The sequence below is a fragment of the Xanthomonas euvesicatoria pv. euvesicatoria genome (assembly GCF_020880415.1).
Lineage (GTDB): Bacteria > Pseudomonadota > Gammaproteobacteria > Xanthomonadales > Xanthomonadaceae > Xanthomonas > Xanthomonas euvesicatoria.
Genome location: NZ_JAJIUJ010000040.1, coordinates 1 through 56,341, shown reverse-complemented (window position 1 = coordinate 56,341; position 56,341 = coordinate 1). Strand labels below are relative to the sequence as shown.

Sequence of the window (56,341 nt, the reverse complement as noted above, 5' to 3'; positions counted from 1 at the left end):
CTTCGCTGACGCCTTCCTGCCCAAGTGCACGCTGGGGCAGATGATCAGCCGCTACATGGTGTTGGTGGCCAGCGAGCAGAAGCTGTTGATGATGCGGCCGTACCAGATCTACGCGGTGAAGAACATTGTCGAGTGCATCGACAAGAACCTCGGCAACGGCTATATCTGGCACACCACCGGCAGTGGCAAGACGCTCACCAGCTTCAAGGCATCGACGCTGCTCAAGGCCAACCCGGCCATCGAGAAATGTCTGTTCGTGGTGGATCGCAAGGACCTGGATCGCCAGACCCGCGAGGAGTTTAACCGCTTCCAGGAAGGCTGCGTCGAGGAAAATACCAATACCGAATCAATGGTGCGCCGCCTGGTCTCCGACGAGGCGGCAGACAAGGTCATCGTCACCACCATCCAGAAGCTGGGCCGTGCATTGGATCCTGCCCGTGCCGACTACCGGCAGCGGCTGGAACCTTTGCGCGACCAACGTATTGTGTTCATCTTCGATGAATGCCACCGATCCCAGTTCGGCGAGAACCACCAGGCCATCAAGGAATTCTTTCCCAAGGCCCAGCTATTCGGCTTCACCGGTACGCCGATCTTCGAGGACAACGCCAGCTACAAGCGTATCGAAGGCGACGAACAGACGCTGAAGACCACCGAGGACCTGTTTCAGCAATCACTGCACGAATACACCATCACCCACGCCATTGAGGACAAGAACGTCCTGCGTTTCCATGTGGACTACTACAAGCCCGATGGAAAAAGTACGCCAAAGCCCGGCGAAACGCTGGCCAAGCGCGCGGTGGTCGATGCCATCCTCAGTAAGCACGACGCCGCCACCGGCGGGCGGCGCTTCAACGCCATCCTCGCCACCGCGTCCATCAACGACGCCATCGGGTACTTCGGGCTGTTCAAGACCGCGCAGGCCGAAAAGCAACGAGTCGAGCCCGGCTACGTGCCTCTCAACATCGCCGCGGTGTTCTCGCCGCCCAGCGACGTCAGCGCCGATGTGCGCCAGTTGCAGGAAGACCTCCCGCAAGAGCAGGAAGACAACAAGAAGGATTCGGACGCCAAGAAAGCCGCACTCAAGGCCATCATCGGCGACTACAACACGCGCTTCGGCACCAACCATCGCATCGAGGAATTCGACGCCTACTACCAGGACGTGCAGCAGCGCATCAAGGATCAGCAGTTCCCCAATGCCGACCTGCCGGACAAGGGTCGCGAGAAGCTGGACATCGTGATCGTGGTGGACATGCTGCTCACCGGCTTTGACAGCAAGTACCTTAATACCCTGTACGTGGACAAGAACCTCAAGTACCACGGCCTGATCCAGGCGTTCAGTCGCACCAATCGCGTGCTTAACGACACGAAACCGTATGGCAACATCCTCGACTTTCGCGGCCAGCAGAAAGAAGTGGATGCCGCCATTGCGCTGTTTTCCGGTGCGAAGGCGGACAAGGCCCGAGAAATCTGGCTGGTGGATACCGCGCCGGTGGTCATCGACAAGCTGAAGGAAGCGCGCGGCAGCCTCGACAGTTTTCTCGCCTCGCAAGGGCTGGGCGGCAAACCCGAAGACATCGCCAACCTCAAGGGCACGGCAGCCAAGGTCGCCTTCATCAAGCACTTCAAGGACGTGCAGAAGCTGCAGACCCAGCTGGACCAGTACACCGATCTGACCGCCGAGCAACAGGCGCAGGTCGAGGCCATCCTGCCCAAGGACGAACTGCGCAGCTTTCGCGGGCAGTACCTGCAGAAAGCCGAGGAACTGCGCGCCGACCAGAAGAAAGCCGGCGGGCTGGATGATGTAACACGTAACGATGTCGAGCAGCTCGATTTCGAGTTCGTGCTGTTCGCTTCCAGCACTATCGATTACGACTACATCATGAAGTTGATCGCCGATTACTCGGGCAAGGCGCCAGGCAAGGCCAGCATGAGCCGCGAGCAGTTGATCGGCCTGATCGCCAGCGACGCCAAGTTCATCGACGAGCGTGAGGACATCAGCGCGTACGTGCGCGGGCTCAAAGCTGGCGAGGGCCTGGGCGAGGAGACCATTCGCGCCGGCTATGAAGCGTTCAAGGCAGAAAAAGCCGCGCAGGAAATGACCGCGCTCTCCGGCAAGCACGGCTTGCCGGTTGCCGCCCTGCAGACGTTCGTCGATGCGATCCTGGCCCGCCGCATCTTCGACGGCGAACGCCTCACCGAACTGCTGGCCCCGCTGGACCTGGGCTGGAAGGCGCGCACCCAGGCAGAACTGGCATTGATGCGCGATCTGCTGCCGCTGCTGCACAAACGTGCCGGTGGGCGAGAGATCGCCGGTCTGAAGGCGTACGAGGAGTGAGCATGGGAAAGCAAGGAGTGAAGACGGTGGTGCCGAGATTGCGCTTCCCGGAGTTTCGGAAGATGGCTTCGTGGCCGATAGTGCCGCTTGAGCGAATAGCTGCACGTATTTCCACGAAGAATTGCAATGGTCAGGTGACACGCGTTCTTACGAATTCGGCAGAGTTCGGTGTCCTAGATCAGAGAGACTATTTCGACAAAGACATCGCGACGGCCGGAAAGGTCGATGGCTATTACGTCGTCAGTAAGGGCGACTACGTTTACAATCCGCGAACGTCAGCCATTGCTCCTGTTGGTCCGATCTCGCGGAACAATCTTGGAGAAGGCGTGATGTCGCCTCTCTATACTGTTTTTTGCTTTTCTGAAGAAAAAACGGATTTCTACGAGCATTACTTTAAATCGCCTGGCTGGCATTCATATCTGCGGAGTGCGGCAAGTACTGGTGCCAGACACGATCGCATGAGTATTACGGCCGGCGCTTTTATGCGTATGCCTGTTCCATCGCCGTCGCGCGAGGAGCAACAAAAAATCGCCGACTGCCTGACGTCGCTGGAGGAAGTGATCGCCGCGCAGGGGCGGAAGGTGGAGGCGTTGAAAGTCCATAAACGCGGCCTGATGCAGCAACTCTTCCCCCTCGAAGGCGAAGCTCTTCCCCGCCTCCGTTTTCCCGAATTTCGCGATGCGCCGGAGTGGGCGGAAAGGCCTCTTTGCCAAGTGATTGAAGTTGCCTCCGGGCAGGTTGATCCGACAGAAGCGCCATATTGCGACTTTCCACACGTCGGCGGTGAAAATATTGAATCGGAGACCGGTAGCCTGGTTGGCCTAAAATCCGCCCGTGAAGATGGTGTAACGAGTGGCAAATATCTTTTTGATGAGAAGGATGTCCTCTACTCGAAGATTCGTCCCATTTTAAATAAAGTCGCAGTGCCGGATTTCAACGGCATCTGTAGTGCGGACATCTATCCGATACGGCCATCAAGCAGTGATATCACACGTCAATTTCTAGTCTACTTACTCCGTTCCGCCTCGTTCGTAGAGTACGCAACGAAGCATTCCGAGCGTGGAAAGATCCCCAAGATCAACAGGGAGGCATTAGCTGCTTACGGTGCACGTCTCCCGCAGCAGGTTGAGCAACAACGCATAGCTGATTGTCTGTTCTCTGTGGACACCGCGATAACCGCAGAATCCGCCCAACTCACCGTCCTCAAGACCCACAAGCAGGGCCTGATGCAGCAACTTTTCCCTGCGCAGAGGGCGGGCTGAAATGGCCGATGTGGCGCTTCCCGATCTTCCGGCCCTGGCCCAGCATCTACGCGACGAGTTGGAACGCAAGAAATTCGTATTGCTCTACGCTTACAACGGTGTCGGAAAGACACGCCTGTCTGGTGCCTTCCGCGATCTGGGGCGTGTGGTGGACGCTGACGGGCAAACCACGCAGCGCGATACGCTCTATTTCAACGCCTACACCGAAGATCTGTTCACCTGGGACAACGATATAGCGTTCGAGAGAAAGCGCGTTCTGGAACTCAATGCGGATTCTAAGTTCTTCGCCGGCTTGAGCGAACTGGAGATGGAAGTGAAGATCGGGCGGCTGCTGGCACGCTATACCGATCTCAACTTCTATATCGATTACGAACGTCGCCAATCGACGGAGTCTTCCAGCGAACCCGGCATGCTGCTTCCTCCTGCCGTAACCTTCTTTCGCGAGCGCGAGGAGGATGGCGATCCTCGGCCGATCAAGGCATCCCGTGGCGAGGAAAACATCTTTATCTGGTGCTTCTTTCTGGCCATAGTCGAGCTGGCGATGGACCCCGAGATTGAGGTTTACCGTTGGGTGAAGTACGTCTACATCGACGATCCGATCTCATCGCTCGACGAACAGAACGCCATCTCCGTTGCCAACCATCTCGCACAGCTTTTGACGAGCGTGGAGAATGGCCCGCGTGTCGTTGTCTCGACGCATCATGTTTTGTTCTTCAATGTGCTGTGCAACGAACTCAAGAGCAAGGCGTTCCGGCACTTCCTAAAGAATGGGGTGGAGCCCGGCCGCTATGCCTTGCTGGATACCACGTCCAAGCCATTTCTTCATCATCTTTCGACATTGGTTGAGTTGCATGAGGTGCAGGCATCCGGAGAGCTATACACCCATCATTTCAACATGCTGCGTAGGGTGATGGAGCAGACCGCCAATTTCTTGGGATTGGAGGACTGGAAAACCTGCATCAAGGTGACCGACGTTGACCCGGATCGAACCTTGTTTACCCGGATGATCGATCTTATGAGCCACGGCGATTACTCGATCTATGAGCCGCGGGAAATGATGGAAGAGAACAAGGCGCACTTCCGTACCGTTTTTCGCCGGTTCGTCACTGGCCATCCGTTCAATCCTGCGCTGTTCCCACGCATGGAACAGGGGGTAGGTGATCCATGAGCGAGCTGATCCTTTACACCAGCGAAGACGGCAAGAGCCGCATTCAGCTGCGCGCCGAAGGCCAGACCGTCTGGCTGACGCAGGCGCAGATGGCGGAGCTGTTCGACGTCAGCACCGACACCATCAGCCTTCACCTGAAAAATATCTTTTCAGACAACGAGTTGGAGCCTGAACGAACTACCGAGGAATCCTCGGTGGTTCAGCGGGAGGGCGAGCGCGAAGTGCGCCGGCCGGTTACGCTCTACAACCTCGATGCCATCCTGGCGGTCGGTTACCGCGTGCGATCAAAGCGCGGGGTACAGTTCCGCCGTTGGGCCAGCACCGCGCTCAAGGACTATCTGCTCAAAGGCTTCGTCATGGACGATGAGCGCCTGAAGAACCCGGATGGCCGTCCGGATCACTTCGACGAGATGCTGGCCCGCATCCGCGACATCCGCGCCTCGGAAAAGCGCTTCTATCAAAAAGTACGCGAACTGTTTGCCCTGAGCGTGGACTACGACAAGACCGACCGCGCCACGCAGGTCTTCTTCGCCACTGTGCAGAACCAATTGCTTTACGCGGTGACAGGGCAGACCGCTGCCGAACTCATCACGGCCCGCGCCAATCCCGACGACCCGCATTTCGGGCTGCGTGCCTGGAGTGGTGGGCGCGTGCGCAAGCAGGACATTCTGATCGCCAAGAACTACCTGAGCGAGGACGAGATCGACACCCTCAACCGTCTGGTGACGATCTTCCTGGAAACTGCAGAGCTGCGCGCCAAGAACCGCAAGGAGATTCACATGCGCTTCTGGCGGGAAAACGTCGGCCAGATTATTAGTTCCAATGACTTCCCCTTGCTGGCCAATGCCGGTTCCGTCAGTCACGCACGGATGGAGACGGAAACCAACGCGCGCTATTTCGCCTTCGACGAACAGCGCAAGCAGCAGGAAGCGCAAGCCGCCGATACTGCCGACGCGGTCGAACTCGCCGCCATCGAAAACAAGATCAAACGACGCTTGAAACCATGACCAAAGACGACCAAAAAGAGCTTGGTAAAACTCTGTGGGCGATTGCCGACCAGTTGCGCGGAAGCATGAATGCCGACGACTTCCGCGACTACATGTTGTCCTTTCTGTTTTTGCGCTACCTGTCGGATAACTACGAGGCGGCGGCAAAGAAGGAGCTTGGCTCGGACTATCCCGACGCGAAAGCCATCGGCAATAGTGACAAGACGCCGCTGTCGGTCTGGTACGCGGCCAATCCAGATGACGTAGCCGCATTCGAGCAACAGATGCGGCGCAAGGCGCATTACGTCATCAAGCCTAAGTACCTGTGGGGCAACATCGTCAATCTGGCGAAGACACAAAGCCACGATCTGCTCGACACCTTGCAGCAAGGCTTCAAACACATAGAGGAAGATTCGTTCGAGAGCGAATTTCAGGGCTTGTTCTCGGAGATCAACCTGGCGTCGGACAAGCTTGGCAGAAAGTACGACGACCGCAATGCCAAGCTGTGTTCGATCATCAGCGAAATCGCGCGCGGCATGGCGCTGTCTACCAAGACCGATTCGCTTGGCGATGCTTACGAGTACCTGATCGGTCAGTTCGCCGCCGGCTCCGGCAAGAAGGCTGGCGAGTTCTATACGCCGCAAGAGATCTCCAACATCCTGTCCGCCATCGTCACCCTCGACAGCCAGGAGCCGAAAACCGGCCCGCGCGGCAAGTTGGATAGCGTGTTCGATTTCGCCTGCGGCTCAGGCTCGCTACTGCTCAATATCCGTAATCGTATGACGAGCAGTGGCGGCAGCATCGGTAAGATCTACGGGCAGGAATATAACGTCACCACCTACAACCTTGCGCGCATGAACATGCTGTTGCACGGCGTAAAGGACACCGAGTTCGAGATCTATCACGGCGACACGCTGAAGAACGACTGGGACTGGCTGCGCGAAACCAATCCGGCAAAAAAGCCCCGATTTGACGCGGTGGTCGCCAATCCACCTTTCAGCTACCGCTGGGAGCCGGGCGAAGCCATGGCGCAAGACGCGCGCTTCAAGAACCACGGCGTGGCGCCCAAGAGCGCAGCCGATTTCGCCTTCCTTCTGCACGGTCTGCAGTACCTGAAAGACGATGGCGTGATGGCGATCATCCTACCGCACGGTGTGCTGTTTCGTGGTGGCAAGGAGGCCGACATCCGCCGCAAGCTACTGGACGACGGCCACATCGATACGGTGATCGGCCTACCGCCCAACCTGTTCTACTCCACCGGCATTCCAGTGTGCATTCTGGTGCTTAAGAAGTGCAAGAAGCCAGACGACGTGCTGTTCATCAACGCGTGCGAGCAATTCACGAGAGGCAAGCGGCAAAATCAGCTTACTGATGAGCACATCAAGCGGATTGTTGACACATACAAGAATCGCGATGAGCAGGAGCGCTATTCAAAGCGTATTTCGATGACGAGGATCGCCGAAGAAGGCTACAACCTCAACATATCTCGTTACGTTAGTACTGCCAAAGCAGACAAGGAGATCAATCTGGAGGCTGTGCATGTCGATTTGAAGGCGATCGAATCGGAGCTCGAAAAAGCGAAGAAGCGCCACAATGCTTTCCTGGTCGAGTTGGGACTCAAACCCTTGCCGTGAAATTGTAGCCGGGCTATCGAAGCATCCTGGCTCATCGGATAAGGTTGGCTCACGCTCGTTTGACGGTTGCCGAGGCGTGAAGTCAAGTCTGGATCGGCGTGTTGAATCTCGAAATGTCTCTTGAAATCAATTGGGTGAAGAAAACGTGCTCTTGATGTTAGACAACTACGACAGCTTCACCTACAACCTCGTGCAGTACCTGCAGGCGCTGGGCGCCGAGGTCATGGTGGTGCGCAACGATGCCATGAGCGTCGACCAGATCGCCGCGCTCAAGCCCGAGCGCATCGTCATCTCGCCCGGTCCGTGCACGCCCAACGAAGCCGGGATCTCGCTGCAATTGATCGAGCAGCTGGGCCAGACCACGCCGATCCTGGGCGTTTGCCTGGGCCATCAAAGCATTGGCCAGGTCTACGGTGGCGATGTGATCCGCGCCGGCAACATCATGCACGGCAAGACCTCGCCGATTCGTCATCAGGGCAAGGGCGTGTTCGCCGGCCTGCCGGACAGCTACGAGGCCACGCGCTATCACTCGCTGGTGGTGGACAAGACCACCTTGCCGGACGCACTGGAGGTCACCGCCTGGACCGAAAATCCGGATGGCTCGATGGAAGAGATCATGGGCCTGCGCCATCGCCAGTTTCCGGTCGAAGGCGTGCAGTTCCATCCCGAATCGATCCTGACCCAGCACGGACATGCCTTGCTGAAAAACTTTCTGCAGCGTTGATTGCGATGTGCCTGTGTCATCGTGACGTATCGCATTGCGGCATCGGTGCAGCGACGATGCGAAATCGCGACATCGCCCGACGCGCGCCGTACTGCGCTACGTGTTCAAACACCGCGCCGACTTCCACCGCATTCGGATCACGATGAGCACACCCGACGACAGCATCCATTTCTACGAGCCGACGCAGGGTCACGGGCTGCCGCACGATCCGTTCAACGCCATCGTCGGCCCGCGTCCCATCGGTTGGATCGGCTCGCGCAGCGCCGAGGGCATCGCCAATCTGGCGCCGTACAGCTTTTTCAATGCATTCAACTACATCCCGCCGATCGTCGGCTTTGCCAGCATCGGTCGCAAGGACAGCCTGCGCAACATCGAAGCCACCGGCGAATTCACCTGGAATCTGGCCACCCGGCCGTTGGCAGAAGCAATGAACGCCAGCGCGGCGATGGTGCCTGCGGAGGTCGATGAATTCGGTCTGGCCGGCCTGCAGGTGGCGCCATCGCGGCTGATCGCTGCGCCACGGGTCGCTGCCAGTCCGGTCAGTTTCGAATGCCGGCTCAGCCAGCTGCTGCCGCTGCAAACCGCTGCCGGTCACGCCATCCAGACCTGGTTGGTGCTGGGCGAAGTGGTCGGCGTGCACCTGGCCAAGTCGGCGCTGCACGAGGGCATCTATGATCCGGGCGCAGTGCAGACGATTCTGCGCGCGGGCGGGCCGGCCGATTATTACGAAGTGCAGCCGCAGGCGCGTTTTCGCATGACGCGTCCAGGCCAATGATCGTCGCAGCTGCGACGGCAGTCGCCTCGCCTGGCGCTTGCGCTTTCCTGCATTGATCGCGCGCGTCGCAAGCCGCCTGCGTCTCCATCCATCACGTTCTGCCACGGTTGTTTCCATGCCCATCACGCCGCAAGAAGCCCTGCAACGCACCATCGAACACCGCGAGATCTTCCACGACGAAATGGTCGAGTTGATGCGGCAGGTCATGCGCGGCGAGGTCTCCGACATGATGGTCGCGGCCATCCTCACCGGGCTACGGGTCAAGAAAGAGACCATCGGCGAAATCGCCGGTGCGGCCACGGTGATGCGCGAGTTCTCGCGCCGCGTGGACGTGGCCGATCGCCAGCACATGGTGGACATCGTCGGGACCGGCGGGGACGGTTCGGATACCTTCAACATCTCCACCTGCGCCATGTTCGTCGCCGCAGCCGGCGGTGCCAAGGTGGCCAAGCACGGCAATCGCAGCGTCTCGTCCAAATCCGGCAGTGCCGATGCACTGGAAGCATTGGGCGCGGTGATCGAGCTGCAGCCCGAACAGGTTGCCAGCGCGTTGGCGCACACCGGCATCGGCTTCATGTATGCACCAGTGCATCACCCGGCCATGAAGGTGGTGGCACCGGTGCGGCGCGAAATGGGGGTGCGCACCATCTTCAATATCCTTGGTCCGCTGACCAATCCGGCCGGCTCGCCGAACATCCTGATGGGCGTGTTCCACCCCGACCTTGTCGGTATCCAGGCGCGTGTCTTGCACGAACTCGGCGCCGAACGCGCGTTGGTGGTGTGGGGGCGCGACGGCATGGACGAACTTTCGCTTGGCGCTGGCACGCTGGTTGGCGAATTGCGCGATGGCCAAGTGCGCGAATACGAAGTGCACCCGGAAGATTTCGGCATCGCCATGTCGGCCAGCCGTAACCTCAAGGTGGCCGATGCTGCGCAATCGCGCGCGATGTTGCTGCAGGTATTGGACAACGTGCCCGGCCCCGCGCTGGATATCGTGGCGCTCAACGCCGGTGCTGCGTTGTACGTGGCCGGCGTGGCCCACAGCATTGCCGATGGCGTGCTGCGCGCACGCGCGGTCATCGCCGACGGCTCGGCGCGCGCGCGGGTGGACGCCTATGTCGCCTATACCCGCCAGCTTGCCGTGCAGGCCTGAGCCATGCCGGCAACCGCCACGCAGCGGCCATCACCCGCCGGCGTCCCCACCGTGGCGCTGGCATGCTGCGTGATGGCGCGCAGCCGCGCTGCAGTACGCCCGTCTTGACCGATAATGCCCGCCCGCCAGGACCCGATACGATGAGCGACATCCTCAACACCATTCTTGCCCGCAAGGCCGACGAAGTCGCCGAGCGCAGTGCGCGCGTGCCGCTGGCCGAGTTGATCGCGCGCAGCGCCGACCTACCGCTCACGCGCGGATTTGCAGCTGCCATGCAGGCCAGCATCGCCGCAGGCGACCCGGCCGTGATCGCCGAAGTGAAGAAGGCCAGCCCGTCCAAGGGTGTCATCCGGCCGGACTTCCAGCCGGCCGATATCGCGGTCAGCTATGAATTCGGTGGCGCGACGTGCCTGTCGGTGCTCACCGATGTGGATTTCTTCCAGGGATCGGATGCCTATCTGCGCCAGGCGCGCGACGCCTGCACGCTGCCGGTGCTGCGCAAGGATTTCACCGTCGACCCGTATCAGGTCTACGAAGCCCGCGTGCTCGGCGCCGACTGCATCCTGCTGATCGTCTCCGCGCTGGAAGACGCCCAACTGGCCGATCTATCGGGCCTGGCCATGCAGCTGGGCCTGGACGTGCTGGTGGAAGTACACGACATCGACGAGCTCGAGCGTGCGGTGCAGGTGCCGGTGCCGTTGATCGGCATCAACAATCGCAACCTGCGCACCTTCGAAGTGACGCTGCAGACCACGTTGGACATGCGCGCGGCGGTGCCGCGCGATCGCGTGCTGGTCACCGAGAGCGGCATCGTCACCCAGGCCGATGTGCAACTGATGCGCAGTCACGATGTGAACGCGTTTCTGGTCGGCGAGACCTTCATGCGCGCGGCCGAACCCGGCGAGTCGCTGCGTCAGCTATTCTTCGCGCATGACTGAGTCGTATCCCGTTCCGCGCGAAGACGCACCGCTGGTGGTCTTCGACTTCGACCACACGTTGTACGACGGCGATTCCGGCAGTCATCTGTTTGCCTGGCTGATCAAGCGCAACCCGTTGCGCTTGCTGGTTGCGCTGTTGGCCTCGCCAATTCTCGGCCCGATGGTGGCGATGCTGCCAACCCGGCGGCGCGGCGTGTCCGGCTATGTGTGGATCGCCACGTTCGGCCTGCACCGCGCGCGCGAGTTCAACCGTTTCATCGACGCATACGTGCTCAAGCATGAAGCGCAGATCCGCCAGCGCCTGCTCCCGCATGCCTTGAAGGTCTTCACCCAACACCGCGCCGCCGGCGACCGTGTGGTGGTCGCCACCGGCGCACCGCCGGAGTTGGCGCGCGCCATTCTCGGTTTCGTGGCCCACCAGGACGTGCCGGTCATCGGCAGCCTGGTCGGCCCGCGCCTGGGCGCAGTCACTGCGCGACGTCACTGCCATAACGAAGAAAAGATGCGCATGCTGCGCGAGCGCGGCTACGCCGATATCGCCATCGCCTACTCGGACAGCACCGCAGATCTGCCGCTCTTGAAGGCCGCGCGCGCGCCGGTGGTGGTCAATCCCAAGGCCAACCGCGAAGCGCTGTTCCGCCAGGTACTGCCGACAGGCACGCCCATCCTCAACTGGGGTTGCCGCGACCGCGGCGGCAAGGCGCTGTAGGCGAGCGCAACATTCAGGCAGCTAGGTCGTTTCGCGCGGAGCGCAACGATTGCGCAGTCCAGCTTGCAATGGCGCATTTCCATGGCGGGTCGCGCGGGCAAACGGATGCGACCTGTAGCGCAACGAATCTTCAGGATCGTGACGCAGTCGCGATGCAGAGCGTGCGGTTCGACGGCGCGAAGACTCTCTTATAAGAGGTATCGCGCAAAAGTGCCGCTGCAGGGACATGACAATGCCGATGTCGACACCGTCGCAATCAATCCATCGGAGCTGAAACCGGCATGCAGCCAGTGCACAAGGCACTGGCTGCACAGCGCCGTCAGCGGGTGCCGTACAGCACGACGGTCTTGCCGCGTGCATGCAGCAGGCCGTCGGCCTGCAGCTTCTTGAGCACGCGGCCGGCCATTTCGCGCGAGCACCCGACCAGGCGTGCCAGCTCCTGGCGCGAGACACGCAGCTGGGTGCCCTGCGGGTGGCTCATCGCTTCCGGCTCCTTGGCCAGGTCGTGCAGCGTGCGCACGATGCGGTCGGTCACGTCGAGGAAGGCCAAGCGGCTGGCTTTCCTTGTGGTATCGAGCAGCCGTTTTGAAAGCTGAACACCGATCGCATACAGGATCTTCGGCGCATCCGGCGACAGGCTGGTCTGGAACAGCTGCTGCAGCCGCTCGTAGCTGATCTCGGCAAGCTCGCACTGGGTGCGGGTGCGCAGGATCACCTCACGGGTATCGGATTCGATGAACAACCCCATCTCGCCGACGAATTCGCCGCTGCCGAAGTAGCCCAGCACCAACTCACGGTCGTCATCTTCCTCGGCGATGATGCTCACCGAGCCGCTGATCACGTAGTAGAGGGTGCCGGCCGGGTCTCCTGGCCGGAACACATCGGTCCGGGTCGGATAGCGCCTTCGATGGCTGTGCGCCAGGAAACGCTCGATGGTGCCCGCGTCCAGCGCCAGGGAAGGGGTAGCGTTACGTACCGTCGTAGTGACAACCGTCGTATTTCCTGGGCTCATGGTAGTTCCGCGTGTGATTCCTGAAGCTTAACGGCATGAGTCATGCAAGGTAAACCACTCTTAACATCGGCATTTCGTTGCTGGGATCTTTGGCTCATAATTGACTCCTTTCCCGCTTTCCATAAGGACAGACCGACGTGGTCAAGCCGTTGCCTCGTCTGAGGCTACAGGGGTTCAACAACCTCACCAAGGCGTTGAGCTTCAACATCTACGACGTCTGTTATGCGCGTACCGAAGAGGAGCGTCAGCGCTACATCGAGTATATCGATGAGCAATACGACGCCGATCGTCTGACGCAGATCCTGACCGATGTGGCCGAGATCATTGGCGCCAACATCCTCAATATCGCACGTCAGGACTACGATCCGCAGGGCGCATCGGTGACGATCCTGATCTCCGAAGAACCGGTGATCGACAAGAAGCAGGCCGGCAAGGAGTTGATCTCCGATGCCGTGGTTGCTCATATGGATAAGAGTCATATCACTGTCCATACATATCCGGAAACGCACCCGCAGGAAGGCATCGCCACATTCCGCGCCGACATCGACGTCGCGACCTGCGGCGTGATTTCGCCGTTGAAGGCGCTCAACTACCTGATCGAGAGTCTGGAATCGGACATCGTGATCATGGATTACCGCGTGCGTGGCTTCACGCGCGATGTGAAGGGCAGGAAGCATTACATCGATCACAAGATCAACTCGATCCAGCAATTTCTCGCCAAGAACGTGAAGTCGCGCTACGAGATGTTCGACGTCAACGTCTACCAGGAAAATATCTTCCACACGAAGATGCACCTGAAGGACTTCGACCTGGATCAGTACCTGTTCGAAGAGCGCGCCAAGAACCTGTCGTTCAAGGAGCGCATGAAGATCGAAACGCTGCTCAAGCGCGAAATCGAAGAACTGTTTCACGGACGCAACCTGAGCGAATAAGCGCAGGCGCATCCTGTCGCGCGTGCTTGCTCGCAAGCGCGCAAACGCCACAAGGCGGGACGGCCCGCCACGCGACGACCTCGCGTTCCACAGCCGACGGCGGCCCAGTGTGCAGACACTGGGTCGCTTTTTTTTTGTCCGTTTTTTCTGTGAGGAGTACTGCAATGCCCTGGATCTATCTGTTGCTGGCCGGCCTGTTCGAGATCGGCTTTGCCATGGGACTGAAATACAGCGACGGGTTCACTCGCCTGTGGCCGACCGTGCTGACAATCGGCCTTGCCGGCATCAGCCTGTGGTTTCTGACGCAGGCGCTGAAGACCATTCCGGTCGGCACCGGCTATGCGATCTGGACCGGCATCGGCGCTCTGGGCGTGACCATTGCCGGTATCGCGCTATTTGGCGATAGCGCCTCGTGGTCGCGATTGGCATGCATCGGTCTGATCGTGGCCGGCGTGATCGGGCTGAAGCTGGTCGGGTAGTCAGTCCTCCAGCGTTTGCTGCGCAAACGCTGGGCTCCGACTGGAGGCTGCCTATCCCCGCGCATTCGGCCGTAGCTGCACGCGCAATGCGGGCACAGCCCCAGGTTTGCGGCGCAAACCTTGGGACCCCGACTCAGAGGCTGCCTATCCCCACGCCTTAGGCGCGCCCCCCCTCAACAAGGGGGGGCTGTGCTTCAGTGGTGTGCCGGCCAGCGGTTGATCGCCGTGTCGGGTGTACTCGGGTACGGGCTAGATTCTGGTCGTCAGTCCCCAGTCCCCGATTCCCAATTTCCAATTCCCAACTAGAGGCGGTAAGCAACCGTCTTCATCAGCTTGGAGGCCAGGGCCATCGCGCTTGGGATCGGAGCCGGGAGCGGGCGGGCGCCAGCCTGCTCGGCCTGGTCGGCATGGCGGGCCTCGTCGATCTTCATCACGCGCAGGATGGCGCGGCTGCGTTGGTCGTTCTGGGGCAGGGTTTCCAGATGCTCGTCCAGGTGCGCTTCGACCTGGCGTTCGGTCTCGACCACGAATCCCAGGCTCCAGTCGTCGCCGCGCAGCCCGGCCAGCGCGCCGAGCGCGTAGCTGCCGGCGTACCACACGGGGTTGAACAGGCTGGGGCGGCTGTCCAGCTCGTGCAGGCGGTCGGCGCACCAGGCCAGGTGATCCGTTTCTTCCTGGGCAGCTTCCAGCAGGTGGTGCTGGGTGTGTGCGTCGCGGGCGACGGCGGCCTGGCCGAAATACAGGCCTTGCGCGCACACCTCGCCAACATGGTTGATGCGCATCAGGCCGGCCGCATGACGACGCTGCTCCGGGTCCAGGACGACGTCGGGCGTGTCGGCGGCGGGATTGGGACGCTCGGCCGGCGGATTGCCGAAGACGGTGTCCAGCGCGCGCTGGGCTTCGACCAGCAGCCGGTCGAGCGGGCTATGCAGGCGGGTGGGGGAGATCTGGGTCATACGGCGATTCTGGCCCCGCTCCGCCGTGCTGCCAACCGCCATGGCGCAGTTGTTGCTGCAACTTGCGCAGCCGCCGAACGTCCCGTACAATCCCGGCTCTTCTGTTTCGCCTTCACAACGCGTGGCAAAGTTCCAGTGGTCATCGGCCGCTGCAATCCGCCCGACCACTCAAGAGTTTTCTCATGACTACGTTCACCGCCAAGTCCGAGACCGTCCAGCGCGACTGGTATCTCGTTGACGCCGCCGGCAAGACGCTCGGCCGTCTGTCCACCGAACTGGCCCGCCGCCTGCGCGGCAAGCACAAGCCGGTTTATACCCCTCACGTCGATACTGGCGATTACCTGGTGGTGATCAACGCCGAGAAGATCGTCGTCACGGGCAACAAGCTGAAAGACAAGAAGTATCACCGCTTCACCGGCTACATCGGTAACTTGAAGACCGAGAGCCTGGAGCAGGCGCTGCAGCGCCACCCGGAGCGCGTGATCGAAATCGCCGTCAAGGGCATGCTGCCGAAGGGCCCACTGGGTCGCACCATGTACCGCAAGCTCAAGGTCTATTCGGGTGCCGAGCATCCGCACGCCGCCCAGCAGCCGCAAGTTCTGGATATCTAATCATGGCTATCACGCAAAACTACGGCACTGGCCGCCGCAAGTCCTCCACCGCTCGCGTGTTCCTGCGCAAGGGCACCGGCAACATCACCGTCAACGATCGTCCGCTGGACGAATTCTTTGGTCGTGAGACTGCGCGCATGATCGTGCGCCAGCCGCTGGAACTGACCAAGAACACCGAAAGCTTCGACATCATGGTCACTGCCTCCGGCGGCGGCACCACCGGCCAGGCCGGTGCGATCCGTCTGGGCATCGCCCGTGCGCTGGTCGAGTACGACGAAACCCTGAAGTCCGAGCTGCGCAAGGCTGGCTTCATGACCCGTGACGCTCGCGAAGTCGAGCGTAAAAAGGTCGGTCTGCACAAGGCCCGTCGCGCCACCCAGTTCTCCAAGCGCTGATCCATTGTGTTTGGTGCATCCCGGTTCGCCGGGATGCCTGCTTCAAGAGCCCGGCCACGCCGGGCTTTTGTCGTTTTGGGTCCTGGTATGTGCCCTGTACGAGCGCGTGGCCAGGATCGTCCTGGAGGCCGAATGCGATATGCATGAACGCAGATGCGCCATGCGTTGCCGCCGGACGCCGGGCAACACAAAAGGCCCGATCTTTCGATCGGACCTTTTGTGTTTGGCTGCCCCGGATGGATTCGAACCACCGAATGCCTGAGTCAGAGTCAGGTGCCTTACCGCTTGGCGACGGGGCAATAAAACGTGTTGGCCCAAGATTATTGCATGCCGGTGACGGCGTGAACACCTTGGTGGCTATGGGTGGACTCGAACCACCGACCCCAGCATTATGAGTGCTGTGCTCTAACCGGCTGAGCTACATAGCCTAGGGAGGCGGCAATTCTCACGATGCGTCGTGCTGTTGTCAAGCATTTCGTTTTCAGCTTGTGAGCCGGGCGTCGCCGTGGCAGAGTCGGTGGCAGTAGATTTTCAGGAGTCCGCATCGTGATCGATCCGGACGGTTTCCGGCCAAACGTCGGCATTGTGCTGATGCGGCAGGACGGTCAGGTGTTCTGGGCACGACGCGTGCGCAGGGACGGCTGGCAGTTCCCGCAGGGTGGCATGAACACCGATGAGACACCCGTTGAAGCCATGTACCGCGAGTTGCGCGAAGAAACCGGGTTGTTGCCCGAGCATGTGGAATTGCTCGGCGCCACGCCTGGCTGGCTACGCTATCGGCTGCCCAGCAGGGCCGTGCGCCGCAATGAGCGGCAGGTGTGTATCGGGCAGAAGCAGGTCTGGTTCCTGCTGCAGTTCACCGGCGACGAATCCCATCTCAAGCTCGACCATACCGACACCCCGGAGTTCGACCACTGGCGCTGGGTGGATTTCTGGTATCCGGTCGAGCACGTGGTGATGTTCAAGCGTGGCGTCTATGCGCGCGCGCTGCGTCATCTGGCGCCGCTTGCGCAAAGCCTAGCCGGCCCGGCGGCAGTCGGTGCGATGCCCCAACGTGCGCTGGAGGCGTGGCTGCCGGGCAGCAGCGCGGCGGGGCACGACAGCCCACGCAAGCGGCCACGCAAGCGCAGCGGGGCTCGCGCGATGCGGATTAATAATGATTAACGGATGGAATTGACACCTATTCTCGTTTGCGGTGCAATCAGCGCCGGTCCTTTCCGGATCGCCAACACCCGACCGATACTGTGTACGTCTGCATCTGTAATGGGGTCACCGACCACCAGATCCGCGAAGCGGCCGAGAATGGCTGCGCCAGCCTTGCCGAACTGACCATGCGTACGGGCTGTGGCTCCAATTGCGGCTCATGCCTGGAGATGGCGGGCGATCTGTTGAACCAGGCACATGCCACCCGCGCATTGCCGTTGCCGCTCCTGGGGCTGGCTAGCGCTGCCTGAGGCAGGCGCTCGGAGCCGATGTCCCGGCAATGGCTGTTCCGGGATTCCCGCGCGGTACCTGATGCCAGATGCATCTGCCGGCCCGCGCCGCGAATGCCAGTTCCATTCCTGCCTCGCTGGCGCTACCTGCGGTGAAGTGGTCGCCCGTTGATAGCCGGCACAAGACTGCGGCCGGTTCCACGCCTGATCCGCGATTGCAGCTGGTAGCTGCCCGCGACGCGCGACGCGTCCCGCAACTGATCACGATTCGCGTTCCTTCATGTGCCGCGCCAACGCGCTAGAGTGCGGCCGGCTCACTGTCTCGGAGACATCGCATGAAGGGCGATACCAAGGTCATCGAGTACCTCAACAAGGTGCTCTACAACGAACTCACTGCGATCAACCAGTACTTCCTGCACGCCAAGATGCTGAAGAACTGGGGCCTGAAAGAACTGGCCGAGCATGAGTACAAGGAATCCATCGACGAAATGAAGCATGCGGACAAGCTGTCCGACCGCATTCTGTTTCTCGAAGGACTGCCCAATTTCCAGGCCTTGGGCAAGCTGCGCATCGGCGAGAACCCGACCGAGATGTTCCGCTGCGATCTGACCCTGGAGCGCGAGGCGGTTGTCGTGCTGCGCGAGGCGGTGGCGTATGCGGAGACCGTCAAGGACTACGTGAGCCGCCAGTTGCTGGTGGACATCCTGGAGTCCGAAGAAGAGCACATCGACTGGCTGGAAACCCAGCTGGACCTGGTGGCGCGCATCGGCGAGCCCAATTACCTGCTGACCAAGCTGGACGACTGAACGCGCATTTGGTCGAGGTTGTCTTGTTTTGGTCTTGAATTTACGAGTGCGCTGTAGTTCTGCCGGTCGGTGTTTCAGCGATGGGTCGCTGATGATTTTCCTTCACAAATCGGTTGCCGGATGAGCGTGCGTAGCTTCGCCCCCGTCCCCTCGCCCCAACCCCTCTCCCGCAGGAGAGGGGCTCTGGTGTCCTTCCGGGACCAGGATCCTGGGCCGCTCACCGCGCTGTCAGGGCAATGGCCGAATAACGTTCGTGGTCAGGGCGGCTGTGCCCGAGCGTGTTCGCGGCCGAGATGGCATCCCTCAGCAGTTCGATGCAGGTCGCGGCGCCAGGCGTCTGCTGCTGCTTCGGCAGCGCTGATGCGACTACTGATTTGTGGTGCTGGCGGCGGCTTGCAGGCGGGCGACCTGGCCTAGCAGCGCCAGGCGGGCGCGGGCGTATTCGGCGATGACCAGGGCGACCATGACCGAGGGGCGTTCGATGGTGCCGGTGCGGGCGGCCAGTTCGATGCGCCGGGCCGCGTTGGAAACCGCCTGCGCACCGACGTTGGCGCTGGAGGACTTGAGGGTGTGGGCGAGGTCGCGCAGCTGCATGCTGTCGCGGTTGGCGGCGGCCGCTTCCAGTTGCTCGATGATCAGCGGTGCGTCTTCCAGGAACAGCTGCAGGATGGTGATGGTGTCCGCGCCGGCCACTTCGTACAGCTCGTCGATGACGTTGTTGTCCAGGATCGGCAGTGCGCGTGCCTGGGCAGCGGCGCTGGCGCTTTCGGGGTCGTGGGTCGCCTGGCCGGCGCTGCTTGGGCCGGGCAGCAGCGCCTGACGCGGCAGCCAGCGCTGCAGACAGGCGTCGAGCTGTTCGCGTGCGACCGGCTTGGACAGATAGTCGTCCATGCCGGCGGCCAGGCAGCGTTCGCGATCGCCGGCCATGGCGTTGGCGGTCATGGCCACGATCGGAATCGGGCGGCCGCCGCTCTCGGTTTCCATCGCGCGCCAGCGGCGGGTGGCGGCATAGCCATCCAGCACCGGCATCTGGCAATCCATGAAGACCATGTCGTAGCGGGTGGATTCCATGCTGGCCAGTGCGGCTTCACCGTCGGTGGCGGTGTCGGCCTCGAAGCCAAGCACGGCCAGCAGCTTCTGCGCGACCAGCAGGTTCACCGGGTTGTCTTCGACCAGCAGGATGCGCACCTCGCGCGCATTGGCCATCGGCGGCGGCAATGGCTCGGGGATCATCGCCGAGGCCAGCGTGGTGACGTGGGCGGGCTTGGGTTCGGGCGGCAGCACCAGGGCGCGCAGGGTTTCGTCCGGGCTCTGGCGCGGCACCAGGGTGGCGTGATCCTGCAGTTCGGCCGGCACCGGTTCTTCGCCGTACAGCCAGATCAGCCGCGCGCTGTTGGCGTTTTCCGGGCGGGCGAGCGCGCGGTGCACCGCGCGCGCGCTGTAGCGCAACGTGTCGTGGTCGGCGATGACGCAGCGGAAGCCCTCGCTGTCGTTGTGCCGGCGCACGCGTTCGAGCGCTTCCTGGGTGGTTTCCATGAGCACGTGCGACACCCCCCAGCTGTCGAGCAGGCGCTTGAGGCGTTGCGACAGGCGCGCATCGGAGCTGATCACCATCACCCGTGCGGCATCGGCGCCGGTGGCCTGCTGGAGGTCGCCGATGACCTTGAGCAGCGGGATTTCGAACCAGAAGGTGGAGCCGCGCCCGGGTTCGGATTCCACCCCGATGCGGCCGCCCATCAGGTCGATGATGCGCTTGCAGATCGCCAGCCCCAGGCCGGTGCCGCCGTACAGCCGCGTGGTGGAGGCATCGGCTTGTGCGAAGGAGCGGAACAGGCGTGCCTGCTGGTCCGGGGCGATGCCGATGCCGGTGTCGCGCACCTGGAAGCGCAGCAGGTGCTGGGCGCGCGTTTCGCCCAGGCGGCGCAGCTGGATGTCGACGCTGCCGCGTTCGGTGAACTTGATGGCGTTGCCGATCAGGTTGCCCAGCACCTGGCGCAGGCGGATCGGGTCGCCGCGCACCAGCAGCCGTACCGACGGTTCGATATCCAGGCTCAGGCGCAGCTGGCGGCCTTCGGCGGTGCGCTGCAGCAACTGGATGACGCCGTCGAGCAGCTCGCGTAGGTTGAAGGTGGTGATTTCCAGTTCGAGCTTGTTGGCCTCGAGCTTGGAGTAATCGAGGATGTCGTCGACGATGCGCAGCAGCTGCAGCGAGCTGCCGGTGGCGGTCTGCAGCATGTCGCGCTGGTCAACGCTGAGCTGGCCACTGGAGATCAGCTCCAGCATCGGAATGATGCCGTTGAGCGGGGTGCGGATCTCGTGACTCATGGTGGCCAGGAATTCGCCCTTGGCCAGGGTGGCGGCCTCGGCGGCCTGCTTGGCGCGCAACAGTTCCTGTTCGAGTTCGCCGTGGCGCCGCAGTTCCTGCTGCAAGCGTTCGCGGGCCAGGTCGGCCTCTTCCAGGCGCTGTGCCAACGCATGCTGCGCCTGGGCAGCCCGGTGGGCCGCAAGTGCGGCGCACAGCCCGCAGACCACCGCCAGTACTGCCGACACCGCGCTGACGGCGCGCCAGGGGCCTTGCAGCGACGACCATTGCAGGCCTGCGCCGAGTGCGGCCGCCAGCGCGGCCAGCACTGCCAAGATGCTCCAGGCGCGAAGACCTGCTGCCCGCTCTCTCACTCAGAGCACCGCGCTCGTGAAGTCGAAGTCCAGTTCCTTGCCGACCGTCTGCACCAGGTTGCCCTGGATGAAATCCACGCCGCTCATCCACATCGCAGCCGCAGCCTGCGGATCTTCGATGCGTTGGCCGATGATCAGCAGGCCGCGCTGGTGGGCGATGTCGATGACGCCGCGCAGTTCGTCGCGCACCGCCGCGTTGCCGTGCGCATCGGCGAAGCGGTTGGCCATGCGCACGAAGCTCAGCGGCAGCTGGGCCAGCAGTGCGTTGGCCTCGTCGCCGGGTTCGAACTGGCTGAGGCAGAACTGCACGCCGGCCGGCATCAACTTGGCGCAGAACTGCTGCACGGTGACGGCATGGATCAATGCATCGTCCAGGCGCAGATCCACGATCAGCGACTGGCCGGCCACGCCACGTTCGACCAGCGCCTTGAGCAGCCAGTCGGCGAAGGCGTCGCGGGCCAGCGTGCGCGGCGATTGCGAGACGAACAGGCGCAGCGGCGGGCTGGCGTGCTGGTACAGGTGCAGCAGGCCCAGCGCGTGGTCCATGACCTGCTGGTCCAGATCGGCGATGCGCCCGGCGGCTTCTGCGGCAGGAATGACCTGGCCTGCCGAGAGCAAGGTGCCGTCAGCCTGGCGCAGCCGCAGCAGTACCTGGTACTGCGCGGTGTCGCCGCCGGCCACGGCCACGATCGGCTGATAGGCCAGTTCGAGCTGGCCTTCGACCAGCCGCAGTTGTTCCTGCTGTTCGGCCTGGCTGGGCGCCAGGTAGGTCTGCACGCCGTCGCTGCGCAGGCGTGCCTGCAGCGCGGTGCGTTCGACCGCTTCCAGCGCGCTACCGGTGTCGTCGAAGCCCACGCCCAGCGGTGCCACGCCGATGGCGCAGCGCACGTGCACGGATTCTTCTTCGCGCACCGGGAAGGCGTTGGCAGACAGCCGCTGGCGGATCTCCAATGCCTGCTGTTCCAGGCTGGCTTCGGGCATGTCGATGGCCAGCAGCAGGAAGCTGTTGTCGTTCAGGCGCGCCAGCGGGTAGGGCTGGGCGGCGCTGGCCAGGCGGTGCCCGGCCTGGGTCATCAGGCGCTCGTAGGCGGCATAGCCGTAGCGCTCGCGCAGGCCGAGCGCGCTGGCGATCTCGATGAAGAACAGGCCGCCGGACTGCTTGCGCTTCAGCGCATCGGCGAGCAGGTCCATCACGTGGCCGCGGGTGGGCAGGCCGGTTTCCGGATTGCTGCGCGCGCTGACCTGTTCGCCGGCTTGCTGCAGCGCCTGTTGGCGTGCGCGCCGGATGCGGTTGGACACCGCAGCGATCAGGTGGCGCGGGCGGATCGGCTTGGTGAGGAAGTCGTCGGCGCCGCTGTCGAGCACTTCGAACTGGCGCTCCGGGTCCGGGTCGCCGGTCAGGAACACGATCGGCAGCAACTGCTGACCGGGCTGCTGGCGGATCAGCGTGGTCAGGCGGATGCCGTCCAGCTCGGGCATGTGCAGATCCATCAGGATCAGATCCGGGTGATAGTCCTGGATCGCTTGCGGCACGCTGGCGGCGGTCATTTCGACCTGCGCATGCATGCCGGCGCCGTGCAGCACGCTCTGCGCAAACAAGGCCTGCGAGCGGTCGTCCTCGACGATGAGGACGCGGTACGGCGCATCGGCGGCGACATTGTCCTCGCCGTCGTGCGGCGCGGTGGCCGCTGCCGATGTGGGTAACGCCGTGGGCGCCGATGCTGCGGCAGCACGCGCGCTGCCGCTGGCCGCCGACGCGCGCGGCGCCGACACGGCCGCGGCCGGGCTGGGCACCGCTGCAGCGGCAGGCGCAGGAATGATCGCCGCGCTCACCGGCACAGCGGTGTCGACCGGCGACGCAACCTCATCGGCCCAGCGACGCCAGTGGTCGGCCGGCGGCGTCTCGGCGCGAAGTGGACGATTACGCGTGGCGGTGTCGTCACGTGTGGTGGAAGAAACCGGATCTCGGGCGGCCATCGATACTCCCTACAGTCGCTGTGATTATGCGATGAACTTCACGGTAGCGGGGAGCTGCGTGCAGTTGGCGTAGCGGCGGGGCGCATCGGCGCAACCAGCCGACGCATTCCCCGCCACAGCAATCGCCAGACCCACCACACCACCAGCCCCGCCAGCAGGCTGGAGCCCACCGCCAAACCCAGTGCCAGCCAGGGGTGCGCCAGTGCCAGTGCCAAGGCCGTGGTGGCGATGGTGTCCTCGGCCAGCGAGGCGATCCAGTTGCTGGCCGGTTCGGGCGAGGTGTTGAGCAATGCGCGCGTGCCGGCCTTGAGCGTGTGGCTGGTCAGCGCCACGCCGGCACCGGCCGCCAGGGCGCCCGCGCCCAGGTCGCCGTCGGGCGAGAGCGTTGCCGCGGCCAGGAAGGCGCCGGCGGGCACGCGGGCCAGCGTCTGTAGCAGGTCCCAGCCCGAATCCACCCCCGGGATCTTGTCGGCGAAGAACTCGGCCACTGCCAGCGCGCCGGAGGTGCCCAGGACCCACCACGACTGCGCCGGATGCAGCGCCGGCGGCAAGTCGATCCAGCCCAGCAGGCCGGCCAGGCCGACGCCGAACACGGTGAGATAGACCCGGATGCCGGCCAGCCAGGCCAGCAGGATGCCGATCACGAACAGATGCGCTTCGCTCATGGCGTGGTTCCCTGCAAACAATTGCAGAACTATCGCAGAACTTTGGGATAACCGCCGGTCCAACGCCAGCGCGACCATTGTCTGGGCTCTGGCACACTACGCCGCCCATGATTGCGCCGGCCCGTCCGGACCCGATGCCTATGAGACCAGCCGCACGCGTGCAGATCGTCCAACGTGCCTCCGGCGGCGGCCGGCCCGGTCGCCGCTGGTTGTGGCTGCTGCTGGCCATCGTGTGGCTGGCTTCGCTGGGCGGGGTGTGGTGGATGGCCACGCGCACGGCTGCACCGCGGCTGGTGAAGGCCGAGGCAGCGCTGCAGCAGGCGCAACGCAGCCAGGCCCAGCAACGTCGGCAGATCGAGCAGTTGCAGCAGCGCCAGGTCAATCTGGCGATGTCCGACAAGATCAGCCGCGCAGCCAATACCGAAGTGCAGGCCTCGCTGGCCGAGCGCGACGAGCAGATCGCCGCGCTGCGCGCCGACGTGGCGTTCTACGAGCGGCTGGTGGGCTCCACCGCGCAGCGCAAGGGGCTCAACGCGCACTCGGTGCAATTCACTGCCGAAGCCGGCGGCACCTGGAATTACAGCGTGGTGCTGACCCAGAACCTCAACCGCGGCGCGATCAGCCAGGGCCAGCTGCACTTTGCGGTGGAAGGCGTGCGCGCCGGCAAGCTGGTGACGGTGAGCTGGAACGAATTGCACCAGAAGCCCGATGCCGCCGGGCAGCCGTACTCGTTCCGCTATTTCCAGCAGCTGGACGGTAGCGTGATCCTGCCGAAGGATTTCACCCCGCAACGTGTCAAAATCTCCCTGAGCGGCGATGGGGCGCCGGTCAGTCAGACATTCGATTGGAAAGTCGCCGGCAATGGCGCGGGGGAGTAGCTCATGTTCGGAAACAAGTCCAACCGTGGTGCGCAGACCGTGGTCGATACCTTGATCGGGCCGCAGGTGGTCATCCGCGGCGACCTGATGTTCAGCGGCGGGCTGTATGTGGAAGGCCGCATCCTGGGCAAGGTGATCGCCGAAGACGGCGCCAGCGCGACCCTCACGGTGGCCGAGCAGGGCAGCATCGAAGGCGAGGTGCGTGCGCCGGTGGTGATCATCAACGGCCAGCTGACCGGCGATGTGCATGCGGCCGAGCGGGTCGAACTGGCCGCCAATGCGCGCGTGCAGGGCAATGTGCACTACCAGGTGGTGGAAATGAGCGCCGGCGCGCAGCTCACCGGGCGGCTGATCCATGCCGCGACGGCCGGTGCAACCGCGGCGCTGCCGGCGCCGGAAGCCGGCCGTGCCGAGCCGGCCACGGCGTTGCAGGCCGAAACCGCCGACGCCTGAGTGCGGCATGCGCGGTGAATGCCGCGGCAGCCGATGCGGCGGCCTGGCTTGAAGTAGGACCGTCTGGCCCCCATGCTGGCGCCATGAGTACGCTCGTTTCGCTTCCTACTGTCGCCCCGGCGCCGGACTACCAGTCCATCGACCGGCCACTGAACTTCTCCGTGGCCGCTGCCGCCAAGGTGCGCGAGCTGATCCAGGAAGAAGGCAACGCCGACCTGGCATTGCGCGTGTACATCCAGGGCGGAGGGTGTTCCGGTTTCCAGTACGGTTTCGAGTTCGACGAGAACCGCGCCGAGGACGATCTGGCCGTGGCCACCGATGGCGTGACGCTGCTGGTGGATCCCCTGAGCCTGCAATACCTGATGGGCGCCGAGGTGGATTACACCGAAAGCCTGACCGGCGCCCAGTTCGTCATCCGCAATCCCAATGCGAAGACCACCTGCGGGTGCGGAAGCAGCTTCAGCGTCTGATTGCCTCTGGATAGATGCGGATCGTTCGACGTATCTGGGCAAATGCGAATTGCTGGCGCGTAGCGCCTATTCCTGCAGGCACCTGCGTTGATGCCAAGGCGATTGCCGAACGTGTGATCGATCGCGGCAGGGCTGCGCGCTGTTTGCGTGAGATGTTGACCGGCTCGCGATGAGGTGGGCGTTGCAGGTGGCGGGACTGGCCGGTATGCCTCGCTCGCCTTGCAGTGCGCGCTGTGATGAGGGTGGTGCATCGCTTGTTGTGCGGCTGCAGTTCGTCGGGCGACCGCCGGCCGCCATCACGATGAGGCGGCCAACCCGAGCTGCGCAGTGCGTACATGGCCGCCACTGGTCAGGCATGCGTGTGAGTGCTTCCACGTTGCCCAATGACTGCGGCAATGCTTCAAGACGATGACAGCGCTGTGCGCCACGTGGAGACGAGCGAACCGCGCGCGTCGTTGCGAGCCACGTGCGTAGTTGAAAATGCCTGCGTCCTGCGCGGCGCTGCAGGGTGCTTCAGCACGACGGCAGGAATGCAGCGAGTCGCTGGCGGTCGATCGCCGGGCACGCACCCGATTGCTTGGGCTGCGCCCGCAAGGCGGGCGATCTGCACGCGTGCGTAACGCGCCACGCCACTTTCTGCGCTGCAGGTTTCGCGGCGCGCGCGCCAGCTTCGTGCGTGCGCGATGGTGCGCAGATCCGGATGACCATACTGCGTGCGTGCTTACCGCTGGCGCCACGATATGCGCGTTTTCTCCAGGCATTGCCGCTTGTCCACGCTGATCCACCGCAGTCGTGTGCAACACCGTGCTGATGCGCAGGCCATGCCTTGTGTCGATTCCACGCCGTGGTGCAGTGACCGTTCCCGCTCGTTCCGCACCTGGATCGGGCACCGGCACCGATCCGGGTGTCGGCTGATTGCTGCGCGTCTGTTCCGTCCTTCCCCAAGAGAGCATCACTTCATGTTGCAGATCAACTCCCGATCGGCATTTGGCCTGGCGGCCATGTTGGGCATCGCCAGCGCAGTGCTTGCACCCGCCGCGCAGGCCGCGCCCGCGCGCGGTACCTTGCTTACCAGCAATTTCCTGACCAGCTACAGCCGTGATGCGATCGGCGCGATGCTGGCCTCCGAGCCGCAGGCCGAACAGCCCAAATGCAACGTCCGTGTCGCCGAATTCACCTATGCAACCGTCGGTGTCGAAGGCGAACCTGCAACCGCATCTGGCGTGCTGCTGGTTCCGGATGGCGAGCGGTGCGTAGGGCCGTATCCGTTGCTCGGCTGGGGACGTCCGACCAGAACGGTTCGCACTGAGGAGCAGGCCAAGGACATCCGCGATGCCAAGGGCAACGACCCACTGGTCACGCGCCTGGCCAGCCAGGGGTATGTCGTGGTCAGCAGTGATTATCTGGGGCTCGGGAAGTCCAACTACGGTTATCACCCGTATTTGCACAGCGCGACCGAGGCGAGTGCGACCATCGATGCGATGCGTGCGGCGCGCAGTGTGTTGCAGCGCTTGAACACGCCGCTGTCGGGCAAGGTGATGCTGTCGGGTTATTCGCAGGGCGGCCACACGGCGATGGCCACCCAGCGTGAGATAGAGACGCATCTGTCCAAGGAATTCCATCTGGTGGCCAGTGCGCCGATCTCCGGGCCTTACGCGCTGCAGCAGACATTTTTGGACAGCTGGAGCGGCAGCAATGCGGTAGGCGAAAGCAGCTTCGGCATCATTCTGGGCAGCTATGCCATCGTCGCGATGCAGCACACCTACAAGAACATCTATCTGGAGCCCGGACAGGTGTTTCAGGAGCCGTGGACTGCCAAGGTGGAGCCGTTGTTCCCGGGCAAGCAAAGCCTGACCGATCTGTTTCTCGGCGACACCTTGCCAGGCATCGATCAAATCAAGGCGTATTTCCAGCCTGGCTTCTACCGCGACTTTGCCAGCAACCCCGCCAACCCGTTCCGCCAGGATCTGGCGCGCAACGATCTGCTGGCGTGGACGCCGCAAACTCCGACCTTGCTGTGCGGTTCGTCCAACGATGCCACCATTCCGCTCAAGAACGCGCAGACCGCCATCGCCAGCTTCAAGCGGCGTGGCAGCAACCAGGTGGCGTTGGTGGATATCGGCACCGGCAACTCCAGCGACAACTCGGCCTTCGCCCATCTGTTGACGAACGAGCCGTGCATCGTGGCGGTGCGGCATCAGCTGTTGGACAAGCAGCGCTGATACAGCGCTCGTTGCTTGACCCTGCCGAAGGGTTTGCAGGTGCGGGCGTATCCCAAGCCCGCACCTGCACCGTTCTTCACTGCAGCCGGTGCAGTGCACTGCCGTGACCACTGGCGAACGTGCGTGCGCTTGCATGGCCGCGCCTGCGCGCGGTCCCGTGATGGGGGCCGCGCGACCAGGCGTGAACCGCGTCCCAAGCCGGTGGCCAGCGCGGGCGGCGCCCGCGTCTGAACACGCACCGCAGGCACGCTCGGTCGAGTGCGTACGATGGTTGCAGGCGCTGCCGATTATCGGCAGGCTTGCGCCGATGTCAGAGTCTCTTTTTTCATCTTCCGGTTTTGCCTTCACCCACGCGCCGCTCGATCGCGGCGATATGTTGCGTGACGATCCCGACGCCCTGGCGCGTCTGTGGCCGCAGGGCCGTGTGCTGTTGATCGACGCCAAAGGCGCGGCGCTGGCCGATGCCGATGGCCAGCCATTGTTGCTGGATGGCGCCGAACTGGGCGACGGGCCGGAGGCTGCGATCTTCCTGGGTCTGCGCGATGCGGTGGGCTGGTTTTGTGTGCCGGCCGACATTGTCGCGGTGCAGGCGCCGCAGCGGATCGATCTGCGCCAGGCCGCCGCCGACTGGCCTGCCGAGATCGCTACCGCCTTCGCCTATGCACGCGCCATGTTGCACTGGCAATCGCGCACGCGCTTTTGCGGTGTCTGCGGCGGTGCGATCGCGTTCCGGCGCGCCGGCTTCATCGCGCACTGCACGCAATGCCAGACCGAGCATTACCCGCGCGTGGACCCGGCCATCATCGTGGCGGTCAGCGATGGAGCGCGCTTGCTGCTTGGTCGCCAGGCTAGCTGGGCCCCAGGACGTTATTCGGTGATTGCCGGGTTCGTCGAACCGGGCGAGTCGCTAGAGCAGACCGTGGCGCGCGAGGTGTTCGAGGAAACCCGCGTGCATGTACAGGACTGCCGCTACCTGGGCGCGCAGCCGTGGCCCTTCCCGGGCGCGCTGATGCTGGGCTTCACCGCGCGTGCCGCAGCGACCGAGGTGCCGCAGGTCACCGGTGAGCTGGAAGACGCGCGCTGGGTCAGCCATGCGCAGGTCAGCGCTGCGCTGGCCGGCGAGGGCGACATCGGGTTGCCGCCGCGCATTTCCATTGCGCGTGCGTTGATCGAGCATTGGCATCGTGCGCATGGCTGAGCCAGGCCGGCTTTTGCAGTGTTGCAGCGGCGCTCGCGTCCGCTCGGCTAGACTCGGCTGAGGAGGCCTGCCCATGTTCACCACCTTGGTTGCCGTCGTCGTCGCGCTCACGCTGGGCCATCTGGTACCGGCGCAGGTAGCCAGGCTGCGCAATTTCGCCTGGTTCGGCCAATGGCTGCGCCGGCTGGACGGTTACGCGGCCGGGCGCGGTGCGTGGCAAGGGCGCTATGGCGTGCTGCTGGCGGTGCTGCCGGCGCTGGTGGTGCTGCTGGTGCAGTGGCTGCTGGACGATGTCTGGCACGGTTTTCTGGACTTGCTGTTCGGCGTGGCGGTGCTGGCCTGGACCTGGGGCCCGCGCGATCTGGATCGCGATGTGGAAGCGGTCATCGACGCCGACGAGCCGCACACGCGACGCGAAGCCATTTCGCACCTGCAGGCCGCCGGCGGCAGCGTGCATGAAGATGCGCCATCGCTGGTGGAAGCGGTGGTGGTCAACGGCCTGCGGCGCTGGTTCGCGGTGCTGTGGTGGTTTCTGCTGCTGGGGCCGTTCGGCGCGGTGCTGTATCGGCTCACTGCGCTGGCGGTGGAAAGCCCGCTGGCCGTGTTGCTGCCGCCCCGCAATCTGGCTGGCGCGCGCTGGTTGCTGGCGGTGCTGGAATGGCCGGTGGCGCAGTTGATGACGATGTCGATGGCGCTGGTGGGTAACTTCGATACGGTGTTCCGCGCCTGGCGCGAGGCGCACGGCAATCGCTGGTCGCTGGAGCCGCATTTTCTCGGCGCGGTGGCGCGCGCCAGCGTCAGCGCCGAGCTGCGCGAGGAAGCGCACGACTACACCGATTCGGGCCTGGTACCGGTGTGGCGCCGCCTGCCGGAAGTCCGCGATGCGATGAGCCTGGTGTGGCGCGTGCTGCTGCTGTGGTTGGTGGTGCTGGCGTTGTTGGTGATTGCGGGATGGGTGCGGTAGCGCCGCGCATGATGTCGTGCGAAAGGATGTGTAGCGCGCGTCCGCGTGGGAACCTCGGCGCATCGCGCTTGTTTGCGGTCTAACCCGGCGCCAGCAGCGTAAACGGGTACCACGGCAAATTCCTTGCGATCCAATACATCGGCAAGGCCCATAACCAGAACTTCGGTTCGGACATCACGGCCACCACCGGGGCAAACCAGCGTGCGCGCCAGCCGGCTTTCCAGGCGATCAGGCCGGGCAGGGTGAACAGGCCGAGCACGGCGGCCGGATTCATTGCGAAGGCGCCGGGCAGGTCGAAGTGGACCAGCGCATACAGTGCGCGGGTCATGCCGCAGCCGGGGCAATAGCAGCCGGTGACGGCGCGGAACACGCAGGGCGGGAACGGGCTGTTGCCCGCATTCGGATCGAAGCGATACAGCAACGACACGCCAAGGGCGGCCACGCTGGTGGCCGCCCCCAGTCCAAGCCAGTGGCGTGGACGCAGTTCCATTACTGCATGTGCTGCAACTGCTGCATGTAGTCCATGTAGCCCTGCATGCCGCCGGTGGCCACCATGCCGATGTTGATCAGCAGGCCGATCGCGGCCAGCACGCTGGTCACGATGCACCAGGTCTTGGCGGTGTTGGAGGCGCGACGTGCGCCGTCGATGTCGCCCTGGTTGAGCAGGCCGTTGACCTTGCTGGAAAACACGATCGCCACGATGCCGGAGATCAGCGCCGGGCAGCACAGGCAAAAGCCCAGCACGGTGGAAACGATCGCCCAGATCAGGTGATTCGGTACCGGGCCGGGCGCGGCGCTGGACGAGGGATGGATCGGCGGTGGCATGGCACTCATGGTGAAGCTCCTTGGGTGGTAAACAACAGCGAACTGATGGGTGAGTGGGGTGGATTATCGGGCGCCATGCGCGGCGGCGATGCGCCCGGTGTGCGCTGACGACGGCCGAGTGACTCTCATGCGCGCTTTGGCGCGCGTGGGAGCCGGGGCCCGCGTTCGGTCGCGGCAGCGGCGAGTAGCGTTGCGCGGTGCCGGAGGGCTGCTCGCGCTAGCGAACGGGCGCTCCACGCCTGCGCAGCGAACGAACGCGGTGGCATGCCCATCGCTGCCGGCACAGCCAGCCGCTGGAATGCGTCACGCCCGCCGGTTACGGCAGACGCCTCAGGCGCGATGATGTTGAGCACAACGACGTCCCCCCGGTACGACCGGCCGCGTCCGCTTGGCGGCTGCGACGGCAAAGCGTGCAATGGCGCACAGGCTACTCGCGGCGCGCCATGGACGCAAAGCCTGCACCGGCCGGGCTCAGGGCTGATCCTGCCGCAGCGCGCGCACCTGTTGTTCGAGCAGCGCGGCACTGGCCTGATCGCCGGCCACTGCTGCCCCTGCCACCACGTCGATCTGCGCGCGCATCCGCCGCGGCACCCGCATGCGGCCCAGGCGCGTGTCGCGCCGGCTCCACATGCTCGACCACATGCCGCGCAGCGCCATCGGAATGACCGGCACGTTGCGGCGCTGCAGAACCTTTTCCACGCCGGATTTGAAGGGGGCGATTTCGCCATCCTTGGTCAACGCGCCCTCGGGGAAGATGCACACCAGCTCGCCATCGGCCAATGCGGCATCGATGCGGTCGAAGGCCTGCTGCATCAATGCGGGGTCTTCGCGCGCGCCGGCGATCGGGATGGCCTTGGCGGTGCGGAAGATCCAGCGCATGACCGGGATGCGGAAGATCTTGTAGTACATGACAAAGCGCACCGGACGCGGGATCACCGCCGACAGGATCAGCGCGTCCATGTAGCTGACGTGGTTGCACACCAGCAGGGCGGCACCCTCGTCGGGCACGTGCGCGTCGATGTTGCGCGCGCGCAGGCGGTACAACACGCTCACCAGCACCCAGCTGAGGAAGCGCATCAGGAATTCGGGCACCAGGGTGAAGATCCACAGTGCCACCAGCGTGTTGGCGATCGCCAGCGCCAGGAACACTTGCGGAATGCTCAGGCCCGGCAGCGGAATCCGCACCCCGAACAGCACCACCTGCGGCAACTGCAGCGCGATACCGATGACCGCCGCAGCCACGATGAACAACGAGTTCTGGATATTGAGCCCGGCGATCACGCGCGAGAGCTCGGCCTTGGGCGTGCGGCTCTGGATCAGCGCAAACAACGGCACCACGAACAGGCCGGTGAACAGGCCGATGCCGACCAGGTCGATGATCAGCCGCACGCTGCCGGGCTGCTGCACGAACTGGCCGATCGACAGGCCGGTGGCCGGCGCCGCGCCAGGCCGGGCGAAGTACAGGTCCAGCAGGAAGGCGCTGATGCCGAACGCGCCCAGCGGCACCAGGCCGATTTCCACGGTGCGGCCAGACAGGCGTTCGCACAGCAGCGAGCCGGCGCCGGTGCCGATCGAAAACAGCGCCAGCGCGAACACGTACAGGTCCTGCTGGCCGCCCAGGTTGAGCTGCGCATAGGTGGGCAGCTGCGCGGTCAGCACGGTGCCGACGAACCAGAACCACGACACGCCCAGCACCGCGTTGCGCACCGCCAGCGTGCGGCGGGTCAGGCGCATGATGGCGCGCGATTCGGGAATGGGATTCCAGTTGATCTTCAGCTCGGGCGCGCCGGCGTCCACGCGCGGTACCAGCCGCGCCACCAGGTTGCCGGTAACGGCAATTGCGATCACCGCTGTGGCGGCAGCCTCCGGCCCATGACTGCCGGCGATCTGGAAGATCAGCCCGCCGAAGATCATGCCGCACAGGATCGAGATCGAGGTGCCCATCTCGACCAGGCCGTTGCCGCCGGTGAGTTCTTCCGGCTTCAGCACCGACGGCAGGATCGAATATTTCACTGGCCCGAACAGCGTGGACTGCAGGCCGGTGCAGAACAGCGCAATCAGCAGGATCACCATGTTCTCGGTGATGAAGCCGACGGCAGCCAGCGACATGATCGCAATCTCCATCGTGGTGGTGATCACGATGAGCTTCTGCTTTTCCAGCTTCTCGGCGATCTGCCCGGCCAGCGCGGAGAACAGGAAGTACGGCAGGATGAACAATGCCGGCGCCAGGTTCGTATACAGCGTGCGCTGGGCGGCATCGATGCCGAGATAGAACAGCAGGCCGATGATGGCCTGCCGATAGACGTTGTCGTTGAACGCGCCCAGCGCCTGGACAGCGAAGAACGGCAAGAAGCGGCGCTGCCTGAGCAGGGCGAACTGACTGTGACCGGACATGCAGTTTCCTTTGCGAACGCGCGCAGCCTAGCAGGCTTCCACGGCGTGCTGGTGGATGGCGGCTGCGTTCAGCGGCTTCTACGTGCCGGCGGCCTGCGTTGCGCGAGCTGGGCGCGCAGCAAGGCCACGAAGGCGCGTGCGGCCGGGCTGGGATCGGGCCGCCACACCGCGTAGGTCAGAAAGCGGTAACGCTCCTTCAAGGCCACCGTGACCACGCCGTGCATGGCCCCGGCCATGGTCTGCGGGACGATGCCCACGCCCAGGTTGGCGGCGACCAGTTCGCGCACCAGATCGGCGTGGGTGACTTCGTACTGCTGGCGTTGCCGCAGGCCCCCGTGCGCAAACGCAGCATCGATGATGCCGCGCACGCCGGCACCGGGAACCAGCCCGGCCATCGGTTCGTCGTCCAGCTCGGCCAGTGCCACCCGTTTGCGTGCGGCAAAGCGGTGGCCCGGTGCCACGATCAAGGCCAAGGCCTCTTCATGCAGCAGCAGGCGCTGCGCCGGCACCGCAAGCTGCGGGCCGACCCCCACCAGGGCGACATCCAGCCGGCCTTCGCCCAGATCGTGCAGCAAGGCCTCGCTCATGGCGGTGCGCAGATGCACGTCCACCCGCGCATGCGCGCTGCGGAACTGCTGTAGCAACGCCGGCAGTTGCACGGTGGTGAGCGAGGAAATCTGCCCCAACGCCAGCCGCCCGCGCACGGTACCCAGGGCCTGCGCCATTTCCTCGTGCAGGCGCTCGGCAGCGCGCAGGGTCTGGCGGGCGTTGTGCAGGAACACCTCGCCGGCGGCGGTGGGCCGCACCTGGCGGATGCCGCGTTCGAACAGGCGTGCGCCGAAGGTCTCTTCGATCTTGGCGACCTGGTGGCTGAGCGCCGATTGCACGGTGTTGCAGCGGCGCGCAGCAGCGGTGAAGCCGCCTTCTTCGGCCACGGCAATGGCAAATTCCAGTTGGCGCAAGGTCAGCATGCAATCTCGAAAAAAGATGGCGACGGTGAAAACAATACATTGGAAAGATGCGTGTCGGCTGCCCACACTGTGCACATTCCTTGACCAGGCAGCAGCCATGCAGACCGAGCCCACCTCCCACCCGCCCTTGCCCCGTCGCCTGGTGCTGCTGATGGCTGCCGCCACCGGGTTGGCGGTGGCGAGCAATTACTACGCCCAGCCTCTGCTGGAAACGCTGGCGCAGGCGTTCGGCATCCAGGTGCGCAGTGCCGGTGCGGTGGTCACCGCGGCGCAGCTGGCTTACGCGGCAGGGTTGCTGTTGCTGGTGCCGCTTGGCGACCGGCTGGAGCGCCGCGGCCTGATCGTGGGCCTGTTCGTGCTGAGCGCGCTCGGGCTGCTGGTGAGCGCCAGTTCGCACAGTTTTGCGATGTTGCTGGTCGGCACCATCGTGACCGGCGCCAGCTCGGTGGCGGCGCAGATCCTGGTGCCGTTCGCCGCCACGCTGGCGGCGCCCCACGAGCGTGGCCGGGTGATCGGCACGGTGATGAGCGGGTTGCTGCTGGGGATCTTGCTGGCGCGCACCGCGGCCGGCGTGCTGGCCGGTGTCGGCGGCTGGCATACGGTGTACTGGATCGCCTCGGTCGCGTTGTTGCTCACCGCCGGGCTGTTGTGGCGCGGGCTGCCGCGCCATCCCGGCAACGCGCAACTGGCGTATCCGCAGTTGGTGGGCTCGGTGCTGGCGCTGCTGCGCGACGATGCGGTGCTGCGTTCGCGCGCGGTGCTGGGCGGGCTGATCTTTGCAGGATTCAGCATGTTCTGGACCACGCTGGCGTTTTTGTTGTCCGGGCCGAGTTATGGCTATGGCACTGCGGTGATCGGCTTGTTCGGCCTGATCGGTGCGGCCGGTGCACTGGCGGCCAATCGTTCCGGGCATTGGTCCGATCACGGCCATGGCGACCGCGTGAGCTGGGGCGGGCTGGCGATGTTGCTGCTGTCGTGGGGCTTGCTCGCGTTTGCGCCGCAGTCGATCGGGCTGCTGATCGTCGGCGTGCTGCTGCTGGATATCGCAGTGCAGGGCGTGCATATCGCCAACCAGAGCGTGATCTATCAGCGCAACCCGGCGGCGCGCAATCGCATCACCTCGGCCTACATCACCTGCTATTTCATCGGTGGTGCCGTGGGGTCGACGTTGGGCACGGCCGCGTATGCGCAGGCCGGGTGGATGGGTGTGGTGATCGGCGGCGCGGTACTGGCTGCAGCGGCACTGGGTTGGGTGGGGCTGAGCGTGGCGCGCAGGCAGTGGAAGTGAGCGTGGCCGGTGGGGCGACGACGCAGCGGTTGCACGCAGTGGCGAATACGCGGCATGGCCGTGTTCGACATCGCTTACCGCATCGAGGCTGCATGTACGGCGCGGCGCCCATGCCTGTCGACCGCTGGCGGCTAGGTCTTGCTGGCCGCCAGACGCGGCGTGTTCTCCGCCGGCGCCGTTGTCACCGCCAGCGCTGCAGCGCGGAGCTTGGGCAGCAGGCGCAGCGTCAATGCCAGTTGGTCGCGCACCAGGCGTTGCTTGGGCGGTAGTTGCACCGGATGGTGTTCCAGCGCTTCGGCGGTGGCCAGTTCTTCGCTTTCGTCGTGCGCCGGCAGCGGTTGGCGTTGGCCAAGGGCGCTGGCGATCTCGCTCAGTGCGCGCTGCAGATATTCGCCGGCTTGCGCGATGGTGGCGTCGTGTTCGCCCTCCAGTGCGGCGCGGTGCGCGCCCAGTGCCGACAGATAGCCGAGCAAGGTGTTGGACAGCGCCAGGAAGCGAAAGCCCGCATCTAGATTGCGCCGATAGCGGCCGGGTTCGCGCAGCATGTTGGATAAGGCCACCGACAAGGCAGCATCGGCGTTGTGCATGTCGCGGCGCGCAATGCGGTAGGGCAGGTCGTCGCGCTTGCCGCTGGCGTACTGCTCCAGCACCTGGGCCAGATAACGCGCGCAGCTGGCGAGCACCGTGGCCATCACCTGGTTCAGCCGGCGGCCCTGCCAGTCGGGCAGGATCAGGAACGAGGCGGCCGCGGCAATCGCGCAACCGATCAGGGTGTCGATCAGGCGCGGCCAGATCAGCACGAAGCCATCGCCCAGCAGGTTGAAGCAGAACAGCGCCATCACCGTGATGCCGGCGGTGGCCAGCATGTAGCGATCGGTGCGGGTGATGAAGAACACCAGCGCGCCGGCCAGCGCCAGCAGCAGCTGCACTTCGGTGGTGGGGAACAGCTGCATCAGCGCCCAGGTGGCGACCAGGCCGATCAAGGTGCCGGCAATGCGCTGCACCAGCCGCAGGCGCGTGGCGCCGTAGTTGGGCCGGCACACGAATGCGGTGGTGAGCAGGATCCAGTACCCGTTGTCGGCGTGGATGGATTGCATGATGGCGTAGCCCACCAGCAGCGCGATGGCCATGCGCAGGCCATGGCGGAACAGCACCGAGCCGGGCGTGAGTTGCTGCACCAGCCGCGCGCCCATTTCGCGCAAGGTGTGCGGCGAGGAATCGCGTAGCCGGGTGTCGAGGTTGTCGCTGGTGGAATCGGATTGCGCCGCTTCCGACAACCTGCGTTCGATGCTCTGCAGATTGGTCACCAGCAGCTCCAGCGCGCCGAGCAGGCGGGCCAGTGCGGGGTCGGCGCGCGCGTGCAGATAATCCAGCGATTGGCGCAGGTCTTCGGTGGCCAGGCGGCTGCTGTCGCCGTAATCGAATGGTTGGCGCAGGCGAATCGCCTCGCCCAACGCCGCGCACGCCTTGCCTTGCAGGGCGAGCAAGCGCTGGCAGCGATACAGCACGTCGCTGTGGAAGAACGCGTCGGTGAGCGCCTCGTAGGGATAGTGCGAGGAGCTGGCGCGCTCGTGGAAGTCCTGCGCCATGTAATACAGCCGGAAATACAGGCCCGATTGCACGCCCGGCCGCCCCGAGCGGCCGAAGCGGCTCATGATCGCGGTCTTGGCCGCATTGAGCGCGCCGACGACCTTGGCGTTTTGTTCGGCCAAGGCCAGCCGGCGTGCATGCAGGTCGCTCTGGCGCACCGGTTCGAACAGATCGGCCTTGAGCTTGAGGTAGCGGCCCAACTCGAAGAACAGCCGCGACAGCCGCTCGCGCACCGGGCGATTGGCGAACAGGATGGTCCACAGGATCGACAGCACGCCGTACCAGGTGGCGCCGATCAGCAGCAGCGCCGCGCCGTGCCAGGCGACCAGCGGATCGCGGCTGCCATGCTGGTCCATGCCGATCATGGCGTAGATCGACAGGGCCACCGTGGCCTGCGCGATCGAGGCATAGCGCTCGCCCAGTGCGCCGAGCAGGGTCAGCGAGAACGTAGCCAACGCCATGCCCAGCACGAACGGCAGCGGATACGGAAACAGCACCACCACTGCGGCGGCGGCGGCGGCGAAACACAGCAGCGAGAGCAGCACCGATTTGATGCGGCCCAGCCAGTTGTCGTCGGTTTCGGCAATGGCGCTGGCGATCGCGCCCAGAAACAGCGCCGGCACCGCAGTGAGCTGTTGCCAGTGCCAGCACACGCCCATCGCCACCGCCAGCGCGATGAACACACGCAGGCCATAGCTGGCCTTTTCATGGGCCCACAAGCGGCTTAAACGGGTTTCGAAGGAGGGAGTGGCCACAGTCTCTACAAGGCAGGGAGCCCGGGCATTATTGCCGCAGCCACGCGCCGCCGGTGTGGATGGCGGCTAGTTCTTTGTCAGTAGCCGCACGGTGCCAGGCGCCGCAGGTGGCCCGCGCCGGTATCGGCAGGATGCCTGGTGGTGCGCAGGAACCTGCAACCACCGCGTGGCGACAGCGCGCAACGCGGTGGTTGCAGGCGCGAGGCGCTTAGCCCTGCGCCGCCTGCTCGCGGGCGATGGCCCGCCAGCCGATGTCGCTGCGCTGGAAGGCGTTGGGCCAGTGGATCGGCTTGAGGCCAGCATAGGCGTTGCGCTGGGCGTCCTGCACGCTGTCGCCGAGCGCCGCAACGCACAGCACGCGGCCACCGGCGCTGATCACCTCGCCGGCGGCATTCAGCGCAGTGCCGGCGTGGAAAACCTTGGCGCTGGCCGGCACCGCGTCAAGCCCGGTGATGACCTCACCGGTGACCGGTGTGTCCGGGTAAGGCTTGGCGGCGATGACCACGCCCAGCGACGGGCGCGGGTCCCACTGCGCGTGCGCGCCATCGAGCTTGCCGTCGATGGCCGCGTCGAGCAGATCGACCAGATCCGACTGCAGGCGCAGCATTACCGGCTGGGTTTCCGGGTCGCCGAAACGCACGTTGAATTCGATCACCTTCGGCGCGCCGTGCGCGTCGATCATCAGCCCGGCATACAGAAAACCGGTGAACGGCACGCCATCGGCGATCATGCCCTGCACGGTCGGCTCGACCACCTCGCGCATGACCCGCGCATGCACCTCGGGCGTGACCACCGGCGCCGGCGAGTAGGCGCCCATGCCGCCGGTATTGGGGCCGGTGTCGCCGTCGCCGACGCGCTTGTGGTCCTGGCTGGTGGCCATCGGCAAGGCGTGTTTGCCATCGACCATGGAGATGAAGCTGGCCTCTTCGCCGTCGAGGAATTCTTCGATGACCACGCGTGCGCCGGCATCGCCGAACGCATTGCCCGAGAGCATGTCGCGCACCGCGTCTTCGGCCTCGGCCAGGGTCATCGCCACGATCACGCCCTTGCCGGCAGCCAGGCCATCGGCCTTGACCACGATCGGCGCGCCTTTCTCGCGCACATACGCCAGCGCGGCGTCGACTTCGGTGTGCACGGCGTAATACGCGGTGGGAATGCCGTGGCGGGCGAGGAAATCCTTGGCGAAGGCCTTGCTGCCTTCCAGCTGCGCGGCCTTGGCGGTGGGGCCGAAGATGCGCAGGCCGGCGGCATGGAAGCGGTCGACCACGCCCAGCACCAGCGGCACTTCCGGGCCGACCACGGTCAGCGCGACGGCTTCGCGCTGCGCCAGCGCGAGCAGGCCGTCCAGATCATTGACCTTGATCGCGACATTGCGGCATTTGGCTTCGGTGGCGGTGCCGGCATTGCCCGGTGCCACCAGCACCTCGCGCACGCGCGCGGACTGCGCGATCTTCCAGGCCAGGGCATGTTCACGGCCGCCGGAGCCGATGACGAGGATTTTCAAGGCAGTTGCTCGCTAGTACGGGGGAAGGGGCGTTACCTGCAGCCTTCGCGCTGCAGTGCATTGGGAAACGGGTAGGTCCAGGTCTTGGTGTCGAGCGCGAAGACGTGGGTCTTGTCCAGGGCCACCCCGCAATCGCTGCCGTGCTCGCGGATGCGCAGCGGCCAGGTGCGCGCCTGCGGCGCGCTGTTGTCCACCTCCAGCGCGAAATCCACGTCGAAGGCCTCGGCAAGGCATTGCGCCTGGGTCTGGTCCGGCTCGCGCGCGTCGTCGTCGCAGGCCAGTGCGCCGCTGTTGTCGATGTGCGCCCGCAGCGAGCCGGCATTGACCAGGCCCTTGGGCCCGGGCACGACCAGATCCTGCGATTCGAGGATCAGGCCCTGGCCCATCCAGAAACTGTGCACGGCAAAGCCGTAGAAATCGTTGCCCAGGCGCAGGACGTCCACGCTGCCGGGTTGGCCGGCGCTGCCGTAGCCGTCGGCGAGCCGTTCGGCCACGACCTTGAAACCGTCGCCATCGCCGCGCAGCACGAAGAAATCGATGAGCCCCGGATTGCCGTGGCCGGCATCGCTGAGGCTGTGGCAGACCGCCAGCAGTTGCTGTACCTGGTCGCCCACCACCACCGGCTGTTCGGCGCAGACTGCGCTGTCGGCCTCGAAGCCGTCGGCTTCGCCGCTCCACTGCTCGGCCAGGCCGGCCTTGGCGCCGTAGCGCGTGCGCAAGAACCCATCCAGCCGCTCGGTGCGGCTCAGACGGGGGCCGTCGCTGGATGCGGCAGGTGCCGCGGCGCCCGGCGCCGCAGCGGGCGCAGGCGCCTGCTTGCACGCGCTCAACAGCGCGGCGGTGGCAAGAAACGCGGCAAAACAACGCAGACGCTGCATCGACCTATCCCTGTGCCGGTGACATCAATGCCGGAAGTGGCGCACGCCGGTGAACACCATCGCGATGCCGTGTTCGTCGGCGGCGGCGATCACCTCGCCATCGCGCATCGAACCGCCCGGCTGGATCACCGCCTTGATGCCGGCCGCAGCCGCCGCATCGATGCCGTCGCGGAACGGGAAGAACGCGTCCGATGCCATCACCGAGCCGGCCACGGTGAGCTTGGCTTCTTCGGCCTTGAGCGCGGCAATCTTGGCGCTGACCACGCGGCTCATCTGCCCGGCGCCCACGCCAATGGTGCGGCTGTCCTTGGCATAGACGATCGCGTTGGATTTGACGTACTTGGCCACGCGCCAGGCAAACAGCAAATCGCCCAGTTCTGCCTCGTTGGGCGCACGTTGGGTGACCACGCTCAACTCGCCCAGCGACATGCTGCGGTTGTCGGCCGACTGCATCAACAGGCCCGAGCCGATCCGCTTGGTGTCGTAGTTGTTCAAGCCATTGCCGTGCGGAATCTTGAGCACGCGCACGTTGGCCTTCCTGGTGGCGTATTCCAGTGCGCCGGCCTCGTAGTCGGGCGCGATCAGCACTTCGACGAACTGGCGGTCCAGAATGGCCTTTGCCGTCGCTGCGTCCAGGGTCTTGTTGAACGCCAGGATGCCGCCGAACGCGCTGGTGGGGTCGGTGGCGTAGGCCAGTTCATAGGCATCGCCGCAGCCCGCGCCCACCGCCACGCCGCAGGGGTTGGCGTGCTTGACGATCACGCAGGCCGGCGCGTCGAACTGGCGCACGCATTCCCACGCCGCATCGGCATCGGCCAGGTTGTTGTAGCTCAGTTCCTTGCCCTGCAACTGCTGGAAGGTGGCCAGCGTGCCCGGCACCGGATACAGGTCGCGGTAGAACGCGCCGGACTGGTGCGGGTTCTCACCGTAACGCAGGTCCATCACCTTGACGAAGTTGGAATTGATCTGCGCCGGGAACGGGCTGCGCGTGGGCACCGCCTCGCTGCTGTCGGCCACTGCCGAGAGATAGTTACTGATCGCCGCGTCGTACTGGGCCACGCGATTGAACGCAGCCACCGACAGCGCAAAGCGCTTGGCCGCCGACAGCTGCCCGTCGTTGACTTCCAGCTCGGCCAGCAGGTCGGCGTACTGCGCCGGGTCGGTGGCCACGGCCACGCGCGCGAAATTCTTGGCCGCACTGCGCAACATCGCCGGGCCGCCGATGTCGATGTTTTCCACCGCATCGGCCAGCGTGCAATCGGCTTTCACCGTGACCGACTCGAATGGATACAGGTTCAATACCAGCAGGTCGATCGGCACGATGCCGTGCTCGGCCATCACCGCTTCGTCGACACCGGCGCGCCCGAGCAGGCCGCCGTGCACCAGCGGGTGCAGGGTCTTGACGCGGCCATCCATCATTTCCGGGAAACCGGTCAGCTCGGCAACGTCCTTCACCGGCAGGCCGGCCTCGCGGATCGCCTTGGCGGTGCCGCCGGTGGACAGCAGCTCGACGTTGCGCGCCACCAGCGCGCGGGCCAGGTCGATCAGGCCGGTCTTGTCGGAAACGGAGAGCAGGGCCCGGCGCACGGGCAGGAAATCAGAGGCCATCGGTGGGGGATGTCGTTGCGGAGCAGCCGATATTGTAGGCTGCGCCAGCGCTCGAATGGACTCAACACCCCGTATGGCCTCGATCTATGCACTGAAGGGACGCTTCCAGGCGCTGCTGCGGCCGATGGTGGGCGCGCTGTATCGCGGTGGCATCACCGCCAATCAGGTCACGCTGGGCGCAGCGGCGGTGTCGCTGATGGTGGCGGCGGTGGTGTTGCGCGGCGGCCCCAGCTGGCCGCTGCTGTATCTGCTGCTGCCGGTGTGGATGCTGCTGCGCATGGCGCTCAATGCGGTGGACGGCATGCTGGCGCGCGAATTCGGCCAGCAGTCGCGGCTGGGCGCCTACCTCAACGAGCTGTGCGATGTGGTGGCCGATGCGGCCTTGTACTTGAGCCTGCTTGGCGTGCCCGGTGTGAGTGCGCCCTGGCTGTGGATCTTCGCACTGCTGGCCGCGCTGACCGAGTACGCCGGCGTGCTCGGCCTGATGGTCGGCGCCAGCCGCCGCTACGACGGGCCGATGGGCAAGAGCGACCGCGCCTTCGTCATCGGCGTGCTGGGCGTGGGCCTGGCGTGTGGCTGGCTGGGTGCGCGCGGCGTCACCTGGGTCGCCATTGCCGTGAGCCTGGCCTGCGTGGTCACGGTGTGGCGGCGGGTGCGCGCCGGCCTGGCGCAGGCGCCCGCACGCACCTAGCGATCCATTCCCGCAGCAACGCCGCTGGCCGCTGGCCGCTGCGCTGTGGTGATCTCTGCGATTCAACCTTTCGACTTTTCAGGATGCTTCGATGCGCACAGTGCTAGAGCGCGAGTTCGTCAGTTTCGATGGTGTGCCGCTGTTCTACCGGCACTGGCCGTTGCACGATGCCGCTGCCACCGGCACGCCGAAGGCGGTGGTGGTGCTGCATCGCGGCCATGAGCACTCTGGCCGTGTGATGCATCTGGCCGAAGAACTCGACATGCCCGACGCCCAGTTCTTCGCCTGGGACGCACGCGGCAACGGCCGCTCGCCGGGCGTGCGTGGCGATGCGCCGGGCTTCGAAGCGCTGGTGCGCGATCTGGACAGCTTCATCGCGCATCTTCGCGCCACCCACGGCATTGCGGTGCAGGACATCGTGGTGATTGCGCGGAGTGTGGGCGCGGTGGTGGCCGCCACCTGGGTGCACGATTACGCCCCGCCGCTGCGCGCGCTGGTGCTGGCATCGCCGGCGTTCAAGGTGAAGTTGTATGTGCCGTTTGCACGCCCCGGGTTGGCGTTGCTGCATGCGCTGCGCGGCAACTTTTTCGTCAACAGCTACGTCAAGCCGCAATGGCTGACGCATGATCCGGCGCGCGTGGAAAGCTATCGCACCGATCCGTTGATCACCCGCCCGATTTCGGTGCGCGTATTGCTCGGGCTGTACGCGGCCGCCGATCGGGTGGTGGACGATGCACAGGCCATTACCGTGCCGACCCAGTTGCTGGTCTCCGGTGCGGATTTTGTGGTGCATCGCGGCCCGCAGGACCGCTTCTACGAAAACCTGCGCTCGCCGATCAAGCAGCGCCACTGGCTGCCGGGGTTCTTCCACGACACCTTGGGCGAACGCGATCGCGCGATGGCCATCGCGCACATTCGCCAGTTCGTCCAGGCGCGTTTTGCGCAACCGCCGGTGCGCGCCGCGCTGGGCGATGCACACCGTGCCGGGCCCAGTTTCGAAGAGGCCGAACGGCTGGCCTGGCCGCCGCAGCGCAATAGCCTGCAGGACCTGCGCTGGCGTGGCGTGCGTGCCGGCCTGCGCCTGGGTGGCAGGCTCTCCGAGGGCATCGCGCTTGGTCTGCAGACCGGTTTCGATTCCGGCAGCACATTGGATTACATCTACCGCAATCAGGCGCGTGGTCGCGGGCCGTTGGGGCGCATGATCGACCGCACGTATCTCAACGCGATCGGCTGGCGTGGCATCCGCATCCGCGGCAGCCATCTGGGCGAACTGCTGCGCGATGCGGCGGCGCGCTTGCGTGGCGCCGGCAAGCCGGTGCGCGTGCTGGATGTCGCTGCCGGGCACGGCCGCTATGTGCTCCAAGCGCTGGGCAGCGGCGCACAGCGTGCCGACGCGATCGTGCTGCGTGATTTCAGCCCGCTCAACGTGACCCAGGGCACGGCGCTGATCCAGGCGCTGGGCGCAGGCGATATCGCCTGCTTCGAACAAGGCGATGCGTTCGACCCGGCAGCGCTGGCCGCAGTGCAACCGGCACCGACGCTGGCGGTGGTGTCGGGCCTGTACGAGCTGTTTGCCGACAACGACCAGGTCGCGCTTTCGCTGGCCGGCCTGGCCACGGCGGTGCAGCCGGGCGGTTATCTGCTTTACACCGGCCAGCCCTGGCATCCGCAACTGGAATTCATTGCGCGCGCGCTGACCAGTCACCGCGATGGCGTGGCCTGGGTGATGCGCCGGCGGAGCCAGCAGGAGATGGATGGCCTGGTGGAAGCGGCGGGCTTTCGCAAGGTGGCGCAACGCATCGATGCGTTCGGCATCTTCACCGTCTCGATGGCGCAGCGAATCGACGCATGAGCCACGTTGCGCGCCCATCCGGCCGTGCCGCGCTGTGGCTGGCGTTGCTGGGGCCGTTTTTCTTCCTCAGTTACGGCCTGGCCAACACGCTGGCCGGGCGGGCGACGCAGGTGCCGTCGGTGGTATTCGGCTGGGAACACGGCATGCCGTTCTGGCCGTGGACCATCGTGCCGTACTGGTCGATCGATGTGTTCTACGCGGTCTCGTTCTTTGTCTGCCGCAACCGCCGCGAGCTGGACACGCATGCACTGCGCTTGCTCAGCGCCCAGCTGATCTGCGTGGCGTGTTTCGTGTTGTGGCCGCTGCGCTACAGCTTCGTACGGCCGCAGACCGAGGGCGTGTTCGGCTGGTTGTTCGCGGTGCTGCTGGGCTTCGACAAACCCTTCAATCAGGCGCCGTCGCTGCACGTTGTGCTGCTGGTGGTGCTGTGGGTGCGCTATGGGCAGCATCTTTGCGGGGTGTGGCGCTGGTTGCTGCATGCCTGGTTCGCATTGATCGGTGTGTCGGTGCTGACCACGTATCAGCATCACTTTCTCGATATTCCTACCGGACTCGCGGTGGGCTGGCTCTGCGTGTGGCTATGGCCGGAGCGGGTCGCCGCACCATTTGCGCAGGCACGGTTTGCACGCGACCTGCGCCGTTGGCGCCTGGCCGCGATGTATCTGGCCGGCGCGCTGGTCAGCGCTGCGCTGGCGCTGTGGAGCGGCGGTGCAGCACTGTGGTTGCTGTGGATCACCCTGGCCTTGCTGCTGGTTGCCTTGAATTACGCGCTGCTCGGGCCGGGCGGATTCCAGAAACGCAGCGATGGGCGCCTGAGTCTTGCTGCCCGTTGGTTGTATGCGCCGTATCTATCGGCGGCATGGTGCAACTCCCGGCTCTGGACGTGGCGTGCGCCGTCGCCGCGCGCGGTGTGCGATGGCGTGTGGCTGGGGCGGATTCCGTTGCCCGGCCAGCGCGACAAGCGTGCCGCCGTGGTGGACGTGTCTGCAGAGCTCTCGTTGTACGCCGCGCAGGCGCAGGACCGTGTGGTGCCGATGCTCGATCTGGTCGCGCCGTCGCCGGCGCAGCTGCGCGAGGCCGCGCAGGCGATCGCGCAGGCGCAGGCGATCGGGCCGGTGCTGGTGTGTTGTGCATTGGGCTATTCGCGCAGTGCTGCCAGTGTGGCCACCTGGCTGGTACGCAGCGGTCGCGCCCGGGACGTGGATGCGGCCATCGCACAGCTACGCACCGTGCGGCCGTCGATCGTGCTCGGGCATGCGCATCGCGCGGCGATCGTGGCGGCATGCGACGGTCATGACGGTGGCGACGACATCCCCGAACGGAGAGCGCAATGAATATCGCCCCGCTGACCTTGGCGGCCATGCGCGCAGTGCTGCGGCAAGGTGCAGCATTGGACCGCTTCTCACTCCTGCTGCTGGCAGCGGCCATCGGCTTGCTTGGTGTTGCGCAGGCGCCGCCATTGATGCAGTTGAGCTATGCCATCAGCATGCTTGCGGGCGTGCTGCAGCGCTATTGGGCGTTTCGCGTGGGCCTGGATGCCGACCTGCTGGCAGCCTCCATCGCGCATCTCGAACGCTGCGGTGGCACCGAGCAAGACGCCGCGCACCAGCTCGATGCGGCGATGCATGCGATTGGCCTGATACCGAAGCCTTCGCCCACCCGCGACTGGGCATCGCGCTGGACCGGCATGCGCCGCCTGCTGCGTTGGCAGCTGGCAAGCGTGGTGGTGCAACTGCTGTTGGTGGCTGCCGCGCTCGCTCTCAGGATATTCGGATGAGCAACCAACCCGATTCCGCTCAGCGCGAACCGCGCCATGCCACGCAAGCGCAGCGAGCGCTGTGGCAACGGCTGCAGGCCTATCGTTTTGGCCAGGACGAAGCAGCGTTTGCCGCCTTCGTTCGGCGCGTGGCCAAGCAGGCACAGTGCAGCACCGCGCAAGCGCAGGCGTTGGTGGAGGAGTACCGACGGTTCTGTTTTCTTGCCTGCACCGACACCGTCGACGTCACCCCCAGCCCGTTGGTCGACCAGGTCTGGCACACGCATCTGACCGACACCCGCGAGTACTGGCAGCAGTTCTGCCCGCACGTGCTGCAGACCACGCTGCATCATCGACCCGGACGCGGCGATGCCGGCGAAGAAGCGCGTTTCCAGGCGCAGTACCGCCAGACGCTGGAGCGTTACCGCACGCAGTTCGGCGAGCCGCCGGCGCAATGGTGGCCTGTGGCGCGACCGCCGCAATCGACGCTGGATCCGCTGCACGGCCACACTGCCGAACAGACCTTGCAAGCCTTGCGTGGAGCGCCGCAGTCAGCTGGGCCGCAGCGCGGTGTGCCGTATGCCGTGGTTGTGTGGGCAATCATCGCGGTGACAGTGGGCATGGTCTGTCACTCAGCCAATGGCAGGGCGCTGTCGCCGCTTCACTGGCGCGGTGTCTATTTCCTGCCGCTGTTCATCGCGCTGATCGGTCTGGCCTGGTCGATGGCGGCATGGTTGCGACGGGTGCTGCGACGCGGTCGCACCGCAGCAGCAGTGGATGCCAGCGAGCTTGCATATCTGAGCGGCGGTGCCGATCGCGTGGCCGACCTGTGGTTCACCGAATTGCTGGTGCGCAATGCGGTGTATCTGGAGCGCGACGCAACCGAACCGGCACGTCGCTGGGTACGTTGCCACCGGCAGATTGCAGTCCCGCCTGCGCTGGAGCCGGCACTGGAAGCGGTGCGCACCACCGAAGACCCGGTGTGGGCCTTACGCGCCTTGCGTGCGCTGGCCGCACCGCTGGAGCAGCGCTTGATCGACAAGGGCCTGTGGCTGAGCCAGGCGCAGGCACACGCGGTGCGCCTGGCATGTACCGTGCCGGTTGCGCTGGTATGGGGGCTTGGCCTGTGCAAGCTGGTCATCGGCGTGCAGGGCAACCATCCGGTGGGCTATCTGCTGTGTCTGATGGTGCTGACCACCTTGCTGGTGCTGGGCTTTGCGCTAGTGCCCGTGCGGCGCACGCTCGGCGGCGAGGCCCGCCTTGCGACACTGCGTCAGGCGCGGCGACGCGATGCGGCGCGCACCGGCGGTGATCCAGGCGAGGCGGTGGCGCTGTACGGCACTGCGGCACTGATCGGAACCGCTTGGGCCGACTACCACAGCCTGCGTGCGCCGCATGGCCACGCCGGTGGCAGTGGCAGCAGCTGCGGCGGGGGTGGCGGCGACAGCGGCGGCGATGGTGGTAGCAGCGATGGTGGCGGTGGCTGTGGCGGCTGCGGCGGAGGAGGCGACTGATGCAACAGGGACGGCGACAGCGGCAGTTGCTTTGGGCGCGCGTGCTGCGCGGACGTGGCGCCACGCCCAATGGCGTGTCGTGGGTGGGCATCGCATGTGCGGCGTTGGCCGGGCTGATGTTCTACATCGGGTTGAGCGCGCCTGCGCGCGAAGGAGCCATGCCGCTGCTGCTGGCGGTGCTCGGGCTGCAGGGGCGGCTGTGGTGCAACCGCATGGATGGCGTGCTGGCGCGCCAGGCGCGCATGGTCTCGCGCGCCGGTGAGGTCTACAACGACGCGCCCGATCGGTTGTCCGATGTGCTGGTCTGCGTGGGCCTGGGCTATGGACTGCAGGCCGGTCTGCCGTGGGCTGCGCAACTGGGGTGGGCGGCGGCGCTGTGCTGCGTGACCACCGCATACGTGCGCATGCTGGGCCTGGCCTGCGGCACGCCAGAGCCGCGGCAGGGGCCGATGAGCCGCGTGCAACGCATGCAGTGGTTGTCGCTGGCAGGCGCGCTGGCCTTGCCGCTGCAATGGATGGGCCAGCCGCGTCTTGCGGCCTGGCTGCTGATCGGAGCACTGGCGGTGTTGATCGCCGGTGCCTTGCTGACGGTGGCGGTACGACTGCGCACGATCGTGCGCACCCTGGAGCAAAAATGATTGCCCGTTTGATCGCGCGCGCTTGCAGCGGCGCCATTCGTACCTTGACCGGCGCGCGTGCGCTATGGCGCGGTTGCGCGCCCTCCAACGAGCGTCGCGTGTATTACGGCAACCATGCAAGCCACGGCGATTTCGTGCTGATCTGGTCATCGCTGCCAGCCAGCCTGCGGCATGAAGTGCGCCCGGTGGCGGCGGCCGACTACTGGCAGCGCACCGCCCTGCGGCGCTACCTAATCCACGCGGTCTTCAACGGCGTGTTGATCGAACGCGACCCGGCGCAGCGTACGCGCGACCCGATCCAATGCCTGTGCGATGCGGTGGACGCCGGCGATTCGTTGATCCTGTTTCCCGAAGGCACGCGCAACCCGGACGACGGCGTGCTGCCGTTCAAGAGCGGGCTGTATCACCTGGCACGGCAACGCCCGGAACTGGAGTTCGTGCCGGTGTGGATCGATAACCTCAAGCGCGTGATGCCCAAGGGCAAGTGGTTGCCGTTGCCGCTGCTGTGCACCACCACCTTTGGTGCGCCATTACGCCTGGATGCGGACGAAACCAAGGATGCGTTTCTGGCGCGTGCACGTGCGGCGTTGCTGGCGTTGTCGCCCGATCAGTTGGAGGCGCGCGCATGAGCCTATATGTGTACAGCGGGCAGCTGCAGCAGTCTTCGATGCATCAGCAGACGCTGTGGCTGTTCAGCGGTATCGCGCTGGTGCTGGTCATCGCCACGCTGATTTCCGAAACCCTGCGTTGGCGCGCACGCGAACGCCCCAGCGCAGTGCTGGACAACCTGGTCGCCCGTATCCGTGCGTGGTGGGTGATGGCTGCGGTGGTCGGCCTTGCGTTCGTGTTTGGCCGCGCCGGCGTCATCGGCTTGTTCGCGCTGGTGTCGTTGTTTGCGCTGCGCGAGTTCATCACCTTGACCCCGACCCGGCGCGGCGATTACTACGCATTGCTGGCCGCGTTCTACATCGTGCTGCCGTGGCAATACGGCCTGGTGTGGACCGGCTGGTACGGCATGTACACCTTGCTCATTCCGGTCTACGCGTTCTTGGTGTTGCCCATCCTGGCCACCATCGGCGGCGACACCACGCGCTATCTGGAACGCACCGCCAAAGTGCAGTGGGGCCTGATGATCTGCGTGTTCTGCATTTCGCATGTGCCGGCACTGTTGAACCTGGACATTCCCGGCTATGCCGGGCGCAATCTGCTGTTGATCGCCTTCCTGGTGATCGTGGTGCAGTCTTCGGATGTGCTGCAGTACGTGTGGGGCAAACTGGCCGGCCGCCATTTGATCGCGCCGAAATTGTCGCCGTCCAAAACGGTGGAAGGATTCATCGGCGGCGTGTTGTCGGCCAGCCTGCTCGGGATGGCGCTGTGGTGGATCACCCCGTTCGCGCCGTGGCATGCCTTCGGCCTGGCGTTGGTGGCCAACCTGATGGGATTTTTTGGCGGGCTGGTGATGTCGGCGATCAAGCGCGATCGTGGCATCAAGGACTGGGGCCATATGATCGAAGGCCACGGCGGCGTCCTCGACCGCCTGGATTCGGTGTGCTTCGCCGCGCCGGTGTTCTTCCACCTGATCCGCTATGGCTGGGCGTGACCGCTTGTCACATCGCCCGTCATGAAATCGCAACACGTGCATCGCGTGCCGTTGGCAATCTGCAGCATCGGATCGGCGCAGCGCACGTCGGTCAACCGCCGCATCTGGCCAACCGGAAAGCTGACCCCCACGAAACCACGCTGTGACCGGTAACCCGTGCGCGCACCGTCTGGCAGATGCACGCTTTTACGATTCCCGATTCCCGATTCCCGATTCCCGATTCCCGATTCCCGATTCCCGATTCCCGATTCCCAAGCCTACGTCAGCCCGTACTCTTTGAGCTTCTTGCGCAAGGTTGCCCGGTGAATGCCCAGCATCGCCGCGGCGCGGCTCTGGTTGCCTTCGCAGTGGTTGAGCACTTCGACGAACAGCGGGATCTCCATCTCGCGCAGCACGATTTCGTAAACGTCGTCCGCGTCGCTGCCGTCCAGGTCGCGCAGATAACGGCGAACGGACTGGGCCACGTGTTCGCGCAGGGGCGACTTCGGGGCGCCACGACTGGTGTCAGGACGAGAGGGGGCTGCGTTCAAAGGAGGTTCCCAGTGTCACGAAGCCGGGACGCGTGGCCGGCGAGGGGGAGTGAGTCTAGCGCGTGACCTCATCGCTCGCCACGCCCATGTGGCGGTCGCGCCCGTTCACCGGAAGTCGAAACTGAAGGCGGCGGTGCTCGCGGCCGGTTCGCGCACCCGGAACGCGACCTGCACCGCCTGACCCGGCGCCAGCGTGTCCTGCGCCGGCGGCGATGGTCCCAGATACTCCTGCGGCGACAGGATGCGGGTGCCGATCACCCGGCCGTCGGCATCGGACAGCGACAGCTGCAGCCACGGCCAGGCCTGTGCCCAGCGCGCGTCGTTGCGGAAGCTGGCCTGGATCTGCAGCACCCCGGCCACACCGGGCAGCGGCCGCACCTCGCGGTTGAGCAGGGTCAGCGCCTCCGGCTCGCGCCAGGCCGGCAAGCTGCAGGGCGCCAGCGTGCAGGCCGCGCCGACCAGCGGCCGCCAGCGCGCGTTGGCGGCCAGGTGCGCGCGGTCGGCGATGACGATCTGCAACCCGAGCACGCCGACCAGCCCGACCAGCAGCGCCCACTGGCGCCCGCTGGCGCGTAGCCGCGGGCGGGTGACGCCACGCCGCGCGAATGCGGGTGCGGCCAAGGCGGGCGCGGGCAGGGGTTGCATTTGCACGGCAGTGGTACGGGGCTGCGCGATGCCGGCATCGGACTGCGCGTGCTCGCCTGCCAATGCGCTGGCTGCGCCGGAATCGGTGGTTGCCGGGTCGGGATGGCTGGAGGGGCGGCCCGGGTGCGACTGGCCGTCGGCTGTGCCCGCCGACCGCTCGCTGGCGCTGGTGTCGGCCTGCGTTGCGGCTGCCGCCGTTGCCACAGCTGGGGTAGATCCCGCAGACGCTGCTGACGTTGCGACTGAAGCCTGGCGCGCGGGCGTTTCTGCCAGCGCCTTCGGCGTGCCCGGCGCATTCTGAAATGCCAGATCTGCATCCGCCGAGGCGCGTAGTGCCCGTTGCTGCGCTGAATTCGATGGGCCAGGTGCAGCCCGCGCGGTTGGGTGCCCGAGGTCGTCAGCATCGGTCGCGGCCAGCCCGTCGTCGGCCCGGGTATCGGTGGCGGCCGACGCCGAGCGAGGTGGATCGAGCATCGCATCAGGAACGTGTCCGGCCGCGGGCGCGCTCGCCGAAGCGGACGGCGTCGCGGTGCCGGGCGCGGGCAGTGGCGTCTGGCCGGACACCGGCGCCTGGAGACCATCGTGCCCGGACGTGCCCGTTGCGCGCTGCGGCGCCGGAGCCACCGCGGCAGCAGGCAATGGCACACGCGGTGCCGGCTGTGCATCCACCTCTGGCGCTGGCGCCGGCGGCAACGCAGAGCCCGGGGCCGATGTGGCCTGCTCGGCCGGCTCCGCAGGCGGAACCACCGGGGTCGGAACCAGCGGCGGAGCAGCCGGCGTCGCACGCAGGAACGTGGCCAGGGGGCGGCGCGGTGGCGGAGTCTCGGACATCGGCAGGCGTGCAGCGGGAAGACCCCTATTCAACCACGCGCACGTCCAGGGGCGAACCTGTGCCGACGGCGATGCGGTCAAGCCGCCACGCGCATGCCTGCAGGTGTTCGTCTCCGGCCCAGGTGGTCATGGCGGCGTCTGCGTCGATGCCCACGCAACGCACGCAGCGCATGCCTTCTCCGAAAAAGGGCCGCCGCCACGCCCATGCAAGCCGACGAAGACGCCCGGGCGCATCCAGGATCAGGAGGCCACAGCCAGCGGAATATCGCCTTGAAATCTCGGTGCCGGTTGCGTCGGCTCGTCGATTCCCGATTCCCGATTCCCGATTCACCGCCTGCGCCGCGTCTTCCCTTCAGCCAGCAACAGATCCAACAGGCCGGCGCGCTGGCGCGGCGTCAGGGTATCGAAGCGCGTCAGCAGCACGCGTTGCTGGTCATCCAGGCGGCGGTACTGCGCCGGTTCTTCGGCGATGGCCGACACCGGCGGGCCGAACACGCGGTCGCCGCGGCCGGTGGCCAGGTATTCGAACGCCATGCCGCTGCGCCTGGCCAGGCCGATCAGGTTTTCCACCGACGGTGCGGTGCCTTCAGCCATCTCCCATTGCGCCACCGCACTGCGGGTGACACCCAGCTCGCCGGCCAGGGCTTCCTGGGTCAGCTTGGTGAGGCTGCGGGCTTCGCGTACTCGTTCGTACAGCTTGCTCACACGGCACCGTTGGAGGGCAGGCAGGGGCGGGAGATATAGCCCTAGCAGCGCCTGGAGATAGTTCGTATAACTTTCATATCACCATATGTTTGCGATACTGTCGGTGGATCAATGATGGCTACATCACAGCGAACTCAAGGAGGATGTTCATGGTCGAGCCTGCCGGTCGAAAACCCGACCCCCAGCGGCGCAGTCCGCCCCCTCCCGCCGCGCCCGCAGACGCGCCATGGCCGGCCCATTCGCCGCTGGACCCTGCGGTGAGACGTTTTCGGGGCGCGGCCCGGTACGCGATCTGGCGGCGTGGCGACGAGTGGACGGCCGTGGCCGATGGTCCGCAGTGGTCAGCGGCGCTGGCACCGCGGGTCTGGGCGCTCCGTCAGCGGCACTGGCCGCTGCTGGCGGTGAGCGCGCTGATGCTTGTGGTTGCCGGCGCAGTGGCGCTTGCAGGTGTGCGGGCGTGGTCGCCGGTGGCCTGGACGGCGCTGCTGGTGGCTGAGATGCTGCTGCGGGTCTGGGTGGCCCGGCAGGCCGGGCCGTGGCGCACGGCGGCGCTGCAACGCGACGGCTGGCAACCGGTGACCCGGTTGCGGGCGATCAGCGTGGCCGATGCAGTGACCACCGCGCAGATTCGCGCCGGCCGGCCACAGCGCTAGCCGGCGTGGACGATCAGCCGGATCAGCCGCGGCGCACGCCGTCGATCCGCATCCAGTCTTCGTCGCGTTCGCAGCGCAACTGGTCGAACCAGGGGGCGTAGCGTTTGAGCAAGTCGTCTTCCTGGCCGTGCAGGATGCCCGACAGCGCGATCCGTCCGCCAGGTGCCACGCGCGCGGCCAGGGTGTCGGCCAGGGCGTCCAGTGCCGAGGCCAGGATGTTGGCCACCACCACCTGGTAGGTCTGCACCGGTTCGTCCTGCGGCATGTAGACCGTCAGCTGCGCGTCCACACCGTTCCGTTGTGCATTGTCGGCGGTCGCCAGCAGCGCCTGCGGGTCGTTGTCCACGCCGACCGCGCCGGCGGCGCCCAGCTTCAGCGCGGCGACCGCCAGGATGCCCGAGCCGCACCCGAAATCGAGCACGCTGCGGCCCTGCAGCTCGCCGCTGCCGGCCAGGCTGTCCAGCCAGCGCAGGCACAGCGCGGTGGTTTGATGGGTGCCCGAGCCGAACGCCAGGCCCGGGTCCAGCCGCACCACGGCGGCCTCCGGGGTGTCGGCGGCTTCGGGCAGTGCGTGATTCCACGGCACGATGAAGGTGCGTTCGCCAAACTGCATCGGCTTGAACAGGTCCATCCAGGCGCGTTCCCAGTCGCTGTCTTCGACCATGCGAAACGCCACCTGGCTCCAGTCCAGGCCCGGATCGAAGGCTTCCAGCGCTGCCAGCACCACCAGCGCGTCGCTGTCGCCATCGAACAGCGCGGTCATCGTCAGCCGGTCCCACAGCGGCATTTCGCCCACGCCCGGTTCGAGAATGGCGCGCTCGTTGCTGGTATCGGCATCGGCGTCGAGCATGGTCACCGCCAGTGCGCCCACATCGTCCAGGGCGTTCTGGAAACGGGGCAGGGTGACCTCGGAACAGGAAAGCGTCAGTTCAAGAAACGGCATCGTGGCGGTCGGGCAATTCGAAAGCACGCATCCTAGACCATTCGTGTCGGCGTGCCTGCCGCGCTGCAGGCGACGGCGTTCGCAGCCGCCGTCGCTTCGGCGGTGTGTCTTGCCCATGCGTGCGGTGAAAACTGCCTTGCTGATCAAGATGCGTCCGCCGCCAGGCAGACGGCGTGCTGCTGGCGAATGGACGACTGCCCGGTGCGACGGTGCCAAACAGCGCATCTGCGGCTGGATGTGGTGCCCGGCGGATGGCTGTAGGCCGATGCCGCCACGCCTGGGACTGAACCGATGATGCTGCTGCGCAATCGGGCACGGGCTTGGTCGACGGCCGCGTCGAGCAACCAGGAAGAGGCGTTGCATCTTTGCGAACACGCGCAATCGCGTGCGCAGACAGCTGCGTGATGTGCTGCCGTGTTGCGTACCACCGTGCAGCGCGATGTGTGCGGCACGCTGCGTCCACCGATGACGCAACAGCGCTGCAGCTGGGCATCGCAGCGTCGGCGAGTGATGTTGCCAGAGGACAGGCTCGCTCGAAGCGGCGCTCTCCAACATGCGCTGCTATCGGATGCCCAACCGGCGAAGATCGATGCCGCATCCGGCAATCGGCAACCGATCAACTCAACCGCAAGCCACACGCAGCTGAGCAACACCGACACCACACCAACACCCAACACGCAGCACGGCACGGCAAACACCACAGCGCAGCACACCGCACAACCGAACGCATGCAGCGCGCCACTCACGTGCAGTCCGTTCAGGCCGTGACGCATGTCGCTCCCTTCCCGCCACCTCCACTGGCAGCGTCTGCTTGGCGGCGGCTGTGCGCGTGGGTGGGTGCTAGACTCCGCGCCGTCGCTGCGGGTGGTTCCGCAGCAGGGTCGCCGCCATCCATGCCGCTTGCTCGTGCCCGCCATCTCTGGCTGCTGCTCGCTCCCGCTGCGCTTGCGGCGGCCGCGTGGTGGCATGTGCGCGCGCAACCGGCCGAGCGTGATGTTGACCGCGCAGTGCCGGTTGCTGCAGAGGCGGCGCCGGTCAGCGCTGCCACACCGCAGCTGCACGCGGCCGCCGAGCACGGCGCCGCGTTGCAGCTGCCGCATCGCGATGCGGTGGAAGCGCAGCCGGATCTGTATCGCTACGCGCAGCAATTGCAGCAGCAGGTGCGTGCCGGCGACGCACAGGCCGGGTGGCGGTTGAGCCGTGTCTACGATTACTGCGCGCCCTATGCGGCCAGCCCGTCCGGCTATGCCGCCGATAGCGCATGGATCGCCGCGCAACGCACGCCGGGAGTGGCAGCGATGCATGCCGCACGCGAGCGCCTGGCGCAGCGTTGCGCCGGCTTCGCCCCCACCGACGGGCTGAGTCCGCGCATGGTTGCGCAGCAACGCCTGGCCGCGGCGCGCGCCGGCAGCCTGGCCGCCGAGGCCGCCATGCTGGCGTTGGGCGAACCGTTGCACGCATCGCCCGGCTACAAGCGCGCGCTGGTGCAACGCGTGCTGGCCTCGCGCGATCCCGAGGCCTATCTGGCCCTGGCCCCGGCGATGGGCGCGCGGGCCAGCGGCGATGACAGCCTGCAAGGCTATGTGGCCGGCGATCAGTTCGCCGAGCTGGCCTGGCAAGTGGCTGCGTGCCGGCTGGGGCTCGATTGCAGTGCCAGCAGCACCTTGGTCACCAGTTATTGCGCCAACGCGGGCATCTGCTCGCGCGACAGCGCACAGGATTTCGTGTCGTTCGTATTCGATGCCGCGGTGCCGCGGCAGGGAGCAGACAGGGTGGATGAGATGGTCGATACATTGGTCTCCGATGCGGGAGCGCAGTCATGAATTACCGTCGGTTGGCGCACGGCGCCAAGTTCTGGTTATGGGTGGCGTTGTTCGTGGCGTATTCGGCGGCGGCAGTGAGCATCGTGATGATCGATACCGCCGATCACCGGTACCAGCCGCTGTCGGTCAAATCCACCAGCGTTACCGGCGACGAACAGCAGCGACGGCGGGGCGCAAGCCAGGTCGCTGCGGTCTACCGCGCCAGCAGTGCCATGCCGTTTTCCACCTTGCCGGCCGGCTCCACCTTCCAGGTGGTGTGGCCGGACGGCTCCACCGAAACCATGACCGTGGTCGACCCGTCATCGGCCAGCGGCATCGTGCCGGTGCCCGGCAGCCAGCAGGCGCCTGCGCCGCGGCGGTGAGGGGTGCGGCGCGTTACATATCGACACGGCCGCAGCCGCTACGTCTCCGGTAGCGCAGGCGGCGAAGGCGGCTAGGTGCGGCTGCAGCTTCAGTCATTCTCATGTGTGCAGACGACCGAGGGTCTGCAGATCGGATCCGGCGCTGGCTTGCGCCATCCGGGCGTCGAACCCTCG

General features: G+C 65.4%; 52 protein-coding genes and 2 tRNA genes (1 of these 54 cut by a window edge). 35 read left to right on the top strand and 19 right to left on the bottom strand.

What is annotated here, in order from left to right; all coding sequences use genetic code 11:
- The 10 genes from LN450_RS07325 to LN450_RS07280 form a co-directional block, all read left to right on the top strand.
- Window positions 1–2,335, top strand: partial view of a type I restriction endonuclease subunit R gene (locus tag LN450_RS07325; protein WP_011346170.1) — the 3' portion only. It extends 650 nt beyond the left edge of the window; the window shows 2,335 of its 2,985 coding nt (coding positions 651–2,985); its start codon lies off the left edge, out of view; its stop codon occupies window positions 2,333–2,335.
- Window positions 2,336–2,337: 2 nt separating this feature from the next.
- Window positions 2,338–3,597, top strand: a complete 1,260-nt coding sequence (locus tag LN450_RS07320) for a restriction endonuclease subunit S (protein WP_011346171.1) — start codon at window positions 2,338–2,340, stop codon at window positions 3,595–3,597.
- A gap of 1 nt (window position 3,598) precedes the next feature.
- A complete protein-coding gene (locus LN450_RS07315) occupies window positions 3,599–4,765 on the top strand; it encodes an AAA family ATPase (RefSeq protein WP_011346172.1) in 1,167 nt (388 codons plus the stop codon).
- On the top strand, window positions 4,762–5,772 hold the full coding sequence (locus LN450_RS07310; RefSeq protein ID WP_011346173.1) for a virulence RhuM family protein: 1,011 nt from the start codon (window positions 4,762–4,764) through the stop codon (window positions 5,770–5,772). Before LN450_RS07315 ends, LN450_RS07310 begins: the two co-directional genes overlap by 4 nt.
- Entirely contained in the window at window positions 5,769–7,385 is a 1,617-nt protein-coding gene (locus tag LN450_RS07305) for a type I restriction-modification system subunit M (RefSeq protein ID WP_011346174.1), read from the top strand. Before LN450_RS07310 ends, LN450_RS07305 begins: the two co-directional genes overlap by 4 nt.
- A gap of 145 nt (window positions 7,386–7,530) precedes the next feature.
- The gene (locus LN450_RS07300) at window positions 7,531–8,109 is read left to right on the top strand and encodes an anthranilate synthase component II (RefSeq protein WP_011346175.1); all 579 of its coding nucleotides are present in this window, start codon (window positions 7,531–7,533) and stop codon (window positions 8,107–8,109) included.
- Between the two features lie 142 nt (window positions 8,110–8,251).
- Window positions 8,252–8,884, top strand: coding sequence for a flavin reductase family protein (locus tag LN450_RS07295; protein ID WP_014089192.1), 633 nt, complete (start codon window positions 8,252–8,254; stop codon window positions 8,882–8,884).
- Between the two features lie 115 nt (window positions 8,885–8,999).
- On the top strand, window positions 9,000–10,037 hold the full coding sequence (gene trpD / locus LN450_RS07290; protein ID WP_011346177.1) for an anthranilate phosphoribosyltransferase: 1,038 nt from the start codon (window positions 9,000–9,002) through the stop codon (window positions 10,035–10,037).
- A 140-nt stretch (window positions 10,038–10,177) separates the two neighbouring features.
- Window positions 10,178–10,975, top strand: a complete 798-nt coding sequence (gene trpC / locus LN450_RS07285; RefSeq protein ID WP_011346178.1) for an indole-3-glycerol phosphate synthase TrpC — start codon at window positions 10,178–10,180, stop codon at window positions 10,973–10,975.
- Window positions 10,968–11,684: a haloacid dehalogenase-like hydrolase gene (locus LN450_RS07280; RefSeq protein WP_007967853.1), complete on the top strand. Its 717-nt coding sequence runs from the start codon at window positions 10,968–10,970 to the stop codon at window positions 11,682–11,684. The genes trpC and LN450_RS07280 overlap by 8 nt, the downstream gene beginning before the upstream one ends.
- 319 nt (window positions 11,685–12,003) lie before the next feature.
- Here LN450_RS07280 and crp read toward each other — a convergent pair whose 3' ends face one another.
- Window positions 12,004–12,696: a cAMP-activated global transcriptional regulator CRP gene (crp, locus tag LN450_RS07275; protein WP_005914205.1), complete on the bottom strand. Its 693-nt coding sequence runs from the start codon at window positions 12,694–12,696 to the stop codon at window positions 12,004–12,006.
- Window positions 12,697–12,833: 137 nt separating this feature from the next.
- On the opposite strand from crp, the gene speD reads away from it, so the two are divergent.
- On the top strand, window positions 12,834–13,628 hold the full coding sequence (gene speD, locus LN450_RS07270; protein ID WP_011346179.1) for an adenosylmethionine decarboxylase: 795 nt from the start codon (window positions 12,834–12,836) through the stop codon (window positions 13,626–13,628).
- 164 nt (window positions 13,629–13,792) lie between these two features.
- The gene (locus tag LN450_RS07265; RefSeq protein ID WP_003483069.1) at window positions 13,793–14,107 is read left to right on the top strand and encodes a DMT family transporter; all 315 of its coding nucleotides are present in this window, start codon (window positions 13,793–13,795) and stop codon (window positions 14,105–14,107) included.
- Window positions 14,108–14,409: 302 nt separating this feature from the next.
- Here LN450_RS07265 and coq7 read toward each other — a convergent pair whose 3' ends face one another.
- Window positions 14,410–15,063: a 2-polyprenyl-3-methyl-6-methoxy-1,4-benzoquinone monooxygenase gene (gene coq7 / locus LN450_RS07260; RefSeq protein WP_031420846.1), complete on the bottom strand. Its 654-nt coding sequence runs from the start codon at window positions 15,061–15,063 to the stop codon at window positions 14,410–14,412.
- Window positions 15,064–15,245: 182 nt separating this feature from the next.
- Here coq7 and rplM point away from each other — a divergent pair, with 182 nt between their 5' ends.
- Entirely contained in the window at window positions 15,246–15,674 is a 429-nt protein-coding gene (gene rplM / locus LN450_RS07255; RefSeq protein WP_003483082.1) for a 50S ribosomal protein L13, read from the top strand.
- A 2-nt stretch (window positions 15,675–15,676) separates the two neighbouring features.
- Entirely contained in the window at window positions 15,677–16,069 is a 393-nt protein-coding gene (rpsI, locus tag LN450_RS07250; RefSeq protein ID WP_003483085.1) for a 30S ribosomal protein S9, read from the top strand.
- A gap of 224 nt (window positions 16,070–16,293) precedes the next feature.
- Here the strand turns inward: rpsI and LN450_RS07245 are convergent.
- Together LN450_RS07245 and LN450_RS07240 are read right to left on the bottom strand one after the other, a co-directional pair.
- A tRNA-Gln gene (locus tag LN450_RS07245) sits at window positions 16,294–16,368 on the bottom strand.
- A gap of 52 nt (window positions 16,369–16,420) precedes the next feature.
- Window positions 16,421–16,497 (bottom strand) — tRNA-Met (locus LN450_RS07240).
- 118 nt (window positions 16,498–16,615) lie between these two features.
- Here LN450_RS07240 and LN450_RS07235 point away from each other — a divergent pair.
- From LN450_RS07235 to bfr, 3 genes are all read left to right on the top strand, one after another.
- A complete protein-coding gene (locus LN450_RS07235; protein ID WP_011346181.1) occupies window positions 16,616–17,233 on the top strand; it encodes an RNA pyrophosphohydrolase in 618 nt (205 codons plus the stop codon).
- A gap of 80 nt (window positions 17,234–17,313) precedes the next feature.
- Window positions 17,314–17,523 (top strand): (2Fe-2S)-binding protein, encoded by a 210-nt coding sequence (locus LN450_RS07230; protein WP_008575600.1) that lies wholly within the window; start codon window positions 17,314–17,316, stop codon window positions 17,521–17,523.
- A 314-nt stretch (window positions 17,524–17,837) separates the two neighbouring features.
- Complete coding sequence (bfr, locus tag LN450_RS07225) at window positions 17,838–18,308, top strand: bacterioferritin (protein ID WP_003483093.1); 471 nt, start codon at window positions 17,838–17,840, stop codon at window positions 18,306–18,308.
- A gap of 366 nt (window positions 18,309–18,674) precedes the next feature.
- Here the strand turns inward: bfr and LN450_RS07220 are convergent, their stop codons facing one another.
- The 3 genes from LN450_RS07220 to LN450_RS07210 are packed head-to-tail and all read right to left on the bottom strand — an operon-like array spanning window position 18,675 to window position 23,626.
- Complete coding sequence (locus tag LN450_RS07220) at window positions 18,675–20,945, bottom strand: ATP-binding protein (protein ID WP_041855017.1); 2,271 nt, start codon at window positions 20,943–20,945, stop codon at window positions 18,675–18,677.
- 39 nt (window positions 20,946–20,984) lie between these two features.
- Window positions 20,985–22,961, bottom strand: coding sequence for an EAL domain-containing protein (locus LN450_RS07215; RefSeq protein WP_041855018.1), 1,977 nt, complete (start codon window positions 22,959–22,961; stop codon window positions 20,985–20,987).
- Window positions 22,962–22,999: 38 nt separating this feature from the next.
- Window positions 23,000–23,626: a DUF4126 domain-containing protein gene (locus LN450_RS07210; RefSeq protein ID WP_011346185.1), complete on the bottom strand. Its 627-nt coding sequence runs from the start codon at window positions 23,624–23,626 to the stop codon at window positions 23,000–23,002.
- Between the two features lie 140 nt (window positions 23,627–23,766).
- Between LN450_RS07210 and LN450_RS07205 the strand changes: the two genes are divergently transcribed.
- The 6 genes from LN450_RS07205 to ampE all read left to right on the top strand — a co-directional run bounded on the left by LN450_RS07205 (window position 23,767) and on the right by ampE (window position 29,811).
- Window positions 23,767–24,504 (top strand): DUF6776 family protein, encoded by a 738-nt coding sequence (locus LN450_RS07205; RefSeq protein WP_039419152.1) that lies wholly within the window; start codon window positions 23,767–23,769, stop codon window positions 24,502–24,504.
- A gap of 3 nt (window positions 24,505–24,507) precedes the next feature.
- Window positions 24,508–24,957: a bactofilin family protein gene (locus LN450_RS07200; RefSeq protein ID WP_008574004.1), complete on the top strand. Its 450-nt coding sequence runs from the start codon at window positions 24,508–24,510 to the stop codon at window positions 24,955–24,957.
- An 83-nt stretch (window positions 24,958–25,040) separates the two neighbouring features.
- Window positions 25,041–25,427: an iron-sulfur cluster insertion protein ErpA gene (erpA, locus tag LN450_RS07195; protein ID WP_008574005.1), complete on the top strand. Its 387-nt coding sequence runs from the start codon at window positions 25,041–25,043 to the stop codon at window positions 25,425–25,427.
- A gap of 959 nt (window positions 25,428–26,386) precedes the next feature.
- Window positions 26,387–27,649 (top strand): lipase family protein, encoded by a 1,263-nt coding sequence (locus LN450_RS07190; RefSeq protein ID WP_011346188.1) that lies wholly within the window; start codon window positions 26,387–26,389, stop codon window positions 27,647–27,649.
- A 307-nt stretch (window positions 27,650–27,956) separates the two neighbouring features.
- Complete coding sequence (gene nudC, locus LN450_RS07185) at window positions 27,957–28,847, top strand: NAD(+) diphosphatase (protein ID WP_014089201.1); 891 nt, start codon at window positions 27,957–27,959, stop codon at window positions 28,845–28,847.
- 73 nt (window positions 28,848–28,920) lie between these two features.
- Window positions 28,921–29,811: a regulatory signaling modulator protein AmpE gene (gene ampE, locus LN450_RS07180; RefSeq protein WP_011346190.1), complete on the top strand. Its 891-nt coding sequence runs from the start codon at window positions 28,921–28,923 to the stop codon at window positions 29,809–29,811.
- 79 nt (window positions 29,812–29,890) lie between these two features.
- On the opposite strand, the gene LN450_RS07175 is transcribed toward ampE, so the two are convergent.
- From LN450_RS07175 to LN450_RS07160, 4 genes are all read right to left on the bottom strand, one after another.
- Window positions 29,891–30,301: a DUF2752 domain-containing protein gene (locus tag LN450_RS07175; RefSeq protein ID WP_008574010.1), complete on the bottom strand. Its 411-nt coding sequence runs from the start codon at window positions 30,299–30,301 to the stop codon at window positions 29,891–29,893.
- Complete coding sequence (locus LN450_RS07170) at window positions 30,301–30,645, bottom strand: CD225/dispanin family protein (RefSeq protein WP_005920117.1); 345 nt, start codon at window positions 30,643–30,645, stop codon at window positions 30,301–30,303. Before LN450_RS07170 ends, LN450_RS07175 begins: the two co-directional genes overlap by 1 nt.
- Before the next feature lie 462 nt (window positions 30,646–31,107).
- Window positions 31,108–33,030, bottom strand: a complete 1,923-nt coding sequence (locus LN450_RS07165) for an MFS transporter (protein ID WP_008574011.1) — start codon at window positions 33,028–33,030, stop codon at window positions 31,108–31,110.
- 68 nt (window positions 33,031–33,098) lie between these two features.
- A complete protein-coding gene (locus LN450_RS07160) occupies window positions 33,099–34,001 on the bottom strand; it encodes a LysR family transcriptional regulator (protein WP_014089204.1) in 903 nt (300 codons plus the stop codon).
- 97 nt (window positions 34,002–34,098) lie between these two features.
- Here LN450_RS07160 and LN450_RS07155 point away from each other — a divergent pair, with 97 nt between their 5' ends.
- A complete protein-coding gene (locus LN450_RS07155; protein WP_008574013.1) occupies window positions 34,099–35,289 on the top strand; it encodes an MFS transporter in 1,191 nt (396 codons plus the stop codon).
- Window positions 35,290–35,420: 131 nt separating this feature from the next.
- Here the strand turns inward: LN450_RS07155 and yccS are convergent, their stop codons facing one another.
- The 4 genes from yccS to purH form a co-directional block, all read right to left on the bottom strand.
- Window positions 35,421–37,634: a YccS family putative transporter gene (gene yccS, locus LN450_RS07150; RefSeq protein ID WP_011346193.1), complete on the bottom strand. Its 2,214-nt coding sequence runs from the start codon at window positions 37,632–37,634 to the stop codon at window positions 35,421–35,423.
- Window positions 37,635–37,842: 208 nt separating this feature from the next.
- Complete coding sequence (gene purD, locus LN450_RS07145) at window positions 37,843–39,138, bottom strand: phosphoribosylamine--glycine ligase (RefSeq protein WP_011346194.1); 1,296 nt, start codon at window positions 39,136–39,138, stop codon at window positions 37,843–37,845.
- 32 nt (window positions 39,139–39,170) lie between these two features.
- The gene (locus LN450_RS07140; protein ID WP_011346195.1) at window positions 39,171–40,016 is read right to left on the bottom strand and encodes a hypothetical protein; all 846 of its coding nucleotides are present in this window, start codon (window positions 40,014–40,016) and stop codon (window positions 39,171–39,173) included.
- 24 nt (window positions 40,017–40,040) lie between these two features.
- Entirely contained in the window at window positions 40,041–41,624 is a 1,584-nt protein-coding gene (gene purH / locus LN450_RS07135) for a bifunctional phosphoribosylaminoimidazolecarboxamide formyltransferase/IMP cyclohydrolase (protein WP_011346196.1), read from the bottom strand.
- A 73-nt stretch (window positions 41,625–41,697) separates the two neighbouring features.
- Here purH and LN450_RS07130 point away from each other — a divergent pair, with 73 nt between their 5' ends.
- The 8 genes from LN450_RS07130 to LN450_RS07095 all read left to right on the top strand — a co-directional run bounded on the left by LN450_RS07130 (window position 41,698) and on the right by LN450_RS07095 (window position 49,675).
- A complete protein-coding gene (locus LN450_RS07130; RefSeq protein ID WP_011346197.1) occupies window positions 41,698–42,315 on the top strand; it encodes a CDP-alcohol phosphatidyltransferase family protein in 618 nt (205 codons plus the stop codon).
- 91 nt (window positions 42,316–42,406) lie between these two features.
- Window positions 42,407–44,167, top strand: coding sequence for a bifunctional alpha/beta hydrolase/class I SAM-dependent methyltransferase (locus LN450_RS07125; protein WP_011346198.1), 1,761 nt, complete (start codon window positions 42,407–42,409; stop codon window positions 44,165–44,167).
- Window positions 44,164–45,501 (top strand): phosphatase PAP2/dual specificity phosphatase family protein, encoded by a 1,338-nt coding sequence (locus LN450_RS07120; RefSeq protein ID WP_011346199.1) that lies wholly within the window; start codon window positions 44,164–44,166, stop codon window positions 45,499–45,501. The genes LN450_RS07125 and LN450_RS07120 overlap by 4 nt, the downstream gene beginning before the upstream one ends.
- Window positions 45,498–45,944, top strand: a complete 447-nt coding sequence (locus LN450_RS07115; protein ID WP_011346200.1) for a hypothetical protein — start codon at window positions 45,498–45,500, stop codon at window positions 45,942–45,944. Before LN450_RS07120 ends, LN450_RS07115 begins: the two co-directional genes overlap by 4 nt.
- Window positions 45,941–47,437, top strand: coding sequence for a TIGR04222 domain-containing membrane protein (locus tag LN450_RS07110; protein ID WP_011346201.1), 1,497 nt, complete (start codon window positions 45,941–45,943; stop codon window positions 47,435–47,437). The genes LN450_RS07115 and LN450_RS07110 overlap by 4 nt, the downstream gene beginning before the upstream one ends.
- Window positions 47,437–48,075, top strand: a complete 639-nt coding sequence (locus LN450_RS07105) for a CDP-alcohol phosphatidyltransferase family protein (protein ID WP_011346202.1) — start codon at window positions 47,437–47,439, stop codon at window positions 48,073–48,075. The genes LN450_RS07110 and LN450_RS07105 overlap by 1 nt, the downstream gene beginning before the upstream one ends.
- Entirely contained in the window at window positions 48,072–48,704 is a 633-nt protein-coding gene (locus LN450_RS07100; RefSeq protein WP_008571203.1) for a lysophospholipid acyltransferase family protein, read from the top strand. Before LN450_RS07105 ends, LN450_RS07100 begins: the two co-directional genes overlap by 4 nt.
- Entirely contained in the window at window positions 48,701–49,675 is a 975-nt protein-coding gene (locus tag LN450_RS07095) for a phosphatidate cytidylyltransferase (RefSeq protein ID WP_008571202.1), read from the top strand. Before LN450_RS07100 ends, LN450_RS07095 begins: the two co-directional genes overlap by 4 nt.
- Before the next feature lie 257 nt (window positions 49,676–49,932).
- Here LN450_RS07095 and fis read toward each other — a convergent pair whose 3' ends face one another.
- The 3 genes from fis to LN450_RS07080 all read right to left on the bottom strand — a co-directional run bounded on the left by fis (window position 49,933) and on the right by LN450_RS07080 (window position 52,386).
- On the bottom strand, window positions 49,933–50,205 hold the full coding sequence (gene fis, locus LN450_RS07090) for a DNA-binding transcriptional regulator Fis (protein WP_002804983.1): 273 nt from the start codon (window positions 50,203–50,205) through the stop codon (window positions 49,933–49,935).
- A 105-nt stretch (window positions 50,206–50,310) separates the two neighbouring features.
- Complete coding sequence (locus LN450_RS07085) at window positions 50,311–51,681, bottom strand: DUF3426 domain-containing protein (protein ID WP_074038633.1); 1,371 nt, start codon at window positions 51,679–51,681, stop codon at window positions 50,311–50,313.
- 327 nt (window positions 51,682–52,008) lie between these two features.
- Window positions 52,009–52,386 (bottom strand): helix-turn-helix domain-containing protein, encoded by a 378-nt coding sequence (locus tag LN450_RS07080; RefSeq protein ID WP_008571865.1) that lies wholly within the window; start codon window positions 52,384–52,386, stop codon window positions 52,009–52,011.
- A 143-nt stretch (window positions 52,387–52,529) separates the two neighbouring features.
- Here LN450_RS07080 and LN450_RS07075 point away from each other — a divergent pair, with 143 nt between their 5' ends.
- The gene (locus LN450_RS07075) at window positions 52,530–53,039 is read left to right on the top strand and encodes a hypothetical protein (RefSeq protein WP_039418631.1); all 510 of its coding nucleotides are present in this window, start codon (window positions 52,530–52,532) and stop codon (window positions 53,037–53,039) included.
- A 22-nt stretch (window positions 53,040–53,061) separates the two neighbouring features.
- On the opposite strand, the gene prmA is transcribed toward LN450_RS07075, so the two are convergent.
- Window positions 53,062–53,982: a 50S ribosomal protein L11 methyltransferase gene (gene prmA, locus LN450_RS07070; RefSeq protein ID WP_011346205.1), complete on the bottom strand. Its 921-nt coding sequence runs from the start codon at window positions 53,980–53,982 to the stop codon at window positions 53,062–53,064.
- A gap of 893 nt (window positions 53,983–54,875) precedes the next feature.
- On the opposite strand from prmA, the gene LN450_RS07065 reads away from it, so the two are divergent.
- Together LN450_RS07065 and LN450_RS07060 are read left to right on the top strand one after the other, a co-directional pair.
- Window positions 54,876–55,805 (top strand): hypothetical protein, encoded by a 930-nt coding sequence (locus LN450_RS07065; protein ID WP_011346206.1) that lies wholly within the window; start codon window positions 54,876–54,878, stop codon window positions 55,803–55,805.
- A complete protein-coding gene (locus LN450_RS07060) occupies window positions 55,802–56,167 on the top strand; it encodes a hypothetical protein (RefSeq protein ID WP_011346207.1) in 366 nt (121 codons plus the stop codon). The genes LN450_RS07065 and LN450_RS07060 overlap by 4 nt, the downstream gene beginning before the upstream one ends.
- Window positions 56,168–56,341: the final 174 nt, after the last annotated feature.

Excerpts from the sequence above, each read along its gene's own strand:
- LN450_RS07100 (WP_008571203.1), top strand. The coding sequence starts at position 48,072 with ATGATTGCCCGTTTGATCGCGCGCGCTTGCAGCGGCGCCATTCGTACC.
- LN450_RS07095 (WP_008571202.1), top strand. The coding sequence starts at position 48,701 with ATGAGCCTATATGTGTACAGCGGGCAGCTGCAGCAGTCTTCGATGCAT.
- LN450_RS07130 (WP_011346197.1), top strand. The coding sequence starts at position 41,698 with ATGGCCTCGATCTATGCACTGAAGGGACGCTTCCAGGCGCTGCTGCGG.
- LN450_RS07315 (WP_011346172.1), top strand. The coding sequence starts at position 3,599 with ATGGCCGATGTGGCGCTTCCCGATCTTCCGGCCCTGGCCCAGCATCTA.
- nudC (WP_014089201.1), top strand. The coding sequence starts at position 27,957 with ATGTCAGAGTCTCTTTTTTCATCTTCCGGTTTTGCCTTCACCCACGCG.
- LN450_RS07210 (WP_011346185.1), bottom strand. The coding sequence starts at position 23,626 with ATGAGCGAAGCGCATCTGTTCGTGATCGGCATCCTGCTGGCCTGGCTG.
- LN450_RS07280 (WP_007967853.1), top strand. The coding sequence starts at position 10,968 with ATGACTGAGTCGTATCCCGTTCCGCGCGAAGACGCACCGCTGGTGGTC.
- prmA (WP_011346205.1), bottom strand. The coding sequence starts at position 53,982 with ATGCCGTTTCTTGAACTGACGCTTTCCTGTTCCGAGGTCACCCTGCCC.
- bfr (WP_003483093.1), top strand. The coding sequence starts at position 17,838 with ATGAAGGGCGATACCAAGGTCATCGAGTACCTCAACAAGGTGCTCTAC.
- LN450_RS07105 (WP_011346202.1), top strand. The coding sequence starts at position 47,437 with ATGCAACAGGGACGGCGACAGCGGCAGTTGCTTTGGGCGCGCGTGCTG.
- LN450_RS07120 (WP_011346199.1), top strand. The coding sequence starts at position 44,164 with ATGAGCCACGTTGCGCGCCCATCCGGCCGTGCCGCGCTGTGGCTGGCG.
- LN450_RS07115 (WP_011346200.1), top strand. The coding sequence starts at position 45,498 with ATGAATATCGCCCCGCTGACCTTGGCGGCCATGCGCGCAGTGCTGCGG.
- trpD (WP_011346177.1), top strand. The coding sequence starts at position 9,000 with ATGCCCATCACGCCGCAAGAAGCCCTGCAACGCACCATCGAACACCGC.
- LN450_RS07320 (WP_011346171.1), top strand. The coding sequence starts at position 2,338 with ATGGGAAAGCAAGGAGTGAAGACGGTGGTGCCGAGATTGCGCTTCCCG.
- LN450_RS07190 (WP_011346188.1), top strand. The coding sequence starts at position 26,387 with ATGTTGCAGATCAACTCCCGATCGGCATTTGGCCTGGCGGCCATGTTG.
- LN450_RS07155 (WP_008574013.1), top strand. The coding sequence starts at position 34,099 with ATGCAGACCGAGCCCACCTCCCACCCGCCCTTGCCCCGTCGCCTGGTG.
- LN450_RS07200 (WP_008574004.1), top strand. The coding sequence starts at position 24,508 with ATGTTCGGAAACAAGTCCAACCGTGGTGCGCAGACCGTGGTCGATACC.
- rplM (WP_003483082.1), top strand. The coding sequence starts at position 15,246 with ATGACTACGTTCACCGCCAAGTCCGAGACCGTCCAGCGCGACTGGTAT.
- LN450_RS07165 (WP_008574011.1), bottom strand. The coding sequence starts at position 33,030 with ATGTCCGGTCACAGTCAGTTCGCCCTGCTCAGGCAGCGCCGCTTCTTG.
- LN450_RS07085 (WP_074038633.1), bottom strand. The coding sequence starts at position 51,681 with ATGTCCGAGACTCCGCCACCGCGCCGCCCCCTGGCCACGTTCCTGCGT.
- rpsI (WP_003483085.1), top strand. The coding sequence starts at position 15,677 with ATGGCTATCACGCAAAACTACGGCACTGGCCGCCGCAAGTCCTCCACC.
- LN450_RS07075 (WP_039418631.1), top strand. The coding sequence starts at position 52,530 with ATGTTCATGGTCGAGCCTGCCGGTCGAAAACCCGACCCCCAGCGGCGC.
- trpC (WP_011346178.1), top strand. The coding sequence starts at position 10,178 with ATGAGCGACATCCTCAACACCATTCTTGCCCGCAAGGCCGACGAAGTC.
- LN450_RS07175 (WP_008574010.1), bottom strand. The coding sequence starts at position 30,301 with ATGGAACTGCGTCCACGCCACTGGCTTGGACTGGGGGCGGCCACCAGC.
- LN450_RS07305 (WP_011346174.1), top strand. The coding sequence starts at position 5,769 with ATGACCAAAGACGACCAAAAAGAGCTTGGTAAAACTCTGTGGGCGATT.
- LN450_RS07310 (WP_011346173.1), top strand. The coding sequence starts at position 4,762 with ATGAGCGAGCTGATCCTTTACACCAGCGAAGACGGCAAGAGCCGCATT.
- LN450_RS07295 (WP_014089192.1), top strand. The coding sequence starts at position 8,252 with ATGAGCACACCCGACGACAGCATCCATTTCTACGAGCCGACGCAGGGT.
- LN450_RS07140 (WP_011346195.1), bottom strand. The coding sequence starts at position 40,016 with ATGCAGCGTCTGCGTTGTTTTGCCGCGTTTCTTGCCACCGCCGCGCTG.
- ampE (WP_011346190.1), top strand. The coding sequence starts at position 28,921 with ATGTTCACCACCTTGGTTGCCGTCGTCGTCGCGCTCACGCTGGGCCAT.
- coq7 (WP_031420846.1), bottom strand. The coding sequence starts at position 15,063 with ATGACCCAGATCTCCCCCACCCGCCTGCATAGCCCGCTCGACCGGCTG.
- LN450_RS07160 (WP_014089204.1), bottom strand. The coding sequence starts at position 34,001 with ATGCTGACCTTGCGCCAACTGGAATTTGCCATTGCCGTGGCCGAAGAA.
- LN450_RS07265 (WP_003483069.1), top strand. The coding sequence starts at position 13,793 with ATGCCCTGGATCTATCTGTTGCTGGCCGGCCTGTTCGAGATCGGCTTT.
- LN450_RS07205 (WP_039419152.1), top strand. The coding sequence starts at position 23,767 with ATGAGACCAGCCGCACGCGTGCAGATCGTCCAACGTGCCTCCGGCGGC.
- LN450_RS07215 (WP_041855018.1), bottom strand. The coding sequence starts at position 22,961 with ATGGCCGCCCGAGATCCGGTTTCTTCCACCACACGTGACGACACCGCC.
- LN450_RS07125 (WP_011346198.1), top strand. The coding sequence starts at position 42,407 with ATGCGCACAGTGCTAGAGCGCGAGTTCGTCAGTTTCGATGGTGTGCCG.
- LN450_RS07060 (WP_011346207.1), top strand. The coding sequence starts at position 55,802 with ATGAATTACCGTCGGTTGGCGCACGGCGCCAAGTTCTGGTTATGGGTG.
- erpA (WP_008574005.1), top strand. The coding sequence starts at position 25,041 with ATGAGTACGCTCGTTTCGCTTCCTACTGTCGCCCCGGCGCCGGACTAC.
- LN450_RS07110 (WP_011346201.1), top strand. The coding sequence starts at position 45,941 with ATGAGCAACCAACCCGATTCCGCTCAGCGCGAACCGCGCCATGCCACG.
- purH (WP_011346196.1), bottom strand. The coding sequence starts at position 41,624 with ATGGCCTCTGATTTCCTGCCCGTGCGCCGGGCCCTGCTCTCCGTTTCC.
- LN450_RS07065 (WP_011346206.1), top strand. The coding sequence starts at position 54,876 with ATGCCGCTTGCTCGTGCCCGCCATCTCTGGCTGCTGCTCGCTCCCGCT.
- crp (WP_005914205.1), bottom strand. The coding sequence starts at position 12,696 with ATGAGCCCAGGAAATACGACGGTTGTCACTACGACGGTACGTAACGCT.
- LN450_RS07170 (WP_005920117.1), bottom strand. The coding sequence starts at position 30,645 with ATGAGTGCCATGCCACCGCCGATCCATCCCTCGTCCAGCGCCGCGCCC.